50 protein-coding genes (1 of these 50 running past the window's edge) are annotated in these 57,509 nt (G+C 71.2%); 16 read left to right on the forward strand and 34 right to left on the reverse strand.

Annotated features, from left to right (window positions below; genetic code table 11):
- The 11 genes from ACIRL2_RS01545 to ACIRL2_RS01595 form a co-directional block, all read right to left on the reverse strand.
- On the reverse strand, positions 1-101 hold the beginning of the coding sequence (locus tag ACIRL2_RS01545) for a DUF3159 domain-containing protein (RefSeq protein WP_402229351.1). The gene continues 697 nt to the left of window position 1, outside the view; only the first 101 of its 798 coding nucleotides appear in the window; it begins with the start codon at positions 99-101; its stop codon lies off the left edge, out of view.
- Positions 102-105: 4 nt separating this feature from the next.
- A complete protein-coding gene (locus ACIRL2_RS01550; RefSeq protein ID WP_395859852.1) occupies positions 106-507 on the reverse strand; it encodes an OB-fold nucleic acid binding domain-containing protein in 402 nt (133 codons plus the stop codon).
- A 115-nt stretch (positions 508-622) separates the two neighbouring features.
- On the reverse strand, positions 623-1,297 hold the full coding sequence (locus ACIRL2_RS01555) for a response regulator (protein ID WP_078974940.1): 675 nt from the start codon (positions 1,295-1,297) through the stop codon (positions 623-625).
- Positions 1,294-3,858, reverse strand: coding sequence for a DUF4118 domain-containing protein (locus tag ACIRL2_RS01560; RefSeq protein ID WP_402229354.1), 2,565 nt, complete (start codon positions 3,856-3,858; stop codon positions 1,294-1,296). Before ACIRL2_RS01560 ends, ACIRL2_RS01555 begins: the two co-directional genes overlap by 4 nt.
- A gap of 79 nt (positions 3,859-3,937) precedes the next feature.
- On the reverse strand, positions 3,938-4,672 hold the full coding sequence (locus tag ACIRL2_RS01565; RefSeq protein ID WP_402229357.1) for a potassium-transporting ATPase subunit C: 735 nt from the start codon (positions 4,670-4,672) through the stop codon (positions 3,938-3,940).
- Between the two features lie 5 nt (positions 4,673-4,677).
- Positions 4,678-6,792 (reverse strand): potassium-transporting ATPase subunit KdpB, encoded by a 2,115-nt coding sequence (gene kdpB, locus ACIRL2_RS01570; RefSeq protein ID WP_402229360.1) that lies wholly within the window; start codon positions 6,790-6,792, stop codon positions 4,678-4,680.
- Positions 6,789-8,453, reverse strand: a complete 1,665-nt coding sequence (gene kdpA / locus ACIRL2_RS01575) for a potassium-transporting ATPase subunit KdpA (protein ID WP_395859856.1) — start codon at positions 8,451-8,453, stop codon at positions 6,789-6,791. The genes kdpB and kdpA overlap by 4 nt, the downstream gene beginning before the upstream one ends.
- Entirely contained in the window at positions 8,454-8,543 is a 90-nt protein-coding gene (gene kdpF / locus ACIRL2_RS01580; RefSeq protein ID WP_391581698.1) for a K(+)-transporting ATPase subunit F, read from the reverse strand.
- A 443-nt stretch (positions 8,544-8,986) separates the two neighbouring features.
- Positions 8,987-9,805 (reverse strand): DUF3710 domain-containing protein, encoded by an 819-nt coding sequence (locus ACIRL2_RS01585; protein ID WP_395859857.1) that lies wholly within the window; start codon positions 9,803-9,805, stop codon positions 8,987-8,989.
- Position 9,806: 1 nt separating this feature from the next.
- A complete protein-coding gene (dut, locus tag ACIRL2_RS01590; protein WP_402229364.1) occupies positions 9,807-10,334 on the reverse strand; it encodes a dUTP diphosphatase in 528 nt (175 codons plus the stop codon).
- Positions 10,331-10,912 carry a PaaI family thioesterase gene (locus tag ACIRL2_RS01595; RefSeq protein WP_395859859.1) on the reverse strand — a complete coding sequence of 194 codons (582 nt, stop codon included), beginning with the start codon at positions 10,910-10,912 and terminating at the stop codon, positions 10,331-10,333. Before ACIRL2_RS01595 ends, dut begins: the two co-directional genes overlap by 4 nt.
- A gap of 97 nt (positions 10,913-11,009) precedes the next feature.
- Here ACIRL2_RS01595 and ACIRL2_RS01600 point away from each other — a divergent pair, with 97 nt between their 5' ends.
- Positions 11,010-11,903: an SDR family oxidoreductase gene (locus ACIRL2_RS01600; protein ID WP_395859861.1), complete on the forward strand. Its 894-nt coding sequence runs from the start codon at positions 11,010-11,012 to the stop codon at positions 11,901-11,903.
- Positions 11,904-11,935: 32 nt separating this feature from the next.
- On the forward strand, positions 11,936-12,385 hold the full coding sequence (locus ACIRL2_RS01605) for a DUF3093 domain-containing protein (protein ID WP_395859862.1): 450 nt from the start codon (positions 11,936-11,938) through the stop codon (positions 12,383-12,385).
- 309 nt (positions 12,386-12,694) lie between these two features.
- Here ACIRL2_RS01605 and ACIRL2_RS01610 read toward each other — a convergent pair whose 3' ends face one another.
- Positions 12,695-12,991 (reverse strand): DUF4193 domain-containing protein, encoded by a 297-nt coding sequence (locus tag ACIRL2_RS01610; protein WP_395859864.1) that lies wholly within the window; start codon positions 12,989-12,991, stop codon positions 12,695-12,697.
- A gap of 249 nt (positions 12,992-13,240) precedes the next feature.
- Here ACIRL2_RS01610 and ACIRL2_RS01615 point away from each other — a divergent pair, with 249 nt between their 5' ends.
- The 3 genes from ACIRL2_RS01615 to ACIRL2_RS01625 all read left to right on the forward strand — a co-directional run bounded on the left by ACIRL2_RS01615 (position 13,241) and on the right by ACIRL2_RS01625 (position 15,987).
- Positions 13,241-13,759 carry a gamma carbonic anhydrase family protein gene (locus ACIRL2_RS01615; RefSeq protein WP_402229368.1) on the forward strand — a complete coding sequence of 173 codons (519 nt, stop codon included), beginning with the start codon at positions 13,241-13,243 and terminating at the stop codon, positions 13,757-13,759.
- A gap of 123 nt (positions 13,760-13,882) precedes the next feature.
- A complete protein-coding gene (locus ACIRL2_RS01620) occupies positions 13,883-14,794 on the forward strand; it encodes an ABC transporter ATP-binding protein (RefSeq protein WP_402229370.1) in 912 nt (303 codons plus the stop codon).
- Positions 14,791-15,987: an ABC transporter permease gene (locus ACIRL2_RS01625; RefSeq protein ID WP_402229372.1), complete on the forward strand. Its 1,197-nt coding sequence runs from the start codon at positions 14,791-14,793 to the stop codon at positions 15,985-15,987. The genes ACIRL2_RS01620 and ACIRL2_RS01625 overlap by 4 nt, the downstream gene beginning before the upstream one ends.
- Positions 15,988-16,085: 98 nt before the next feature.
- Here ACIRL2_RS01625 and ACIRL2_RS01630 read toward each other — a convergent pair whose 3' ends face one another.
- The 3 genes from ACIRL2_RS01630 to ACIRL2_RS01640 form a co-directional block, all read right to left on the reverse strand.
- Complete coding sequence (locus ACIRL2_RS01630; RefSeq protein ID WP_395859873.1) at positions 16,086-17,036, reverse strand: acyl-ACP desaturase; 951 nt, start codon at positions 17,034-17,036, stop codon at positions 16,086-16,088.
- A gap of 217 nt (positions 17,037-17,253) precedes the next feature.
- On the reverse strand, positions 17,254-18,438 hold the full coding sequence (locus tag ACIRL2_RS01635) for a sensor histidine kinase (RefSeq protein WP_395859939.1): 1,185 nt from the start codon (positions 18,436-18,438) through the stop codon (positions 17,254-17,256).
- Between the two features lie 317 nt (positions 18,439-18,755).
- Positions 18,756-19,409 (reverse strand): response regulator transcription factor, encoded by a 654-nt coding sequence (locus tag ACIRL2_RS01640; protein WP_020555846.1) that lies wholly within the window; start codon positions 19,407-19,409, stop codon positions 18,756-18,758.
- A 330-nt stretch (positions 19,410-19,739) separates the two neighbouring features.
- Between ACIRL2_RS01640 and ACIRL2_RS01645 the strand changes: the two genes are divergently transcribed.
- Entirely contained in the window at positions 19,740-19,913 is a 174-nt protein-coding gene (locus ACIRL2_RS01645) for a hypothetical protein (protein ID WP_020555845.1), read from the forward strand.
- Between the two features lie 166 nt (positions 19,914-20,079).
- On the opposite strand, the gene ACIRL2_RS01650 is transcribed toward ACIRL2_RS01645, so the two are convergent.
- Both ACIRL2_RS01650 and ACIRL2_RS01655 read right to left on the reverse strand, forming a co-directional pair.
- Positions 20,080-20,871, reverse strand: coding sequence for an inositol monophosphatase family protein (locus ACIRL2_RS01650; RefSeq protein WP_402229376.1), 792 nt, complete (start codon positions 20,869-20,871; stop codon positions 20,080-20,082).
- Complete coding sequence (locus ACIRL2_RS01655) at positions 20,868-22,022, reverse strand: ferrochelatase (protein ID WP_402229379.1); 1,155 nt, start codon at positions 22,020-22,022, stop codon at positions 20,868-20,870. Before ACIRL2_RS01655 ends, ACIRL2_RS01650 begins: the two co-directional genes overlap by 4 nt.
- Positions 22,023-22,173: 151 nt before the next feature.
- Here ACIRL2_RS01655 and ACIRL2_RS01660 point away from each other — a divergent pair, with 151 nt between their 5' ends.
- A complete protein-coding gene (locus ACIRL2_RS01660) occupies positions 22,174-23,502 on the forward strand; it encodes a D-arabinono-1,4-lactone oxidase (RefSeq protein WP_395859879.1) in 1,329 nt (442 codons plus the stop codon).
- Between the two features lie 35 nt (positions 23,503-23,537).
- Here the strand turns inward: ACIRL2_RS01660 and ACIRL2_RS01665 are convergent, their stop codons facing one another.
- Positions 23,538-24,521 carry a hypothetical protein gene (locus ACIRL2_RS01665; RefSeq protein WP_402229382.1) on the reverse strand — a complete coding sequence of 328 codons (984 nt, stop codon included), beginning with the start codon at positions 24,519-24,521 and terminating at the stop codon, positions 23,538-23,540.
- Between the two features lie 421 nt (positions 24,522-24,942).
- Between ACIRL2_RS01665 and sepH the strand changes: the two genes are divergently transcribed.
- Positions 24,943-26,067: a septation protein SepH gene (gene sepH / locus ACIRL2_RS01670; RefSeq protein ID WP_402229383.1), complete on the forward strand. Its 1,125-nt coding sequence runs from the start codon at positions 24,943-24,945 to the stop codon at positions 26,065-26,067.
- A gap of 97 nt (positions 26,068-26,164) precedes the next feature.
- On the opposite strand, the gene ACIRL2_RS01675 is transcribed toward sepH, so the two are convergent.
- Complete coding sequence (locus tag ACIRL2_RS01675) at positions 26,165-27,007, reverse strand: sulfurtransferase (RefSeq protein WP_402229386.1); 843 nt, start codon at positions 27,005-27,007, stop codon at positions 26,165-26,167.
- 109 nt (positions 27,008-27,116) lie between these two features.
- Here ACIRL2_RS01675 and ACIRL2_RS01680 point away from each other — a divergent pair, with 109 nt between their 5' ends.
- Positions 27,117-27,896 carry a VOC family protein gene (locus ACIRL2_RS01680; protein ID WP_395859886.1) on the forward strand — a complete coding sequence of 260 codons (780 nt, stop codon included), beginning with the start codon at positions 27,117-27,119 and terminating at the stop codon, positions 27,894-27,896.
- A gap of 461 nt (positions 27,897-28,357) precedes the next feature.
- Here ACIRL2_RS01680 and ACIRL2_RS01685 read toward each other — a convergent pair whose 3' ends face one another.
- The 3 genes from ACIRL2_RS01685 to ACIRL2_RS01695 all read right to left on the reverse strand — a co-directional run bounded on the left by ACIRL2_RS01685 (position 28,358) and on the right by ACIRL2_RS01695 (position 33,436).
- Complete coding sequence (locus tag ACIRL2_RS01685; protein ID WP_402229388.1) at positions 28,358-29,524, reverse strand: alkaline phosphatase family protein; 1,167 nt, start codon at positions 29,522-29,524, stop codon at positions 28,358-28,360.
- Positions 29,521-30,108 (reverse strand): DUF5998 family protein, encoded by a 588-nt coding sequence (locus ACIRL2_RS01690; RefSeq protein ID WP_161365428.1) that lies wholly within the window; start codon positions 30,106-30,108, stop codon positions 29,521-29,523. Before ACIRL2_RS01690 ends, ACIRL2_RS01685 begins: the two co-directional genes overlap by 4 nt.
- 595 nt (positions 30,109-30,703) lie before the next feature.
- Positions 30,704-33,436 carry a GNAT family N-acetyltransferase gene (locus tag ACIRL2_RS01695; protein WP_402229390.1) on the reverse strand — a complete coding sequence of 911 codons (2,733 nt, stop codon included), beginning with the start codon at positions 33,434-33,436 and terminating at the stop codon, positions 30,704-30,706.
- A gap of 123 nt (positions 33,437-33,559) precedes the next feature.
- Between ACIRL2_RS01695 and ACIRL2_RS01700 the strand changes: the two genes are divergently transcribed.
- Both ACIRL2_RS01700 and ACIRL2_RS01705 read left to right on the forward strand, forming a co-directional pair.
- Positions 33,560-33,898: a VOC family protein gene (locus ACIRL2_RS01700; protein WP_395869272.1), complete on the forward strand. Its 339-nt coding sequence runs from the start codon at positions 33,560-33,562 to the stop codon at positions 33,896-33,898.
- A 30-nt stretch (positions 33,899-33,928) separates the two neighbouring features.
- A complete protein-coding gene (locus ACIRL2_RS01705) occupies positions 33,929-34,939 on the forward strand; it encodes a pseudouridine-5'-phosphate glycosidase (RefSeq protein WP_395869274.1) in 1,011 nt (336 codons plus the stop codon).
- 79 nt (positions 34,940-35,018) lie between these two features.
- On the opposite strand, the gene ACIRL2_RS01710 is transcribed toward ACIRL2_RS01705, so the two are convergent.
- Positions 35,019-36,314, reverse strand: a complete 1,296-nt coding sequence (locus tag ACIRL2_RS01710) for a four-carbon acid sugar kinase family protein (RefSeq protein WP_402229395.1) — start codon at positions 36,312-36,314, stop codon at positions 35,019-35,021.
- 210 nt (positions 36,315-36,524) lie between these two features.
- Here ACIRL2_RS01710 and ACIRL2_RS01715 point away from each other — a divergent pair, with 210 nt between their 5' ends.
- Positions 36,525-38,249, forward strand: coding sequence for an AMP-binding protein (locus tag ACIRL2_RS01715; RefSeq protein ID WP_402229398.1), 1,725 nt, complete (start codon positions 36,525-36,527; stop codon positions 38,247-38,249).
- Between the two features lie 44 nt (positions 38,250-38,293).
- Here the strand turns inward: ACIRL2_RS01715 and ACIRL2_RS01720 are convergent, their stop codons facing one another.
- Positions 38,294-38,983 carry a hypothetical protein gene (locus ACIRL2_RS01720; RefSeq protein ID WP_402229401.1) on the reverse strand — a complete coding sequence of 230 codons (690 nt, stop codon included), beginning with the start codon at positions 38,981-38,983 and terminating at the stop codon, positions 38,294-38,296.
- Positions 38,984-39,159: 176 nt separating this feature from the next.
- On the opposite strand from ACIRL2_RS01720, the gene ACIRL2_RS01725 reads away from it, so the two are divergent.
- Positions 39,160-39,579, forward strand: coding sequence for a hypothetical protein (locus ACIRL2_RS01725; RefSeq protein ID WP_395869282.1), 420 nt, complete (start codon positions 39,160-39,162; stop codon positions 39,577-39,579).
- A 68-nt stretch (positions 39,580-39,647) separates the two neighbouring features.
- On the opposite strand, the gene ACIRL2_RS01730 is transcribed toward ACIRL2_RS01725, so the two are convergent.
- The 4 genes from ACIRL2_RS01730 to ACIRL2_RS01745 form a co-directional block, all read right to left on the reverse strand.
- Positions 39,648-42,116, reverse strand: a complete 2,469-nt coding sequence (locus tag ACIRL2_RS01730) for an HAD-IC family P-type ATPase (RefSeq protein ID WP_395869284.1) — start codon at positions 42,114-42,116, stop codon at positions 39,648-39,650.
- 77 nt (positions 42,117-42,193) lie between these two features.
- Positions 42,194-43,558, reverse strand: a complete 1,365-nt coding sequence (locus ACIRL2_RS01735; protein WP_395869286.1) for a M16 family metallopeptidase — start codon at positions 43,556-43,558, stop codon at positions 42,194-42,196.
- Positions 43,555-44,874 (reverse strand): M16 family metallopeptidase, encoded by a 1,320-nt coding sequence (locus ACIRL2_RS01740; RefSeq protein ID WP_395869288.1) that lies wholly within the window; start codon positions 44,872-44,874, stop codon positions 43,555-43,557. The genes ACIRL2_RS01735 and ACIRL2_RS01740 overlap by 4 nt, the downstream gene beginning before the upstream one ends.
- 128 nt (positions 44,875-45,002) lie before the next feature.
- Positions 45,003-45,248, reverse strand: coding sequence for a DUF2630 family protein (locus tag ACIRL2_RS01745; protein ID WP_395869290.1), 246 nt, complete (start codon positions 45,246-45,248; stop codon positions 45,003-45,005).
- A gap of 250 nt (positions 45,249-45,498) precedes the next feature.
- On the opposite strand from ACIRL2_RS01745, the gene ACIRL2_RS01750 reads away from it, so the two are divergent.
- A complete protein-coding gene (locus ACIRL2_RS01750; RefSeq protein WP_395869292.1) occupies positions 45,499-47,967 on the forward strand; it encodes a DNA topoisomerase (ATP-hydrolyzing) subunit A in 2,469 nt (822 codons plus the stop codon).
- 87 nt (positions 47,968-48,054) lie between these two features.
- Here ACIRL2_RS01750 and ACIRL2_RS01755 read toward each other — a convergent pair whose 3' ends face one another.
- On the reverse strand, positions 48,055-48,528 hold the full coding sequence (locus ACIRL2_RS01755) for an HD domain-containing protein (RefSeq protein ID WP_395869294.1): 474 nt from the start codon (positions 48,526-48,528) through the stop codon (positions 48,055-48,057).
- A gap of 114 nt (positions 48,529-48,642) precedes the next feature.
- Between ACIRL2_RS01755 and ACIRL2_RS01760 the strand changes: the two genes are divergently transcribed.
- On the forward strand, positions 48,643-49,608 hold the full coding sequence (locus ACIRL2_RS01760) for a sucrase ferredoxin (RefSeq protein WP_395869296.1): 966 nt from the start codon (positions 48,643-48,645) through the stop codon (positions 49,606-49,608).
- On the opposite strand, the gene ACIRL2_RS01765 is transcribed toward ACIRL2_RS01760, so the two are convergent.
- The 3 genes from ACIRL2_RS01765 to ACIRL2_RS01775 all read right to left on the reverse strand — a co-directional run bounded on the left by ACIRL2_RS01765 (position 49,602) and on the right by ACIRL2_RS01775 (position 54,093).
- A complete protein-coding gene (locus tag ACIRL2_RS01765) occupies positions 49,602-51,194 on the reverse strand; it encodes a cation acetate symporter (RefSeq protein WP_402229618.1) in 1,593 nt (530 codons plus the stop codon). The genes ACIRL2_RS01760 and ACIRL2_RS01765 overlap by 7 nt on opposite strands.
- A gap of 17 nt (positions 51,195-51,211) precedes the next feature.
- On the reverse strand, positions 51,212-51,592 hold the full coding sequence (locus ACIRL2_RS01770; protein WP_395869298.1) for a DUF485 domain-containing protein: 381 nt from the start codon (positions 51,590-51,592) through the stop codon (positions 51,212-51,214).
- A 380-nt stretch (positions 51,593-51,972) separates the two neighbouring features.
- Positions 51,973-54,093 carry a type IIA DNA topoisomerase subunit B gene (locus tag ACIRL2_RS01775; protein WP_395869300.1) on the reverse strand — a complete coding sequence of 707 codons (2,121 nt, stop codon included), beginning with the start codon at positions 54,091-54,093 and terminating at the stop codon, positions 51,973-51,975.
- Between the two features lie 386 nt (positions 54,094-54,479).
- On the opposite strand from ACIRL2_RS01775, the gene ACIRL2_RS01780 reads away from it, so the two are divergent.
- Positions 54,480-54,710 (forward strand): hypothetical protein, encoded by a 231-nt coding sequence (locus ACIRL2_RS01780; RefSeq protein WP_020555816.1) that lies wholly within the window; start codon positions 54,480-54,482, stop codon positions 54,708-54,710.
- 133 nt (positions 54,711-54,843) lie between these two features.
- Here the strand turns inward: ACIRL2_RS01780 and ACIRL2_RS01785 are convergent, their stop codons facing one another.
- On the reverse strand, positions 54,844-55,638 hold the full coding sequence (locus tag ACIRL2_RS01785; RefSeq protein WP_395869301.1) for a S1 family peptidase: 795 nt from the start codon (positions 55,636-55,638) through the stop codon (positions 54,844-54,846).
- A 230-nt stretch (positions 55,639-55,868) separates the two neighbouring features.
- Positions 55,869-57,443, reverse strand: a complete 1,575-nt coding sequence (locus ACIRL2_RS01790; protein ID WP_395869303.1) for an RNA polymerase sigma factor — start codon at positions 57,441-57,443, stop codon at positions 55,869-55,871.
- Between the last annotated feature and the right edge of the window lie 66 nt (positions 57,444-57,509).

Below are 57,509 nucleotides of genomic sequence, written 5' to 3' on the forward strand. Positions count from 1 at the left end.
CGCACGCCACCGAAGGCGGCGATCATCGAGGCCGCGCTGTCGGTGGGGGCAGGCTGCTCGGCGGCCGAGTCGGAGGCGGGCTCTTCCATGTGGGCGGTCACTCGTTCACTCTCGGCCGACGGGGCGCAGCTCGTACCTGGGGTTGAACAGGACAGGCCGCCCCTGAGTGGTGCTCACCCGCCCGTGGGCGACCAACTGCCGCCCCGGCTCTATCCCGGCTATCCGCCGCCGACCGAGCCAGACCACCGACAACGCGGCCGAGCCGTCGTACAACTCGGCCTCCAACGCGGGCACGCCCGCTCGCGGCCGAAACGTCACCGTCCGCAGCGTGCCGCCGACCGTGATCAGATCCCGCTCGACCACGTCCACGATCTTGGTACAGCCGAGCCGCTGGGTGTCGTGCAGCAGCTCCTCGGCGTGCAATTCCTCATGGGTCGACGTCCACCGATCCAGCATTCGCCGCAATCGCCCGGACCGACGCTCCACCCCGGCTGCGCTACCACTCATGCCGGCAAGGGTACCGCCTAACCCACCGCCTCCCGCTGCCCGAAATCACCCGCCGACGGGCCCGACCCGCTCGGCCGAACCGACACCGGGACCGCACGCGGGCACAACGGACGCGCTAACCCTCGAACCGATACCCCATCCCCGGCTCGGTGAGCAGATGCCGCGGATGCGAAGGGTCGTGTTCCAGCTTGCGCCGCAACTGCGCCATGTAGACCCGCAGGTAGTTCGTCTCCGTCCCGTACTGCGGCCCCCACACCTCCTGCAGCAGCGCCCGCTGGCTGACCAACCGGCCCGCGTGCCGGACCAGCACCTCCAGCAGATGCCACTCGGTCGGCGTAAGCCGCACGTCGGCGCCGTCCCGGGAGACCCGCTTGGCCGCGAGGTCCACCGTGAACGAGTCGGTCACCACGACCGGCGCCTCCTCCTCGGGCACCGCACGCCGCACCGCCGCCCGCAGCCGCGCGAGCAACTCGTCCATCCCGAACGGCTTGGTCACGTAGTCGTCCGCGCCCGCGTCCAGCGCGGCCACCTTCTCCGCCGACGCGTGCCGCGCGGACAACACGATGATCGGGATCCGGGTCCAGCCGCGCAGTCCCTTGATCACCTCGACCCCGTCGATGTCCGGCAGGCCCAGGTCCAGCAGCACCACGTCCGGATGCCGGTCGGCGGCGGCGGTCAGCGCCGCCGTACCGTCCCCCGCGGTGTCCACGTCGTAGCCTCGTGCCTTGAGGTTGATGGCCAGGGCCCGCACGATCTGTGGCTCGTCGTCGACGACCAGGACCCGTGTCATCGTTGTTCCTCCAAAGTGGTTCGTTCCTCGGCCGCAGGGGTTCGCCCCTCGACCGCGCCCGCGGTGGGCGACCCGGCCGTCCGCAGCGCCAGCACCATCGTCAGCCCGCCGCCGGGGGTGTCCTCGGCCATCAACGTGCCGTCCATGGCCTCGGCGAAACCGCGCGCGACGGCCAGGCCGAGTCCCACCCCATTGCCCTTCGGCGCGTCGCCCAAGCGTTGGAACGGCTCGAAGATCCGCTCCTTGGACTCGTCCGGCACACCCGGGCCGCGATCGGCGACCCGCAGCTCGACCAGACCCTTGAGCGCTCCCGCCGACACGTGCACCCGGCGGCCCTCGGGGTTGTGCTTGACCGCGTTCTCGATCACGTTGGCCAGCACCCGCTCCAGCAGCCCCGCGTCCGCGCACACCGCGGGCAGCGTCTCGGGGATGTCCAGCGCCACCCGGTCCTCGGCGACACCGGCCAGCGCGCCCGGCACCACCTCGTCCAGGCCGATGTCGCCCATCAGCGGGGTCACCGTCCCGGTCTGCAGCCGGCTCATGTCCAGCAGATTCCCGATCAGCGTGTCCAACCGGTCCGCGCCGAACTCGATCGCCGCCAACAGCTCGGCCTCGTCCTCCTCCGACCAGCTCACATCCTCGGCCCGCAGGCTGGACACACTGGCCTTGATCGTGGCCAGCGGCGTGCGCAGGTCGTGCGAGACCGCCGCCAGCAGCGCGGTGCGGATCCGGTTGCCCTCCTTGAGCCGGCGCGCCTGGGCCGCCTCGGCGACCAACTGCCGCCGCTCCAGCACCACCGCGGCCTGCGCGGCGAACGCGCCGAGCACCCGACGGTCCTCGGCGGGCAACACCCGGCCCGACAACGCCAACGCCAACGAGTCGGACACCGGCACGTCCACGTCCGCGTCCTCGGGCCGGACCGCCGGATGCGGCCCCACACTGCCCACGCACATCCACGGGCTGTGGTGCTCCTCGCGCTGGAGCAGCGCCACCGACTCCATCGCGAACGTCTCGCGCACCCGGTCCAACAACGCCGGCAGCGCCTGCTCGCCGCGCAGCACGCTGCCCGCCAAAAAGCTCAGCGTCTGCGCCTCGGCCTGACTTCGCGCGGCCTGATGAGTGCGTCTGGCCGCCAGGTCCACCACCGAGGCCACCGACAGCGCGACCAGCACGAAGATGCCCAACGCGAGCATGTTCTCCGGGTCGTCGATGGTCAGGTTGTGCAGCGGCGGGGTGAAGTAGTAGTTGAGCAGTATCGAGGACACCACGGCGGTCAACACCGACGCCCACAGCCCGCCGATCAGCGCGACCGCGACGGTGACCGTCAGGAACAGCAACATCTCGGTGGACAGGCCGTGACTGTCACGTGTCGCGTCCAGCGTGTACGTGAGCGCGGCCGGACCGATCACCGCCACCGCCCACGACGCGATCCGCCGCCCGCGTCCCAACGGCGAACGCAGCGGGCGCAGCACCCGCCCCACACCCGCGTGCTCGTGCGTGACGATGTGCGTGTCGATGTCGCCGGACTGCGCGGCGACGGTGGCGCCCACACCCGGGCCGAACAGGTACTGCCAGGGCTTGCGCCGGCTGCTGCCCAGCACTATCTGCGTCGCGTTCACCCCGCGCGCGAAGGACAGCAGCGCGGTGGGCACGTTCTCGCCGACCACCGAGTGGAAGGTGCCGCCGAGCGATTCGACCAGCGCGCGCTGCCTGGCCAGCGCCTCGGGCGAGGCGCCGGTGAGGCCGTCGCTGCGCGAGACGTACACCGCGAGCAGCTCGCCGCCGGAGCCGCGGGTGGCGATCCGCGCCGCCCGGCGCAGCAGCGTCTCGCCCTCCGGTCCGCCGGTGAGGCCGACCACGATCCGCTCCCGCGCCGGCCAGGTCGCGTCGATCTGGTGCTCGCTGCGGTACTGCTGGAGGTATTCGTCCACTCGGTCCGCGGTCCACAGCAGCGCGAGCTCGCGCAGCGCGGTCAGGTTGCCGACCCGGAAGTAATTGGACAGCGCCGCGTCCACCTTCTCCGGCGCGTACACGTTGCCGTGCGCCATCCGCCGGCGCAGCGCCTCCGGCGCCATGTCGACCAGTTCGATCTGGTCGGCCCGGCGGGCCACCTCGTCCGGCACGGTCTCGCGCTGCGGGACGCCGGTGATCGACTCGACCACGTCGTTGAGCGATTCGAGGTGCTGCACGTTGACCGTGGAGATCACGTCGATGCCGGCGTCGAGGATCTCCTCGATGTCCTGCCAGCGCTTCTCGTTACGCGAACCGGGCACGTTGGTGTGCGCCAGTTCGTCCACGAGGGCGATCCTGGGTCGCCGCGCGATGACGGCGTCCACGTCCATCTCGGTGAACGAGCCGCCTCGGTGGGTCATCTCCCGCCGGGGAACGACCTCCAGACCTACCAGTGCCTCCTCGGTGGTGGGCCGGCCGTGGCATTCCACGAAACCGACCACGACGTCGCTGCCGCGCCTGCGCCGACGTTGCCCTTCGCCCAACATCGCGTAGGTCTTGCCGACACCGGGCGCCGCACCGAGATAGATCCGGAGCTTGCCGCGTGCCATGTCACCCATTCTCTGCCGCGGGCCGGGGAGTGCCGACACCGGCACTCCCCGCCCCGTGCCCGCCATGACCGCGCCGGGGTCAGCCGGCGAGCCTGGCGAGCGCGATGTTGAGGTCGAGCACGTTCACCCGCTCCTGGCCGAGGAATCCGGCGTCGGGGCCGTCCACGTACTTGTCCACCAATGCGCGCACCTCGGCCGCGCCCGGGCCGCCGCGCTCCTTGGCCACCCGTTCGACCTGGAGCAGGGCGTACGCCTTGGAGATGTGCGGGTCCAGGCCGGATCCGCTCGCGGTGACCGCGTCCACCGGCACCTTGTCCTCGCCCACGCCGTTGAACTTGGCGACCTGCGCCTTGCGGTCGGCGATGAGCTTGACGAAGACGGGGTTCTCGGGGCCGTAGTTGGACGCGCCCGAGGCCAGGCCGTCGTAGTTGGACGCCGACGGACGCGGCTGGAACCACTTGGGGTCGGGCAGCGTGCCCACCCCCTCGGCCTGCTCGGCGGTCAGCGCGCCGCCGCCTTGCAGGTAGGTGTAGCCCTCGCCGTCCGCCGTGGCGATCACCTCGCGACCGTCCGCGTCGAACTTGCGCGCGTTGCCCTGCGCGTCGACCAGGTCGAACGACTGGCCGATCAGGCCGGAGCCGACGTCCCTGCCGTGCACGCTCACCATCGATCCGTCGGCCTTGTCCTTGAAGAACGCCTGCGCGACGCCGGTCATGGACAGCGGGTACAGGATGCCCAGGATCACGGTGAGCACCAGGAAGGCCCGTAGGGACGCGCCGAGGACTCGGATGCGGGTACTGAAGTTGGAGGCCATCTGAATCAACCGATTCCGGGGATGAGCGAGACGAGCAGGTCGATGAGCTTGATCCCGACGAACGGGGCGATCAGGCCGCCGAGGCCGTAGATCCGCAGGTTGCGGCCGAGCAGCTTGTCGGCCGACATCGGCCGGTAGCGCACGCCGCGCAGTGCGAGCGGGATCAGCGCGACGATGATCAGGGCGTTGAAGACGACCGCCGAGATGATCGCCGACTCGGGGGTGGCGAGCTGCATGATGTTGAGCTTGTCCAGGGGGGCGAGCGCCTCGGCGCCCTTGATGCTCGCGAACATCGCCGGGATGATCGCGAAGTACTTCGCGACGTCGTTGGCGATCGAGAACGTGGTGAGCGCGCCTCGGGTGATCAGCAATTGCTTGCCGATCTCGACGATCTCGATCAGCTTGGTCGGGTTGGAGTCGAGGTCGACCATGTTCCCGGCCTCTTTGGCGGCCGAGGTGCCGGTGTTCATCGCCACGCCGACATCCGCCTGGGCCAGCGCCGGCGCGTCGTTGGTGCCGTCGCCGGTCATCGCGACCAGCTTGCCGCCCGCCTGCTCGCGCTTGATCAGCGCGAGCTTGTCCTCGGGGGTGGCCTCGGCCAGGAAGTCGTCGACGCCGGCCTCGTCCGCGATCGCCTTGGCGGTCAGCGGGTTGTCACCGGTGATCATCACCGTCCGGATGCCCATCCGGCGCAGTTCGTCGAAGCGCTCCCGCATGCCTTCCTTGACCACGTCCTTGAGGTGGATCACGCCCAGGACCCGGACGCCGTCCACGTCCTCGACCGCGACCAGCAGGGGCGTGCCACCGGCGGCGGAGATGCCGTCGACGAGTTCGCCGGACCGGGCCGGCACGGCGCCGCCACGCTCGGCCACCCAGGCGTTGATCGCGGAAGCGGCGCCCTTGCGCACCATCCGCACGCCGTTGTCGTCGGTCAGGTCGACCCCGGACATCCTGGTCTGCGCGGTGAAGGCGATCCACTCGGCGTGCGCCAATTCGCCCTGGTGCCGCTCGCGCAGCCCGTAGCGCTCCTTGGCCAGCACCACGATCGAGCGCCCCTCGGGGGTCTCGTCCGCGAGCGAGGACAACTGCGCGGCGTCGGCCAACTCGGCCTCGGTCACCCCGTCCACCGGGACGAACTCGGACGCCTGTCGGTTGCCCAGGGTGATCGTGCCGGTCTTGTCCAACAGCAGCGTCGACACGTCGCCCGCGGCCTCGACCGCGCGCCCCGACATCGCCAGCACGTTGCGCTGGACCAGGCGGTCCATACCCGCGATGCCGATCGCGGACAGCAGCGCCCCGATGGTCGTCGGGATCAGGCAGACCAGCAGCGCGACCAGGATGATCATCGACTGCTCGGCGTGCGCGTACGTCGCGATCGGCTGCAGTGTGACGACCGCGAACAGGAAGACGATCGTCAGCGACGCGAGCAGGATGTTGAGCGCGATCTCGTTCGGCGTCTTCTGCCGGGCGGCGCCCTCGACGAGGGCGATCATCCGGTCGATGAAGGTCTTGCCGGGCTCGGTGGTGATCTTGACGACGATCCGATCGGAGAGCACCTTGGTGCCGCCGGTCACCGCCGAGCGGTCGCCGCCGGACTCGCGGATCACGGGAGCGGACTCGCCGGTGATGGCCGACTCGTCCACGCTCGCGACACCGTCGACGACGTCGCCGTCGCCGGGGATGATGTCGCCGGCCTCGCACACCACGAGGTCGCCGATGGCCAGGTCGGTGGCCGCGACCCGCTCTTCCCCGCCGCCGACCACGCGTCGGGCGAACGTGTCGGTCTTGGCCTTGCGCAGCGTGTCCGCCTGCGCCTTGCCGCGTCCTTCGGCAACAGCCTCGGCCAGGTTGGCGAACACCACGGTCAGCCAGAGCCAGATGGTGACCACCCAGGCGAACACGCTCGGGTCCTTGATCGCCATGACGGTCGTGATGACCGACCCGATCTCGACCACGAACATGACCGGGGTACGGACCATGATCCGCGGGTCGAGCTTGAGCAGGGCTCCGGGCAGCGACTTGAGCAGTCGACGGGGTTCGAACAGGCCGGCCGAGACCCGGCCGGAGCCGGTGGGGGTGTCGACGTGTTCCTCGGTGGGGCGTATCGCGGTGTCTGTCATGCCAATCCCTCGGCAAGCGGCCCGAGAGCCAGGGCGGGGAAGAAGGTGAGGCCGGTGATGATCAGGATCACGCCGACGAGTTGGCCCACGAACAGGGGCCGATGCGTCTGCAGGGTGCCCGCGCTGTCGGGGACGCTCTTTTGTTCGGCGAGTCGGCCGGCGAGGGCGAGCACGAGGCAGATCGGCACGAATCGGCCGATCAGCATGGCCAATCCGATCATCGTGTTGTAGAACTCGGTGTTCGCGCCGAGCCCGGCGAACGCGCTGCCGTTGTTGTTGGCGCCGGAGGTGAACGCGTACAGCACCTCGGAGATGCCGTGTGGCGAGTCGGAGTTGAGGATCGCCGCCTGTTCACCGGGCAGCGCGAGGGCGATGCCGGTGAAGGTCAGGATGGTGGCGGGCACCACGAGGATGTACATCGCGACCAGCTTCATCTCGCCGGCGCCGATCTTCTTGCCCAGGTATTCGGGCGTGCGGCCGACCATCAGGCCCGCCACGAAGACCGCCAGGATCGCCATGATCAGGATTCCGTACAGGCCCGATCCGACGCCGCCTGGCGTGATCTCGCCGAGCATCATGCCCAGCATGGTGATCCCGCCGCCGAGCCCGGTGAAGGACGAGTGGAACGAGTTGACCGCGCCGGTGGAGGTCATCGTGGTGGACACCGCGAAGACCGACGAGCCGGGGATGCCGAACCGCTGTTCCTTGCCCTCCATCGCACCGCCGGCCAGTTCCGGGGCGGCGCCGTTGCCGTGCGCCTCGGTCCACCACATCAGCAGGACGGCGACGAACCAGATCACGAACATCGCGGCGAGGATCGCGTAGCCCTGCTTGAGGCTGCCGACGAGGCGACCGAAGGTGCGGGGCATCGAGAACGGGATCACCAGGATCAGGAAGATCTCGAACACGTTGGTGAACGCGTTGGGATTCTCGAACGGGTGCGCCGAGTTGGCGTTGAAGAAGCCGCCGCCGTTGGTGCCGAGTTCCTTGATCACCTCCTGCGAGGCCACCGGACCGCCCGGAATGGTCTGCGTCCCGCCGGAGAGCGTCTGCACGGTGTGCGGGTCGGCCAGGTTCTGGATCGTGCCGGACGCGACCAGCACGATCGTGCCGATGATCGCGATCGGCAGCAGGATCCGGATCGAGCCGCGGATCAGGTCGACCCAGAAGTTGCCGATCTCGCCCGAGCGCACCCGGACGAAGCCGCGCACCAGCGCGATCGCCACGGCCATGCCCACGGCGGCCGACACGAAGTTCTGCACGGTCAGGCCGACCATCTGGACCGTGTGGCCCATCGCGGTCTCACCGGAGTAGGACTGCCAGTTCGTGTTCGCCGTGAAGGACGCGGCGGTGTTGAACGCCTGGTCCGGCGTGATCGGCTTCATCCCGAGGTCGAACGGCAGGTGGTCCTGGAACCGCTGGAGGGCGTACAGGCCCAGCAGCGAGAACATCGAGAACCCGAGCACGCTGCGCAGGTAGACGGTCCAGCGCTGCTCGGCGTCCGGGTCGGCGCCGATCAGCTTGTACAGGACGCGCTCACCGCGCAGGTGCCTGTCGCTGGAGTACACACGGGCCATGTAGTCGCCGAAGGGGCGATGTACCGCGGCCAGGACGGCTATCAGCAGGGACAGCTGGAGTATCCCCGCGAGCGTGACGCTCACCTAGAACCTCTCGGGGAAGATCAGGGCCAGGACCAGGTAGCCGAGCAGGGCGATGGCGACGCTCAGGCCGACGATGCCGTCCGCGTTCACAGCTTCGCCACCCCCTTGGCGATCACGACGACCAGCGCGAAGAACGCGATCGTCAGGACTACGAAGGCCAGATCAGCCATCGCGGGTGCTCCTTGGGACGGACAGGCGCTCGATCGCCCGTAAGGAGGACATTGATAGCACCTCCAAGCCGCCAAAAATCCCTATAAATAGGGCAAATCAGAAAGCGTTGGCGGCGTCCTGACGCGCCCATATGCCTTCTTGACGCGCCCTTGACATCAAGATTCGAAGCACCCGGAACCGGACACGCGCGCGGACCACCCGAAACCCGGGGCCGAACACGCGCACGGAGCGCCCGCGGCCGCGACCGGACACGCACGAAGCCCGACCCCGCCTCACGGCGGGGTCGGGCTTCGGTGTCTGGTACGGGTCTTGCGGGCAAGGTGGGAGACGCCTTCGTGGGCGCCCCCGGGGCCGGTCGCGCCCTAGCGGACCTCGGTGATCTCCGGGCCGCGCTGGAACGGGTCCAGGTCACCCGCGAAGCGGTCCTCGTCGGCGCCCTGCTGCGGCACCGCGAGCCCGCTGTTCGGATCGACCTGGGCGTTCTCCGGCAGGCGCAGCAGGATCGGGTCGCGCGGCGCCATCGGTTCGTTGCCCCGGACCACGACGGTGTCGCGGAACATGGCCTCCAGGTCGGCACCGACGTTGGGGTCCACCGCCGCCCGACCGGAGATCACGCCGCGCAGGAACCAGCGCGGCCCGTCACACCCGACGAAGCGCACCAACTGGTGGCCCTGGGTGCCGTCCGGAAGCTGGACCGGCACCTGGGCGCGCAGCTCCCAGCCCAGGCCGGCGTCCTGCTCGTCCACGATGCCACCCTGCTGGGTGATCCCGGAGGCGATCTCGGCACGCACCTCGTGCCAGATGCTCTCGTTGCGCGGAGCGGCGAAGGCCTGGAGCTGGAGACCGCTGTCCTCGAGGACCACCGTGGCCGCGATGATCAGGTCGTTGGAGACCTCGACCCGCAGCTCCATCCGCGGGTCGCTGGGGATCAGCATCCCGCCGAGGTCGATGCGCTCCTCGTGCGGGTCCTCGAGCTCGTCGAAGTCCCACGGACCGTCCGGCCGGGGCGCGGGCGGGATCGGTCGGCTCAGCTCGTCGAGGTCCGAGTCGTCGGAGCCTTGCGCGGCCCCGTCGCTCGACGCCTCGTCGGCATCGCCCTCGTCATCGATGATGTCGTCGAGGTCTTCGTGCTCCTCGACGGGCAGATCATCCTTTTCGCTGCGTCGGCGACGACCGAACACGTCACAGTCCTTCCCTGTCGGAAGCCGAGTCTTGCACGATGCCCGCGCTGCCCGCCGCGACGGCGCTCGAAACGCCCATCGCCGCGTGCCCGCCGGTGGATCCGAAGCCGCCTTCGCCGCGCCCGGAACCGGGCAGCTCGGCGACCTCGTGGAACCCCGCTCGCTCGACCCGTTGGATCACGAGTTGGGCGATTCGGTCGCCGCGACGAAAAACGACCGGCGTACGCAGGTCGTGGTTGACCACGACAACCTTGATTTCGCCACGGTATCCCGCATCGACAGTGCCCGGGGCGTTCACCAGGGATACCCCGCACCGCACCGCGAGTCCCGAGCGCGGATGCACGAACGCGGCGTACCCGTCCGGGATCGCGATGGCGATGCCCGTGGGCAGCACCATCCGCTCGCCGGGGGCGATCTCGGCGTCCTGCGCGGTGACCAGGTCCGCCCCCGCGTCGCCCGGGTGCTCGTACGCGGGCAGCGGAAGACCGGGGTCGAGCCGGCGCACCAGGATGTCCACACTCGTGCTCACGGGTTCACCTCGAACGCTCGGGCCGCCTTCATCAGGTCGGGGTTGTCCATGACGCGCTGTACGTCTTCCGCACGTCCATTGTCGACGAAGTGCGCGAGTCCGACGCTGACGAACAGCGCCGCGGCCTCGACCGCGATCGGCCCTTGCGGGGAGTCCAGCCGCCCGACCGCGCGCGAGTAGATCTTGCGGCCGGCCACCGCCTCGCACCACGCGTGGATGTACAGGGTGGACCCCACCGGCACCGGACGGCGGAAGTCCGTCTCCAGGTGCCCGGTCACCGCCGTGGTGTGCAGCATGTACCCGATCGCGCCGAGCGCCTCGTCGAACGCGCAGGTCAGCAGCCCGCCGTGGGCCAGGCCCGGGGCTCCTTGGTGCAGCGTGGTGACGGTGAACTCGGCGTCCACGGAGACGCCCTCGCCGGCGCGCGCGCGAATGCGCAGCCCGCCGGGGGCGGCCTCGCCGCAGCCGAAGCAGTCGCTGTAGTGCTCGCCCAGCTCGGTGCCGGGAGGAGGGGCGTCCGGGTGGGGCTGGGGCACCACCGCTTCCGGAGGCGGGGTCAGGGATGTTGGTCGACTCACGCCGAAGGACACTACCGTCGTTCCGACCGACACCTGCGCAGCGGCTTGGGAGCCGCGGCACCGCGGCCCGAAAGGGTCGCGGGACGGAAGGAAGCGCATGACCAAGAGCGTGGTCGTCACCGGGGCGACCGGCGGGATCGGCCTTGCCGTCGCCCTGGAGCTGGCGGGGTCCGGCTTCGACGTGATCGGCACGGCCAGGACCCAGGACCGGGCCGAGCGCCTGCGCGATGCCGCCGAGCGCGCCGAGGTGGGCGTACGCACGGTCCTGCTCGACGTCGCCGACGCCACGTCGACGGTTCGGGCCTTCACCGAGATCGCCCAGATGACCGCCGGCGGCCCGTGGGCGGTGGTCAACAACGCCGGGATCGCGCAGCCGGGGGCGATCGAGGACGTGGACGACGAGCAGATCCGCGCCCAGCTGGAGACCAACCTGATCGCGCCCGCGCGGATCGCCCGCCTGGTGCTGCCGCAGATGCGTCAACGCCGGGACGGGCGGATCGTCAACATCTCCTCCGTCTCCGGCCGGGTCTCCAACCCGTTCCTGGGCTGGTACTGCGCGAGCAAGCAGGGGCTGGCCGCGATCACCGACTCGTTGCGGATCGAGACCGCCGGGTTCGGCGTCAAGGTGGTGCTGATCGAGCCGGGCAGCTTCGGTACCGACATCTGGGAGCGCGCCATGTCCCGGCTGCCGCCGCGCAAGACGTCGGCCTACAACGACTCCTACGACCTCGCCGACGACATGGTCCGGCGGGCCAAGGCGCTGCCGGGTCCGGCCCCGGTCGCACACGCGGTGCGCACCGCGCTGAGCGTGCCGCGTCCCAGGCCGCGCTATCTGGTGGGCAACGACGCCAGGGCCGGCGCGTTGCTCGACCTGTTGGCGCCCACCGCTCTCTCGGATTACGCCAAAGGGGTGGCGACGGGCCTGCGCACACCTCCGGAGGGCGTCACCCGCGCCCTGGCCCGGCTGACCCGGCGACACGGCCCCCGCTGACCCGTGTCGGGCGCGCATGACAGGCTGGGCGCATGCAGGCGTACAGCGAACGACTCGGCGTGCCGGCCTCCTGGTGGGCCCTGACCGCCCTGATGGCCGTCTCCGGCGCACTCGTGGGGCTGGCCTTCGGGATCGTGCCGACCGTCGTGCTGGCCCTGGCCCTGGGCGCACTGGCGGCGTGGGCCACCGGCGCCTACGGCGCGGCGCGGATCACCGTCACCGAGACCGAGTTGCTGGCGGGTCGGGCCCGGATCCCGCTCACCGCGCTGGGTGCGGGGGTCGCGCTCGATCCCGAGCAGGCCCGCTCGTTGCGGATGGAGAACGCCGATCCGCGCGCGTTCATGCTGCTGCGCGCGTACATCCCGGGGGCCGCGCGGATCGAGGTCGTCGACCCGGCCGATCCCACGCCCTACCTCTATCTGTCCTCGCGCAACCCGCAACGCCTGGTCGACGTCGTGGCGGCGTTGCGCGCCCGCGCCTGATCGGCGAGGGCAGGCTCGATCCCGGCTCGAAGGAGCCGGGAGTGAGCGAATCGTCCGGCGCCGCGATGCGGCGGCGGGCGGCGGCGGCGGACAGTCAAGAACGCCCGCCGGTGAATCGGCGGACGTTCGACTTCGTACGTCCTGCGTGTGTCTTCGGTACTTCCCACGATCCGCGTCATCCACCGCGTCCCGCGTCGTGCTCCCGCGTTCAAGGACGCTCGGCGAACGTCGACGGTCCAACTCCTGCCGGTACCCGTATGGCGTGTGCAGGGTTGCCGTTCATCGCCGGTCGTCCTCGACCGCACACGATCAGGCGCAGTCGCTGCAGACCGGCTGGCCGTTCTTCTCCTTGGCGAGCTGGCTCCGGTGATGCACCAGGAAGCAGCTTGAGCACGTGAATTCGTCGGCCTGCTTCGGGACGACCCGGACGGACAGCTCCTCATTGGAGAGGTCCGCACCGGGAAGCTCGAGTGATTCGGCCTGCTCGAACTCGTCGACGTCGACCGAACCGGCCGACTTGTCCACGCGCCGAGCCTTCAGCTCCTCGATGCTGTCTTCGTTGATGTCGTCATCGGTCTTACGCGGGGTGTCGTAGTCGGTTGCCATGTACCTCTCCCCCTCCGGGTGGATCTGCGGTGCTCAGTCGTGCAGACACCGCCCGTGAACCTGCTTGGACGATGCCTTCAGCGCACGTAACGCTTGAGGGGCCGGAGTTGTGCCCGACCCGAAGCGCAGATTTTGCCTTACATCAAGGCTCGTTACGCAATCGACACCCAACCGAACCCCCAAAGAGGTGACTTGGTTGGATGGGGGGCCACTGTAACCCCGTACCGCCCTGCACAACCAGGAGGAATCGTGACGGTCTACGCGCTGGGTGATCAAATACCCAAGGTGCACCCGGATGCTTATGTGCACCCGGACGCGGTCGTGATCGGCAGCGTGGAGATCGGCGCGGATTCTACGGTGTGGCCGGGGGCCGTACTGCGCGCGGATCACGGCCGGATCGTGATCGGCGAGCGCACGTCGATCCAGGACGGATGTGTCCTGCACACGACGGCGCCGTGGCCGACGGTAGTGGGCGACGAGTGCGTGATCGGTCACATTGTGCATTTGGAGGGCTGCGTGATCGAGGATCGTTGCCTGGTCGGCAACGGCGCGGTGGTCATGCATCAGGCCGTGGTGCGCACAGGTGCCCTGGTGGGAGCGGGTGCGGTGATCGGAAATCGGCTCGAGGTGCCGTCGTACGCGATGGCCTTGGGGGTGCCGGCGAAGATTCGCGAGAACGCCGTTCCGGTCGGCGCGTTCGCGGAGACGGTGCGCAGCTATGTCGAGAACGGTCGTCGATTCCGCCGCGATCTGCGCCGGATCGACTGAGTCCACGCCCGCCGGGACGTTCACCCGGGTGTGTCGGATCGCACACGTGGGCCGCGGTTTGAACGCCCCGTTCGCCCCCGTATATAAGTGCGACACGGGGGCTGGAATATCACGGGGAGTGTCGTGCTCGAGTTGGCCGACCTGGACAAGCGATTCGGCGAGAAGGTCGTCCTCGACGGCCTGTCGCTGACCGTACAACCGGGTCAAATGTTTGGTTTCGTCGGCACCAACGGTGCCGGCAAGACCACGACCATGCGCATCGCGTTGGGCGTGTTGGCGCCGGACGCGGGGGACGTCCGCTGGCGGGGCGCGCCGGTGGACCGCGGCGTACGCCGAAGCTGGGGCTACATGCCCGAGGAACGTGGTCTGTATCCGAAGATGCGCATCCAGGACCAGTTGGTCTATCTGGCCGAACTGCACGGGATGACCCGCGCCGCCGCGCGCGCGTCGGCCGAGCGCTGGTTGAGCCGGCTCCAGGTGGCGGGCGGGCCCGCGGACCGGCTGGAGACGTTGTCGCTGGGCAACCAGCAGCGCGTGCAGTTGGCCGCGGCGCTGGTGCACGAGCCGGAGCTGCTGGTCCTGGACGAGCCGTTCTCCGGCCTCGACCCGGTCGGTGTGGACGTGATGGCCGGCGTGCTGCGCGAGCGCACCGCCGCCGGCGCCTCGGTGGTCTTCTCCAGCCACCAGCTCGAACTGGTCGAATCGTTGTGCGACGCGGTCGGGATCATCAACAACGGCCGGATGCACGCCTCGGGCACCGTGGCCGAGCTGCGCGGGGACAGCCGCGCGGTGCGCTATCGGGTGCGGCTGGCGAACGCGCCGGCGGGTTGGGCGGAGGCGCTGCCCGGCTTGAAGGTGCTCTCCTCGGAGTCGGAGGGCGACACGGTGCTGGTCGAACTGCTTCCCGGAACCAGCGAGCAGGCTCTGCTCGACGGGGCCCGGGCGGCGGGCCGGGTGCTGGCGTTCGCGCCCGCGACCCCCTCGCTCGCCGAACTCTTCCGCGAGGTCGTCAGCGGAACGGAGGTCGGCGCGTGAGCACCGGCGGCAGCACGTTTTGGTCCGCCGTGCGGCTGGTCGCGCGCCGCGAGTTCACCGAGCGCATCCGGGATCGGGGCTTCCAGATCTCGGTGGCGGTGATGCTGGCGATCCTGCTCGCGTCGGTGGCCATCCCGGCCGCGCTCGGCGGCGGGTCGGACAAGTACGACGTGGCCTTCCTCGGGCCGCAGCAGACGCAGCTCGCACAGACCGCACAGCGCCAGGCGACGCTGCTGGACGTGGACGTGCGGGTCGGCTCCGTCGCCGACCGGGCGGCGGCCGAGAAGGCACTCGCGGACGGGAAGCTGGACGCGGTCGTGGACAACGGCCGGATCCTGGTGGACAGCAAGCTGGCCGACCCGCTGGCGGCCGTGCTGCAGAGCTCTTGGGCCACCGTGGAGCGCGACCACCGGCTGGCCGCGGCGAAGATCGACCCGGACGTGGTGAACCAGGCCTCGGCGATCGCGCCGATGCCCAAGACCACCCTGGATCCGGACGCCGACCAACGCGACGCGCGCAAGGGCATCGCCTTCATCGGCACGCTCGTGCTCTACGGCATGCTCATGCTGTTCTGCATGTGGGTGGCCAGCGGCGTGGTCGAGGAGAAGTCCAGCCGGATCGTGGAGATCCTGCTCGCGACCGTGCCCGCCCGCGCGCTGTTGACCGGCAAGATCCTCGGGATCGGCCTGCTCGGCCTGCTCCAGATGCTGGTCACCGCGGTGGTCGGACTGGCCGCGGCGTCCGCGCTGGGCAGCATCGAGTTGACCGGCGCGATGGTCTACCCGGTGGCGCTGGTGCTGCTGTGGTTCGTGGTGGGCTACGCGATCTACGCGTGCATGTTCGCCGCCGCCGCGGCCCGCGTCTCCCGCCAGGAGGACCTGCAGAACGTCATCACGCCGATGACCTCGCTGCTGATCGCCTCGTTCCTGGCCGCCATCTTCCTCGGCCAGAAGGGCGGCACGCTCGCCCAGGTGCTGGCGTACGTGCCGCCGTTCTCGGCCATGCTGCAACCGGCGCTGACCGCGGCGGACGAGGTCTCCGTGGTGGAGAACCTGGCCGCCTTCGCGATCGCCCTGGTGGCCCTGGTGGCGCTGGTGCGGCTCGCGGCCCGGATGTACGAGGGCGCGGTGTTGCGGATGGGCGGCAAGGTCGGCTTCAAGGAGTCGCTCGGCAAGTCGACCCGCAAGCGTTGAACCGAGGCTTCACCGCAAACGCCCAACCGGCGCGCGCACGACAGGGCCCGCCGTCCCCCGAGGGGCGGCGGGCCTGTCGATGTTCCGCTCGGGTGCGCTCAGCGGCGGTTGGCCGCCTTGCGGGCCTCCACGGCGAGCCGGCGCTCCTCGAAGCGCACCACCTGGGAGTCCAGGCCGCCGAGGAACAGCGCGAGCTCCTCGCGGGCCTTCTCGCCCTCCGGGCCCAGGTCCGTGCGCTCCATGATCTTGAGGTGGCGCAGCACCGGCAGGATCACGTCGTTCTGGTGGATCGGCAGGTTGTACACGCCACCCACCGCAAGCTTGGCCGCCGCGCGCTCGAAGCCGCTGATCCCGTGCCCGGGCATCCGGAAGTCGGTGACCATCTCGGTGACCGCGCGCATCGCCTGGTCCGGGGCGATCTCGAAGGCGGCCTTGAGCAGGTTGCGGTAGAAGACCATGTGCAGGTTCTCGTCCGTGGCCACCTTCGCGAGCAGTTGCTCGGCGATCGGGTCGCCGCAGGTGCGACCCGAGTTGCGGTGCGAGACCCGGGTGGCCAGCTCCTGGAAGGTCACGTAGGCGATCACATGCAGCGGATTGTCCATGTGGTCGCCCTGGTAGCCGGCCTCCATGTGCTCCATCCGCGAGCGCTCCAGCGCGACCGGGTCCACCGCCCGGGCGGCCATCAGGTAGTCGCGGATCGCGATGCCGTGCCGGCCCTCCTCCGCCGTCCAGCGGTGCACCCAGGTGCCCCACGCGCCGTCGCGGCCGAACATCGCCGCGATCTCGTAGTGGTAGCTGGGCAGGTTGTCCTCGGTCAGCAGGTTCAGCGTGAGAGCTATCCGGCCGACGTCGGTGAGCCCGGACTCCTGCGGAGTCCACGCCTCGCCGCCGAGCACGCCGTCGAAGTCGCGACCGGCGCTCCACGGCACGTACTCGTGCGGGAACCACTCCTTGGCCACCGCGAGGTGGCGGTCCAGCTCGACGGCGACGACCTGCTCCAACTCACGGAGCAGGTGCTCACCGGTCGGGGCGGGGGCGAGAAGGTTCATCGGCTCTCCAGGGCATAGGCAGACAACGTCGTACAGCGGCAGACACGGAGGACGACGCTGTGCATCGCCCGCACGACGCGTCCCTACGATTCCGTAACTTACGACAGCGTAGGTTGGTTCCACCCCAAGACGGAAATGTGATCCACGACTCTCGCACGTACGTACGATCGCTTTCGGCCCCGGCGACCGCCCGCACCGGGGCGGTCGCCGCCCGGAATCAGCCCGCCGGGAAGCCGATCCGCATCATCAGACCGCCCTCTTCCCGGGGCTCGACCTCGATCCAGCCGCCGTGCGCCCGCACGATCGAGCGCACGATGGACAGCCCGAGCCCGACGCCCTTGTCGCTGGCGGTCCGCTCGGTGCGCAGCCGCCGGAACGGCTCGAACATGTTGTCCACCTCGTAGCCGGGCACCACCGGCCCGGTGTTGACCACGGTGAGCACCGCGACCCCCGCGGTGGTCTCGGTCGAGATGTCCACCGTGCCCCCGGGCCGGTTGTAGCGCACCGCGTTCTGGATCAGGTTCATCGCGACCCGCTCCAGCAGCACCCCGTTGCCCTGGAGCACGGCGGGGCCCAGCTCGTCGTCGAGCGTCACCTTGCGCTCGGCCGCCTCCGCGCCGGTCTGGTCCACCGCGCGGCGGGCCACCTCGGCCAGGTCGACCGGCTTGCGCTCGGTCAGCTCGTTGTCGCTGCGGGCCAGCAGCAGCAGGCCCTCGATCAGGCCCTCGCTGCGCTCGTTGGTGGCCAGCAACGTCTTGCCGAGCTGCTTGAGCTCGACGGACGCCTCCGGATCGCCGAGCGCGACCTCCAGCAGGGTGCGGTTGATCGCCAGCGGGGTGCGCAGTTCGTGCGACGCGTTGGCGACGAACTTGCGCTGCGACTCCAGCGAGCGATCCAGCCGGTCGAGCATGTCGTCGAAGGTGTCGGCGAGTTCCTTGAACTCGTCGTCCGGACCGTCGAGGTCGATCCGCCGGTGCAGATTGGATCCGGCCACCTCGCGGGCGATCGAGGTGATCCGCTCGAGCGGGCGCAGCACCCGGCCGGCCATCACGTAGCCGAACCCGAAGGCGATCACCGACAGCAGCAGCAGGGCCAGCAGCGACTGCTGGAGCAGCGAGTTCAGCGCGGCGTCGCGCTGGTGGATCTGCTGGATGGTCTGCCACTGCTCGAACTGGTCGGGCGTCATCGGCACGCCGTTGATGGTCATCAACGTGTTCGGCGCCAGGCTCAGATTCAGCCGGCCCTCGGTCAGGCTCTGCCGCACCAGCAGGTAGACGGTGCCCAGCAGGAGCACCCCGGCGATCAGGAACATCCCGCCGTACAGCGCGGTCAGCCGCATCTTGATGGTGGAGCGCAGCAGCGCGGGCAACTGCGAGGGGGCCATCCGCGACAACCGCGACATCTCCGCCGCGTCGTCGGCGTCGCGGCCCAGGATCAGCCGGCGTCCGCCGGTGGCCGGACGCTGGGGGTCGCGACCCGGCTCGCGCACGGGTTCGCGGTTGGGCCTGGGCGGCGCGCCCGGTGGCGCGCTGGGGCGGGGCGGCTGGGGCGGTCGGCCCGGACGGGGCGGTGGGCCGGTCTTCGCCGCCGGGTTCGGCTTCGCCGCCGGGTTCGGCTTCGCGGGCGCGGTCGAGGCGCCCGCGGCCGGCTCCGCGGATCCGGCTGCGGTACTTCCGGCTTCCGCCGGGACGGCCCGAGAGCTGTCGTTCATGGCGGTCCTCAAATGCGGTATCCGGCGCCGGGCACCGTCAGGATGACGGGCGGCTCGCCGAGCTTGCGGCGCAATGTCATGACGGTGACGCGGACGACATTGGTGAACGGATCGGTGTTCTCGTCCCATGCCTTCTCGAGCAGTTGCTCGGCCGAGACCACGGCGCCATCGGCGCGCATCAGCACGTCCAGCACCGCGAACTCCTTGGGCGACAGGTGCACCGGGACACCCTCGCGCAACACCTCGCGCCGGTTCGGGTCGAGCCGGATGCCGGCCCGCTCCAGCACCGGCGGCAGCGGGGAGACGGCCCGCCGGCCGAGTGCGCGCACCCGGGCGATCAGCTCGCTGAACGCGAAGGGCTTGGGCAGATAGTCGTCCGCTCCCAACTCCAGGCCCTCGACCCGATCGCTGACGTCGCCGGCGGCGGTCAGCATGAGCACCCGCATCGGAATGCCCGTCTCCACCACCGCCCGGCACACGTCGTCGCCGTGCACGATCGGCAGGTCCCGGTCGAGCACCACCACGTCGTAGTCGTTGACGGCGATCCGTTCCAGCGCCGCCTCCCCGTCGTACACCACGTCGACGGCCATGGCCTCTCGGCGCAACCCGGTCGCGACCGCGTCCGCCAGGAGCTGCTCGTCCTCGACTACGAGAACCCGCACCGGCTGTGCCTCCTGCTCGATGAGTGGATGGATCCGTTGTCCATCTTCCCCCGCGCCCCGGTAAAGCCTCGGTAAGCCGGCCGGCCGACCGGGGCGGGCGGGATCGGCCCGGCGAGCGCGTCGCGCCGCGGACGTTACGGGACCCCCCGAAGGAGGGAAGGATTCCGGTACGCCCCGGAAAGTCCGATCCCGGGCCGGCGGGCCGGAAATCGCCCCTGGTCACACCCTTAGGTCGAGCCCCGTCAAAGGCCCGGATCCATGGTTTCCCCGGCATTGCACGGGGGGAGGACAACCGAAACCGGCGACGACGAGTGACATTGGGGCGGCCTTATGGACGAATTCACGGCCGGCGTACTGCGGCGCATACGTGAGACCGAACAGGCTCTGAAGCAGGCCTGTGACACCGGCGACGACTTCCTCGTCGAGGTGGAGCAATCCGAGTTGGACGACCTCCTGCGGATGGCGTCCGAGCACGGCGTGCGGGTGCTTCCCGAAAGCGCCTAGGCACTCCGCTCGGGCGAGAGCACCCGAGCCACGCATGGACACACGGTTCTTGATCTCCCCCGGCGAGGTCCCCAGTGGACGCCGGGGGTTCGGCTGTCGGGCCGAATTCGCGAAGGCCCGGATCCGGTGCGGGGGCACCGGATCCGGGCCTTGCGCATGCTCGGGTCTACGCGTGCAGGGCGGCCAGCGCGGCCTCGAGTTCGGCACGCAGTCCGGCGGGCGCGGCCAGGCACAGGCTCGACCCGTCGGGCTCGGGCCACAGGTCCTCGATCACCTCGGCGCCGGCCTCGCGGGCGATCAGCGCGCCCGCTGCCACGTCCCACGGATTCAGGCCACGCTCGTAGTAGGCGTCGACCCGACCGGCGGCCACCGAGCACAGGTCGATCGCGGCCGAGCCGGCCCTGCGCAGGTCGCGCACGCGCGGCAGCAGCGCGCCGATCACGGCGGCCTGCCGGGTGCGCCGCTTGGCGGTGTAGCCGAACCCGGTCGCCACCAGCGCCCGGGCCGACTCGACCGAGGCGCGGCAGTGGATCGGCTTGCCGTTGCGGTAGGCGCCGCCGTCGCGCACGGCGTGGAAGGTCTCCCCCACCACCGGCACCTCGACCACGCCCAGCAGGGTGCCCTCGGCGGTCTCGGCGGCGATCGACACACACCACCCGGGCAGGTCGTACAGGTAGTTCACGGTGCCGTCGATCGGGTCGATCACCCAGCGCACGCCGCTGCTGCCCGCGGTCGCGTCGCCCTCCTCGCCGAGGAAGCCGTCGTGTGGTCGGTGCGCGCGGATGCGTTCGATGATCAGCTTCTCCGCGGCCGTGTCCATCTCGGTGACCACGTCGGTGGGGCTGCTCTTGGTCGCCGCGACGCCGAGGTCGGCGGGACGCTCGTGCAACAGGAAGCCGCCGGTGTGCCGGGCCGCGTCGCGAGCGATGGCCAGGAGTTCCGCGGTGTCGATCGTCATGGACCCATCCTGCCGGCGGCGCCGTGCAGGGCCTCGCCGCGCGGCGACCGCGCGGCCGCCTCCGGGTCGGCGCGCAGCGCCCGGGGGTCCGGGCAACAGCCCACCGGGCACACGTCGTGCGCGGCGCCGAGCACACCGAGCGCGCACCGCGCGGGCGCCTCGCCGCGTACCGTCGCGGCGCGCTCCAGGAGCAGGTCGCGCACCGCGCCGGCGAACCTGGGGTCGGCGCCGGTGGTCGCCGCTCGGGCCACCGGCAGCCCGAGCCGCGCGGCGGTCGCGGCGGCCTCGACGTCGAGGTCGTAGACCACCTCCATGTGATCGGAGAGGAATCCGATCGGCACCAGCACCACGGCCGGTGCCGTGCCGTCCTCGGCCGACGCCACGAGGTGGTCGTTGACGTCCGGCTCCAGCCACGGCACCTGCGGCGGGCCGCTGCGGCTGGAGTACACCAGGTCCCAGTCGTGCTCGCGCCCGAGCGCGCGCGCGACGCCCTCGGCGACCAGGCGCGCGGTCTCCCGGTGCTGCTCGACGTATCCGCCGCCGGCCGGGCCGGCGGTGCGCGCGGTGACGGTGGGGATCGAGTGGGTCACCATCACCAGTCGGGCGCCGGCCCGCACCGCCTCGGGCAGTTCGGCCAGCGCGGCCAGCACGTGGTCCACCAGCGGCTCGACGAAACCGGGGTGGTCGAAGAAGTGCCGCAGCTTGTCGAACACCGGTGCCCGGTCGCCGACCTCGGCCCGGGCCTCGAGCAGGTTCTCGTGGTACTGCCCGCAGCCCGAGTAGGAGGCGTAGGCGCTGGTCACCAGGACCGCGGCACGGCGGATCCCGTCGTCGGCCATCCGCCGCACGGTGTCCGCGAGATACGGGCGCCAGTTGCGGTTGCCCCAGTAGACCGGCAGCCGCAGTCCCTGGGCGGCGAAGTCCGTCTCGATCGCCGCGATCAGGGCGCGGTTGTGCGCGTTGATCGGGCTGGCACCGCCGAAGTGGGCGTAGTGGCCGGCGGCCTCCTCGAGGCGTTCCCGGGGCACCCCTCGGCCCGCGGTCACGTTCTCCAGGAACGGGAGCACCTCGTCGGGGGCGTCCGGCCCGCCGAAGGAGAGCACCAGGAGCGCGTCGTACGGACTGGGGTCGGGGGCCTGTGTCGCGTGCATGTCTGTGATCCTCGCATCGCGGCCCCGCCCGCCCCAACGCCCCGGCCCGCGCGCGGCGTGAGTTGCGGCCCATCGGGCCCCGGCCCCTTCCCGGTCCGATGACCGGCGAGTAATGTCCGGCTGATCCCACGGCGACCCCAGGAGGAACCCGTTGAGCAGCGCCACCCCCGCCGTCTCCAAGACGCCGCCGATCTGGCGGAACTGGACCGGAAACCAGTCCGCGCGGCCGCACTCGGTACTCACTCCGAGGTCGGCCGAGGAGATCTCGGCGGCGGTCCGCCGGGCGGCGGCACAGGGTCTGGCGGTCAAGGCCGTCGGCGCCGGGCACTCGTTCACCTCGGTCGCGGTCACCGACGGGGTGCAGATCCGCCCGGAAGGGCTGACCGAGGTGCACGCGCTCGATCGTGCGGCGGGCACCATCACGGTCGGGTCCGGGATGCGGCTGAGCGACTTCAACGCGTTGCTCGCCGGCTACGGCCTCGCGCTCGCGAACATGGGCGACATCGCGGTGCAGAGCCTCGCCGGCGCCACGTCCACCGGCACGCACGGGACCGGGCGGGTGTCCGGATCGCTGGCGGCGCAGATCCGGGGCATGGAGATCGTGCTGGCGGACGGCGAGATCACCACGTGCTCGGCGACCGAGAACGCGGAGTTGTTCGCGGGTGCCCGGGTGGGTCTGGGCGCGCTGGGCGTGGTGACCGCGCTGACGTTCGCGGTGGAGCCGAGCTTCCTGTTGGAGGCGCGCGAGGAGCCGATGCGGCTGGACGCGGTGCTCGCCGACTTCGACGCGCTGTGCGCGGACAACGAGCATTTCGAGTTCTATTGGTTTCCGCACACCGACAACTGCAACGTGAAGCGCAACAACCGGATCGAGGGGCCGGCGAAACCGCTGTCGAAGGCGCGTTTCCTGCTGGACGACGAGTTGTTGTCCAACGGTGTGTTCTCGCTGGCCTGCCGGGTCGGCCGGGCCGCGCCCAGGACGGTGCCCACGATCGCGCGCCTGTCCAGCCGCGCGTTGTCGGCGCGGACCTATTCGGACACCTCGCACAAGGTGTTCACCAGCCCGCGCCGGGTGCGCTTCATCGAGATGGAGTACGCGCTGCCGCGGGCGGCGGCCACGGCCGCGCTGACCGAGGTGCGCGCCTTCGTCGAGGCGGCGGGCCTGCCGATCAGCTTCCCGGTCGAGGTGCGGGTGGCCCCGGCGGACGATCTGTGGATGTCCACGGCGTACGGGCGCGACACCGCCTATATCGCGGTGCACATGTACAAGGGCACGCCGCACGAGCGGTACTTCACCGAGGTGGAGAAGATCATGGTCGGGCACGGCGGGCGCCCGCACTGGGGCAAGATGCACACCCGCGACGCGGAGTACTTCGCGAAGCTCTACCCGAGGTTCGCCGACTTCACGGCGCTCCGGAACCGGGTGGATCCGGAGCGCCGCTTCGGCAACGACTACCTGCGTCGGGTGCTGGGCGACTGAGGCCCGCCGCACCGGCGCCGGAGCCGGTCCCAGGGCTAGCGCGTGCCGGCGCCCGGGTTCGACCGCGAGTCGCCGTCCGCGCCGCCCTGGGCGGTGCCGCCGGCGTCGTTGCCGGCCGCCGCCCCGCCGTTCGCGGTGCCGGCCCCGCTCGAGCCGCCCGCCGGCGGGGTCGCGGGCGGCGCCGTGCTCGGCGGCTTGGAGTCGCTCGGGTCGGACGAGGGGGTGTGGCTCGGTCGCGTGGACGGGGTGGTCGAGGGCACCGAGGTCGCCCCCGTGCCGTTCTCGCCGGTCGTGCCCTGGTCGCCGGTGGCCGGCCCGTGCGTGGGTGCGGGCGTGGAGCCGGTCGGCTGCGGGGTCGAACCGCCCGGCTGCTTCGGGGTGTCGGGTCGGGCGGGCTTGTCGTCGACGATCCGCGAGATGGTCGAGCCGCCCGCGTCGCCGTGTCCGAACAGGCTCGCGAACGAGCGGCCGATCGCGGTCTCGGTGAGCGTCACCACACCCATCGCCACCACGAACACGAGCACCGCCCCGACCAGCGAACGGGCCAGCCAGACCCGCTTGTCGCCGTCCGCGACCGGTTCGGCGTCCGTCCCGGCACCGCCGAGCAGGCGCTCCGCGCGCGTCGAGCCCGTGACCGGCGCGGTCCGCGCATGCTCCTCGAACCGGGTGTAGTCGCCGACCGGCAGCAGCATCGTCTCGTCGGCGGCCGATCCCGGATCGGCCACACCGGTGGGTCGCTCCGGTACGGCGGCGGGGTCCGGACTCGGCCCGCCCTCGTGCGGCGGGATCAGCGTCGCCCGCACGTCGCGCAGTTGCTCGCCGGTGCGGCGGAACAGGTGCACGTAGAGCGCGCTTCCGACCGTGGCGACCACGCTCGCGAGCGCCGCGCCGATCACCGTCCCGGCGACGCCCAGCGTCGAGAGCAGGAAAGCCGAGGAGATGGCCGCCAGGGCACTGCCCACAACCTGCACCGCGTTGACATCGATCCGGCGACGTTCATTCTCGGTCCTTTCCGGCATCACTTTCCTTGCCCGTCCGAGCACGGACGGTGGTTAATCATGAAAAACAGGACTTCACCCTGGTTACGACTGAACGGCCCATCGACATCGTTCCGATCGGCCCAATCTTGTGATCGACATCACCCCGGACGGCCGAAAACGACTCGTCCGAACGGGACGCGCCGATGCGGCGCGGTGTGTCCCGGTAGAGCCCCCGAATGGAGTACTGTTCACGCCAGGTTCCGGAACGACCTGTGCGCGAAGGGGGAGGCGACCGACCGCGGAGGTCAGGGTGGGGCGCCGCCCCGGTATCTACCCGAAATGGTGTAACCAAGGCAATTCGGCCAGTCAGGTAATAAATCCGACACGCCGGACAACTCGGTCAGGTTGTGGCCACGCCGAGGCTGGGCAGGTCACACTCGTAGCGGGAGCAACGACGCAGGTGACGTCGGCAGGCACCACCCGGGAGGTCCCCATGCCCGAACTGCGTGTCGTGGCCGTCAGCAACGACGGCACACGGTTGGTGCTGAAGGCTGCCGACGGCACTGAGTACATGTTGCCCATCGACGAACGGCTCCGTGCCGCCGTCAGGGGCGACCGCGCCAGGCTCGGCCAGATCGAGATCGAGGTCGAGAGCCAGCTGCGTCCGCGTGACATCCAGGCCCGGATAAGGGCCGGTGCCACCGCGGAGGAGGTCGCACAGCTCGCCGGAATCCCGGTGGACCGGGTGCGGCGTTTCGAGGGCCCGGTCCTCGCCGAGCGCGCCTTCATGGCCGAACGCGCCCGCAAGACCCCCATCCGTCGGCAAGGCGAGAGCACCGGCCCGCTGCTCGGCGAGATCGTCACCGAACGCCTGCACCTGCGCGGCGCGGACTCCGAGTCCGTGCAGTGGGATTCGTGGCGGCGCGACGACGGTAGCTGGGAGATCCTGCTGCTCTACCGCGCCGATGGCGAGATGCGCTCCGCGAGTTGGAGCTTCGATCCGCCCCGGCGCCTGGTCACCACCAACGACGACGAGGCCCGTTCGCTGATCGGCGAGCACCCGGCGGCGTCCGAGACCCCGTTCCCGTTCCGACCGCGCCTGGCCACCATTCCGCGCGAGAGCGACGACGACGCGATCACCAGCCTGCTCGACGCCGTCCCGGGTCTGCGCGGCGAACCGCAGACCCAGTCGGCCTCGCCCGGTCCGATGCGCATCGACGTCACCGCACTGGCCGAACGCCCGCGCGTGGGCAGCATCGAGCGGGCGGAACGGGCCGAGCGCCCGGAGCGGATCGAGCGCGTCGAGCGTCCCGAGCGGATCGAACGCGTCGAGCGGGCGGAACGCCCGGAGCGCGCCGAACCGATCGAGGAAGAGGAGACCCAGGCCCCCGCCGCGGCGGCGGGCGCGGGCAGCGCGTACGAGAACGTCCTGGTGCCGCGCGGCGTGGTCGGCCCGCACCGCGAGCGGCTGGTCGGCAGCACCGACCGACAGGCCGAGGCCGACGGCGTGCGTCCCGGCCGCCGGGCGACCGTGCCCAGTTGGGACGAGATCGTGTTCGGGAGCAGGCGCAAGCGCCGGGAATGATCGACGGCACGACAGACGGGTACGACAGGAGCCGAGGGCCCGTGCGGGCCCTCGGCTCCTGTCGTGCGCTCGTCGCCGGCACCGCGGTCCGAGCGCGCTACTCGCCGGTGGCCACCGGGCGTTCCGGGTCGGTGATCCAGTCGCTCCAGGAACCGGCGTACAGCGCGGCCGGCACGCCGGCCAGCGACAGTGCGAGCACCTCGTGCGCGGCGGTCGCGCCGGAACCGCAGTACGCGGCGACCCGGGCACCGTGGACCGCGCCGCGGGCCGCGAAGTACTCCTTGAGCTCGGCGGGTTCGTGGAAGCGGCCGTCGGCGTGCGTGTACTCGGTCGCGGGCGCGCTGACCGCGCCGGGGATGTGGCCGGCCTTCGCGTCGATCGGCTCGGTCTCGCCCCGAAAGCGCTCCGCGGCACGAGCGTCCAGCAGCACCCCGCCCGCGGCCACCAGGGCCGCGGTCTCGTCCGCGTCCAGGCGTGTCATCCCGCCCGGGCGCGGGACGAACGCGCCCGGTGCGGCGGGTTCCGGCACCACGTCGGTGACCGGGTGCCGCTCCGCCGTCCAGGCCGCGAAGCCGCCGTCGAGCACGCGCACCCGATCGTGGCCGAAGTAGCGCAGCAGCCACCACGCCCGCGCCGCGGCGACGCTCGGCCCACCGTCGTAGACCACCACGTCGGTCTCCGGGCCGATCCCCAACCGGCGCATGCTCGCGCCGAACGCGGCCGGCTCGGGCATCGGATGCCGGCCGCCGGCGCCGCCGGGGGTGTGCGGTCCGGACAACTCCGCGGCGAGATCGACGAAGTGGGCGCCGGGGATGTGGGCGACCCGGTACGCCTCGATGCCGGGCGGGCCGCCGAGTTGCCACGTGACGTCGAGCACCAGCGGCGGCGACGAACTGTCCAGGGCGGCGGCCAGGTCGGCCGCCTTGATCAGGGAACTCATACCGGCATCCTGCCTCGTGCGGCGGCCATCGACGAGCACATGTCCGACGCGGGTGGCAGCATCGATGACGGATCGTCCCGAATTGTCGGCATCTGTCGAGGAGGCATCGATGAGCGAGTGGACCTCGCGATATCCCACCGGGGTGCCCTGCTGGGTGGACCTGGGCGTCCCCGACGTCGAAGCCGGACTGGCCTTCTATCGCGGCCTGTTCGGCTGGGAGGGCGAGATCGGGCCGGCCGGGGTGGGCCACTACACCACCTGCACGCTCGGCGGCCGTCCGGTCGCCGGCCTGATGGGCCGCATGCCCGGTCGACAGGGCCCGGTCGCCTGGACCACCTATCTGGCCGCGGACGACGCGGACGCGGTGCTGCGACGGGTCGGCGCGGCCGGCGGCACGGTGATCGCGCCACCGATGGACGTCATGACGTTCGGCCGCATGGCGGTCGCCGCCGACCCCACCGGCGCCGTGTTCGGCGTGTGGCAGGCGGGCGACCACAACGGCGCGGGCGTGGTCAACGAGCCCGGCGCGGTGGTGTGGAACGAGTTGTACACGCCGGACAGCGCACGGGCCAAGGAGTTCTACACGGCGGTCTTCGACTTCACCTACGAGGACATGTCCGACGCCGACTTCGACTACGCGACGTTCCACGTCGGCGGTGTCCTGCGCGGCGGCGTGGCGGGCGCGCGGAACGGCCCGCCGGCGCACTGGGCCGCGTACTTCGCGGTGCGCGACGCGGACGAGACCGTCGACCGGGTGGACAGCCTGGGCGGCAGGGTGCTGCGCGGCCCGGAGGAGTCGCCGTACGGCCGACTGGCGGCCGTGCGGGATCCGCAGGGCGCGGTGTTCAACGTGATCGCGGTGGCATCGAATCCGAATGATCCGCAATAGTCCATCCGGTCCGAATTCACCTGCGGGAGTGCCGGGTTCGACCCGCCGCTCCGGCCGAAACCACTCCGCCCTTGAATCAAACGGGTGACGTAGAGTCGAGCGTGACGGGCTCCCGTCCGGAAACGGGGTCCGGGATCGGCGGGACCCGTGCGCCTACGTACACACGGATCACGTCGCCCGCGGCCTTCCTCGGCCGGGAGACGCATCTTCTTCGTCCCGACCATCGAGGGGGTCCATTTCCATGGGCAAGCTGTTCAAGATCGTCCTGTTGCTCGCCGCCGCCGCGGGCGTCGCCACGCTCGTCGCGTCGAAGCGGCGCAACCAGGCCTGAACCGGCCCGGGTTCATCGAAGGGACGGCCTCGTCCGGAGGCCGTCCCTTCGGCATGAGCGCCCTTGGGCATGAGCGCGGCGCCCGGGCGTGACGTGAGGACACGCCCAGGTCCTGTCCGCCGGACAGGGCCTAGCCGCGCGCCTCCAGCAGCGGCACCAGTTGCTCCGCCGACGTCATCGAGCCGTGCACGCCGGTGAGGCGGGATTCGCCCGGTTCGCGGCGGGAGGCGACCACCGCGATGTCGCCGAAGGCCGCCGCGACGATGTCACCGACGCGGGCACGGACCCGGTCCTCGACGACCGGGCCGAACCAGCCGGACTCGATCGCCTCCTCCCCGGTGACCACCCACATCTGGTCGCCGAGCATGTCGTCCCAGATCGCGTGCACGTCCCTGGTCGCACCCGGGCGCGTGTAGACGTGCCGCGCGCGGGACTCGCCGCCCAAAAGGGCGACGCCGGCGGACAGGGCGGGGTCGGTGTCCACGTCGATCCGCTTCTCGGGCGCCACGTCGACCATGCCGTGGTCGGCGGTCACGTACAGGACCGAGTCGGCGGGCAGCCCCTCGGCCATCGCCCGCGCGACGCCGTCGATCCGGCGCAGCTCGGCGCGCCATTCGGGCGAGTCGACGCCCATACCGTGGCCGCAGCGGTCGAGTTCGCTCGCGTAGGTGTACACCAGCACAGGCCCCGGTTGGGCGAGTTGTTTGTGCACGCCCTTGACCCTGGGCGCGCCGAATTCGGCGCCGATGTAGCGACCGCCGCCCAGCACCGCCCTGGTCAGCGGCGTGTGTTCGAACATGCCGTCGTTGACCTGCGCGACGGTGATCCCGGCGGCGGCGGCCCGCTCGAGCAGGCTCGGGTACGGCTGCCAGTCCCGCGGACGGATGTCGTCGACCCACCGCAGTTGGTTCATCAGCCGGTTCTCGCCGGGCACCGCCACCGAGTAGCCGACCAGGCCGTGTACGCCCGGGGTGAGCCCGGTGCCGAACGACGCGAGGCTGGTCGCGGTGGTCGCCGGGAAGCCGGCCGTCAGGGGCCGGCCGCTGCCCGCGAACGACGTCTCCAGGAGCGAGTGCAGGTACGGCGCCTCGACCGGATGCTCGCGCAGCAGGTCCCAGCCCAGGCCGTCGATCAGGAACACGCACGCGGCGCGCGCGGGCGCGAGGCCGAGCGTGTTCTCCTCTCCGGGCATGCCGAGGGAGGCGGCTATCGAGGGCATCAGGTCGGACAACGCCCCGGTCCCGTAGCGAGGCAACGGGACCGGGGGTTGTTCGTCGAGCCAGACGGAGGCACTCACTGGTTGATGCCGGCCACTGCCTCGGACAGCGCGCGGGCGAACGTGAGGGTGCGCTCCACCGCTTCCGGACCGTCGGCGGCCTCGCTGACCCGCAGCGAGAGGTCGTCGGCGGTCAACGAGCCGGTGTAGCCGTGGTCGACCTCACAGTTCGGGTCGGCACACCCGGCCGGTTCGAGGTCGATCCGGCCGACCGCGCCCCACCCGATGGTGAGCACGGCCTCGCGGGGCGGGGCTCCCGGGACGTATTCGGCGGGGTTGCCCACGACGCGACTGACCACGACCGACTCGAGGCGGTCGATCCGAACGGTCTCGGTGGACGTCGTCGCGTAGGGAGTGGGCGACGTGTCGTCGGGTGCGTGTTCGTCGGTGTGGCTGACCAGGAAACGGCCTGGCGTGAGCACCAGAACGGTGATGTGGCGGCGGACCTCATTGGAATCGAACGTGGTCTCCTGGTGCACCAGGAAAGCGTCGACCGGCTCGGTGCCGATCGTGGACTCGACCGCGTCGGCAACGAGGCTCGGGTAGTAACCGCTGCGCTCGATGGCCGTGCGCAGCCCCTGGGTCGAGGTGGTGGTCTTAGCCATACCCCCCATCCTGGCACCTCCAAGGGCACACGTGCGCCATCCGCCCCGTTCGAAGGTGGGGTTGCGCACCTGCCGTTGCCAAATGGTGACGGTTTGTCGATGTAATGACAGGACCGAACGGGTGAGGTGGATGCGCGCTGTTGGTGCGACATCTACGGATCGCCACCGTGCGCCTTCCGTGCGCCCTCCCGGTGGAGGCCCCGGCGGGGTTGACTCGTCTCCTGAGAGGACCGCCGGGGCAACAGGGACGCGCCGTCGACACGGTGGCACCGACGGAACTCTCGCGACACTCGCGTCCTCGAGGGAGGGAGCGAGTGACACCGCCTCACCGCCGGGGACACTCGGGGAAACGACCGGCGCGGGGCGGCCTGGTCCGGACAGCGTCGAACGGCATGAATTGCGCGGCCATGTGGAGGGCAGGCGCGGAGGGGCATGCCGCGGAGCGGATCCGGCCTGGAGCCGCCGCCGTACGTAGGTGCCACAGCTCGGGGTGGCATGTGAGTACGGCGGCGGTTCCGCATCTCCGGACGGCTTCCGCCGGGATCAGCCGGGATCAGCCGGGATCGGCGCGCCGCTCGACGTGCCACGGCGCCGGCTACGGTCGGGACAGCGACCTGGGGCCGAGGTCGGTGCGGGCCGGCGGGCGGGACAGTCGGATCTGCGCGCCGAGCACGTGCGCGCCCTCCGCCGCCACGATCACCGGGTTCAGTTCGATGGACGTGACCTGGGGCAGGTCGTCGGCCAATCGGGACAGCCGCGACAGCACGTCCTCCAGGGCCGGCACGTCCACCGGGCGCGCGCCCCGGTAGCCGAACAACATCGGCGCCGCCCGCACCTCGCGGACCAGATCCGCCACGTCCTGATCGGTGGCGGGCACCAGTCGGTAGGCCGCGTCGCCCAGCAGCTCGGTGGCCGGGCCGGCCAGTCCGAAGGACAACACCGCGCCGAACGACTCGTCGTAGGTGAGCCCGAGCACGGTGGCGATCCCGTGCGGCGCCATCGGCTGCACCACCAGCCGGGCCTGGTCCGGGCCGCCCAGGCGGGTGGTCATCTCCCGGAACACCCGGCGCAGTCCCGCCTCCGCGCCGATGTCCAGACGTACCCCGTCCACGTCCACGCGGTGCCGCAGGTGTTCGGCGATGGTCTTGAGCGCGACCGGGTAGCCCAGTTCGGTCGCCGCGCGGACCGCCGCGTCTTCGCTGTCCACCCGCACCGCGGGCAGCAGGTCGACGCCGTAGCAGGCCAGCAGGTCGGCGGCGTCCGCCGGGGACAGGCCCACCGCGTCCGCGGCGCCGAGTCGGGCGCGGACCAGCGCGCGGGCCTGATCGGTGCGTACCTCGGGGTGTTCGGGCACCGATCCGGTGGGTCGCCGGCGCCACGCGGCGTAGCGCACCACCTCGGCGAGCGCGCGGACCGCGTTCTCCGGGGCCGGATAGGAGGGCACCGAGCCGAGCGCGGGCACACCGTCCGCGTCCAGCCGGCGCAGTTGGGTGGGCAACCCCTCGTGCGCGAGGTAGGTGGTCAGCAGCGGCTTGCCGATCTGTGCCGCGTGCCCGGCCATCTCCGCGATCACGCTCGCCACCTCGTCGCCGGAGGTGGTCAGCGGCGGGATGAACACGGTGATCACCGCGTCCGTCTCGGCGCAGGCCAGCGCGTCGGCGAGCGCGTCGCGGAAGTCGTCGGCGGTCGCGGAGGTGGTCAGGTCGACCGGGCGCCGGGGCCGCAGGCCCGCGCTCGCGCACGCGTCCTGGGTGAGCAGGCCCAGCGAGTCGGAGTTGCCGATGATCGCGATCCGGTCGCCGGCGGGCAACGGTTGGTAGGCGAGCAGTTGGCCCACGTCGAACAGTTCGGCGACGGTGGGCACCCGGATCACGCCCGCCTGGCGGAACAGCGCGTCGACCGCCGAGTCGGGCAGTGTCAGCGCGCGGGTGACGTGCCCGAGCGGGACGCCCTGGCTGTGCCGCCCGGACTTGACCGCGACCACCGGTTTGGCCCGGGAGACCCGGCGGGCGAGCCGGGTGAACTTGCGCGGGTTGCCGATCGATTCCAGGTGCAGGAGCACCACGTCGGTGGCCGGGTCGTCCTCCCAGTACTGCAACAGGTCGTTGCCGGAGACGTCGGCGCGGTTGCCCGCCGACACGAAGGTGGAGAGCCCGATCCCGCGGCCCACGGTGGACTCCAGGATCGCGATGCCCAGTGCGCCCGACTGGGCGAACATGCCCACCCGGCCGCGGCGCGGCATCCGTGGCGACAGGCTCGCGTTGACCCGCAGGTCCGGGTCGGTGTTCAGCACGCCGAGGCAGTTGGGTCCGATCACCCGCATCCCACGCCGGCGCGCGGCGCGGACCAGGCGCCGCTGCCGTTCGCGGCCCTCGGGACCGGTCTCGGCGAAACCGGAGGACACCACGACCAGACCGTGCACCCCCTTGCGCCCGCACTGTTCGACCACCTGCTGCACCGCGTCCGCCGGGACCGCCACCAGCGCCAGGTCCACTCCCCCGGGGATGTCCACCACCGAGGCGTAGGTCGGCACGCCGTCGATCGGCTCGCTGCCCGCCTTCGGGTTGACCGCGTACACCTCGCCGGTGAACTCGCCCGAGCGCAGGTTGGCCAGGAGCGTGTTGCCGACCGTGCCCTCGTGCCGGCTGGCGCCGATCACCGCGACCGAGCGCGGGGTGAGCAGTCGGGCGATCGAGCGTGCCTCGGCGCGGTGTTCACGCCCGAGCATGACCCCGAGCGAGGTCTCGGTGGGCGCGAGTTCCAGGGTGAGTCGGACCACGCCGTCCTCGAACGCGGACTGCTGGGTGTAGCCGGCCTCGGTGAACACCGTGACCATGCGACGGTTGGAGGGCAGCACGTCGGCCACGAAGCGTCGGATGCCGCGCTCGCGGGCGACCGCGGCGATGTGTTCGAGCAGGACCGACGCCACGCCCCGGCCCTGCTGGTCGTCCTGGACCAGGAAGGCCACCTCGGCGGTGGAGGAGCGGCCCTGCGGGCCGGTGCGCACCGCGCGTCCGTCCGGGCCGATCCGGTCGTAGCGCACGATCGCGACCATCTCGTCGCCGACGAACAGGCCCAGGCCGACCCGGTCGACCCAGTCGTGCGTGGTGAAATGCCGCACGTCGCGGTCGGACAGCCGGGGGTAGGGCGTGAAGAAGCGCAGGTACTTCGACTCGGCGGAGACGCGCGCGTAGAAGTCGACGAGGCGACCGGCGTCGTCCGGACCGACGGGACGCACGTGGGCGGTGGCACCGTCGCGCAGCACGACGTCGGCCTCCCAGTGCTCGGGCGGCTTCGGCGACGGACCTGCGGTGTCGGTGGGCTCCACGTTTGCGAGGCTAGCCCCTGCGACGCGTCGCCGGCGGATTCGAGCCGCCCCGACTCGGTGGGTGTCCGGCGCGCCTGATAGACCATCAGATACCGTGCCCGGTCTCGCCGCAGGAGGTAACCCATGTCCGCTCAGGGCCTGTCCGCCGCTTTCCCCGTCGCCGACATGGCCGCGGCGGTGCGGTTCATGACCGCGGTGCTCGGCGCGGAACCGACCTTCGTCGACGGCGAGCGCTGGGCGCAGTTCGACGTGAACGGCGGCCGACTGGCGCTGGCCGGCACCGACCGCGAGGGCGAGTCGGCCTCGGTCATGGTCAAGGTGGCCGACCTGGAGGCGGCCCTGGCGCCGCTGCGCGAGGGCGGGTTCACCGTGGGCGAGTCGGTCGAGGGACCGCACGAGGTGCGGGTTCAGGTGACCGGGCCCGACGGATGGGCCGCCGTGTTGTACCAACCGCGACGCTGACCACGGGTCGCGACGGGACGGCGGATAGCCATGATCATCGGAGTGTCCGAGCGCCGGGGCGAGGCCGAACCCACGCGTCCCGGCGCGTATGCCCCGCCGCTGCCGCTCGCGCCCGGTAGCGTCCTACCGGTGAACGGCTTGCGGATCCTGCCGGAGGTCGCGGACGCGCTCGCCGCCGGCCGACCCGTGGTCGCCCTGGAGAGCACGATCATCGCGCACGGGCTGCCGCGCCCGGACAACCTGCGGATCGCCCGCGAGATCGAGGGACGGGTCCGGGCCGCGGGCGCGGTCCCGGCGACGATCGCGCTCGTGCACGGCAGACCGTCGATCGGGTTGGACGCCGAGACGCTCGAGTTCGTCGCCATGTCCCGGGACGTGCTCAAGGCCGGGATGCGCGACCTGGCCCTGGTCGCCGCCCGGGGCGGGCACGCCGCGACCACCGTGGGCGCGACCGCGCACCTGGCGCATCAGGCGGGCATCCGGGTGTTCGCCACCGGCGGCCTGGGCGGGGTGCATCGCGAGGCGCGGGAGAGCTGGGACGAGTCGGCGGATCTGATCGCGCTGACCCGCTGCGGGCTCACCGTGGTGTGCTCGGGGGTCAAGTCGATCCTGGACGTGGGCGCGACGCTGGAGCGGCTGGAGTCGCTCAACGTGCCGGTGATGGGTTTCGGTACGCACGCGTTCCCGGGGTTCTACCTGGCCGACTCCGGCCACCGGCTGGAGTGGCGGGTGGACACCGCGGACGAGGTGGCCGACGTCGTGCGCGCGCACGAGGCGCTCGGCCTGGGGCGGAACGCCCTCGTGGTGGCGAATCCGGTGCCGCGGGCCGATCAGGTGGACCCGGACCTGCACGATCGGGTGTTGCGTCGGGCGCTGACCGCGCTGGCCGACAGCGGGATCCGCGGCAAGGCGGTCACCCCGTTCCTCCTGGACGTCTTCCACCGCGAGACCGGCGGCGCGAGCCTGAACGCCAACATCGCCCTCATCCTCAACAACGCCGACCTGGCCGCCCGCATCGCGCAGGCCCTGACCATCGCCTGAGCGGCCCGATCGGGGCGCCGGCACCGCCGACTCCGGGCCGATGCCGGCCGGGTGGGGCGCCCGTCGCGGGAGCGTGCTCCTACCACCGTCCGGCGTCGATCTGCGACGTCGTGACCGCCGCCGGCCGGGCCGTCCGGACGGTGGAGCTCATCCGCAGGTGCAACACGCAGGCCACCGCCGCGTGCGGGTCCCCCGCCGAGCCGCCCTTCGCGGCGAACGGCAGCCCGTCGTACGGCCCTCCGACCAGTCGCCCTGCCGGCACCAGCGGTTGCACCTCGGTCTCCACCGCGAGCCCGTCCGCGCCGAGCGCGATGCACACCGCGCCCGCGATGTCCCCGCCCGTCGCGTACACCCCCGCGAACGGCGCGGCGGCCAGCGCGCGCCCGACCGCCTCGCCGAGCAGCACCGGAAGCCGGGCGGAGACCACCGGATCGGCCCGGTCCGGGACCAGGGTGCGGATCCCGGCCAGGGGTGTGCCGGTGCGGGCCAGCGCCACCAGGTCGGCCGCGACCCGGACCGGATCGGGCGCGTCGCCCACCTCCAGCCACCGCGCGCCCAGTCGGCGCCGGGTCCAGGCGATCTGCTCGCGGCCGAGCGGGCTGAGGCTGCCCGCGACGCCGAGCACGGGTCGACCGGTGGGCACCGTGCCCAGCGCGCTCGCCAGCGCCGCGCCGAACGGCCCGGGATCCACCGGCAGCCAGCGCGACTCCCCCGCGAGCGCGCCGGTCGCCGCCGCCAGTGCGAGCGTCTCCACATCGGCGTCGGTGACCGCGTCGCAGACCAGCACCCGGGCGGCCGGATCGCACAGGGCCCGGACCAGGCCGGGCGGGTCGCCGCGCACGACGTCGAGCGGGACGTGCGCGATCGCCCGATCGATCGTGTCGAACGCCTCGATCACGGCCGCGGACGTCACCGGGCCGAACCCGTCGCGGGCGACTTCGCCGTCCGCGATCGGGACGCCGTGCGCGTGCGCGACACCGGCCTCGACGGGCCGGCCGGCATCGGGACGGGCCGGCACCACCAACGCGCGCACCGGCGGCCCGGGACGGGCGTCGAGCACGTGCAGCAGCGCGCCGGTCTCCGCGCCGGGATTGCCGCGCAGTGTGCCGTCCATGCGCTTGCCCACCAGCGGCGCGTCCGGGAACACCGACGCGCCCGCGACCACCCGCCGCGCGGCCTGCACCCCGGGCAGGTGCCGGGTGGCCAGATCGAACACGAGTACCTCCGGCGCGCCGGAGCACGCCCGAGGTGGACCGCCGGTGACCAGCGTGCGCATCCCCCGCCGGGCGAAGCGCACCGCGGTGGCGTTGGCGCCCGTGAGGTCGTCGGCGAGGACGAGCACGCGCGGGCCGGATCGCCCCGTACTGTCTGTCAATTACGGTCCCGAATGTCGGATCAAGATCATCTTTGTGCGCTTGTTTCCGTAGCCTCTCGGAGTCTTGCGGCCCGGCGCCGCGACGGTCAACGTGAGGAGCCCGGAGCCGGTCGTTGACCGCTCGAACGGGTGATGCGAGGGTGCGTTCCTGCACCGATGCAGCGGTGCTGCGGTAAGGCGACACCGCACGACAGACGGAGGAATTCGGCGATGACGGGTGCGACCGAGGCGTTTCGCGCAGCGCGCGACTTCCTGCTCGAACACCGCGAGGACCAGCCCACCGCGTGCCGGGACTTCCCGCGTCCCGAGCCGACCGAATTCAACTGGGCGCTCGACTGGTTCGACCCGAACGCGCGCGGAAACGACGCCACCGCGCTGTGGATCGTGGCCGAGGACGGCACCGACACCAAGGTCTCCTTCGACGAACTGGCCCGGCGCTCCGACCGGGTCGCGTCGTGGTTGCGGGCGCGCGGGGTGCGGCGCGGCGACCGGGTGTTGCTGGTACTGGGCAACCGGGTCGAGTTGTGGGAGGCGATGCTGGCCGCGATGAAGCTCGGCGCGGTGATCATCCCGGCCACCACGATGCTCGCGCCCGCCGATCTGACCGACCGGGTCACCCGCGGCGACGTCGCGCACGTGATCGCCGAGTCGGCGGTGACTCCGGGCTTCGCCGAGGTGCCCGGAGACTGGACCCGGATCGCGGTGGGCGAACCGAGCCCCGGCTGGCTCGCGTTCGCCGACGCGCACGACTCACAGGGCGCGGACGAGGCGTTCGTGCCGGACGGGCCGACCGCCGCGGCCGACCCGCTGCTGCTGTACTTCACCTCCGGCACCACCGCGCAGCCCAAGCTGGTGGGCCATACCCAGGCGAGCTATCCGATCGGGCACCTGTCCACGATGTACTGGCTGGGCCTGCGGCCGGGCGACGTGCACCTGAACATCTCCTCGCCCGGCTGGGCCAAGCACGCCTGGAGCAATTTCTTCGCTCCCTGGAATGCCGGTGCCACGATCCTGATCGTGCGTCAGGAGCGATTCGCCGCACGCCCGTTGCTGGACACGATGGTGCGTTGTGGGGCGACCTCGTTCTGCGCGCCGCCGACCGTGTGGCGGATGCTGGTCCAGGAGGACCTCGGCGCGTGGCGCACCGCGCTGCGCGAGGTGATCGGCGCGGGCGAGCCGCTCAACCCGGAGGTCATCGAACAGGTGCGGACCGCCTGGGGGTTGACCATCCGGGACGGCTTCGGCCAGACCGAGACCACCGCGCAGATCGGCAACGCGCCCGGACAGCAGGTCCGGCCGGGCTCGATGGGCCGGCCGCTGCCCGGGTACACCGTCGCCCTGCTCGACCCGATCTCCGGCGAGGTGGTCACCGGCGAGGGCGCCGAGGGCGAGATCTGCCTCGAACTCGCGGCACGCCCGCTGGGTCTGATGACCGGTTACCTCGACGACCCGGAGCGCACGGCCGAGTCGATGCGCGACGGTTTCTACCACACGGGCGACGTCGGCACCCGGGACGCGGACGGCTACATCACCTATGTGGGCCGCTCCGACGACGTGTTCAAGGCGTCCGACTACCGCATCTCGCCGTTCGAGCTGGAGAGTGTGCTGATCGAGCACGACGCGGTGGCCGAGGCCGCGGTGGTGCCCTCGCCGGATCCGGTGCGGCTCGCGGTGCCGAAGGCGTACGTGGTGCTCGCCGCCGGGCACGAGCCCACCCGTGAGACCGCGCTGTCCGTGCTGCGGCACGCGCGCGAGGTGCTCTCGCCGTACAAGCGGATCCGCCGGATCGAGTTCGCGGAGTTGCCCAAGACCATCTCGGGCAAGATCCGCCGGGTCGAACTGCGGGGTCGCGAACGCGAGTTGCACGAGGGCGACTTGGCCGGACGGGGCGCGCTGGAGTGGTTCGAGGAGGACTTCCCGGAGCTCAAGGGCTGACCGGACCGGGGCCGGGCCGCCACAGGCCCGGCCCCGGAACGCGCTCAGATCTTGTCGGCGACGATCTTGGCGATCGCGATGTGCTGCGTACGCGGGAGGCCCTTCGCGGCGGGCGCGAGGGACACGTGCGCCTCGACCATCAGGTCGGTGCCGCGCGGCTTGACGAAGTAGACCTCGGGCACCGAGGGCGCCGGATAGGCGCCGTCCCCGGCCACGTACAGCGTCGGGAACGCGCCGAGATCGGTGATCGGCTTCCCGTACTTGGACGCGTCGTTCTTGGCCGCCACGCTCTCCGCCGTGCCGGAGAGCCTGCTGCTCTGGGTGAAGTACTGCACGGTCAGCAGCGACGAGTCGCCCGGGCCGTAGTAGCGGCAGCTGTGCAGCGTGGGGTCGTTCTTGGTGCGCGGAACCTCGCTGCCCAGCACACCCTTGAGCTCGGCGGGCGTGAGCAGGTTGCAGAAGTCCTTGGCGCCGACATCGACGGTGCCGCCGGGCTTGCCGGTCTCCGGCGCGGTTGCGGGCGCGGTGCCCTTGCCCCCGCCGGGCTGCGTGGCCGGCGCGCCGCTCGCGCCGCCGGTCGAGCCGCCGCCCGCCTGGGGCGCGGCCGTGGCCGGGTCCTTCTTCTTCTTGTCGTCGTCGCCCTTGACCTTGTCGACCAGACCGCATCCGCTGGACAGCGCGATGACGGATGCGGCGATCAACAGGCCCGGTACGGCAGGCTTACGCAGGTACAACGTGGTTCTCCATCCCCGTGGGGCGACCGGCGCCTCCTCCACCCCCGTGGATGCGTGACGGAACGTCACGACGGCGCGGATCGCTCGATGTCGCCGATGCGTGTGTGCGGCAGAGCGAGGCTAATGCACGAAATGGATGACCGCTGAAGTGCCGCGGGAGCGATACGGTGACGACCGTGACGACTACGCCGAGTGAATCCGACGGGCTCGTACGCACCGCGACGTTCGGTTGGGGCGGGGCCCGGGCCGCGCTGGGCGTGGTCGCGCTGCTCGACCCGGTGCGGGTGTCCCGACCGTGGATCGGCGACGACGCGGAGCGCACCGGCGCGCTGGTCTTCGCCCGCGCGCTCGGCGGACGCGACCTCGCGCTCGGCGCCGGCGCGATGTTCGCGGCGGGCCGCGGCGAACCGATCCGCGCCTGGGCGCTGGCGGGCTCCGCCGCCGACCTCGGCGACACGCTGATCACCTGCGCGTACCGCGGGAGGCTGCCGCGCGGACGGCGGGCCTTCATCGCGGGCCTGGCCGGGGGCTCGGCCGTGCTCGGCGTGGCCCTGGCCCTCGCCGAGCGGGGCAGGGACCGCCGGGGCCTGTCCTAGGAACGCGGTGGCGGGGCGGTCCGCATCGGGTGCGGGCCGGGCCGATGCCCGACCCGCACCCGATGCGCCTACGCGGCCACCTCGCTCGCCAGGCGGCGCTTGTTCCAGTACGCGACGATCTCCAGAAGCACTCCGGCGGCCACCGCGAGGCCGACCGCGGTCCACGGCATCCGCGTACCGACCAGCTTGAGTTCGAAGAAGTCCTGGAGCCATGGCACCGAGATCACCGTGGCGAACCCGGCACCCATCACCAGCACCAGCGCTATCCGCCACCACGTGTACGGACGGGCGATGATCGCGAGCACCCACAGGCCGACCAGGAACAGCGTCAGCGTCGCGATCGACGTCTCGGCCGTACGGGTGGCGTCCGTCGCGCCGTAGTACGAGCGGGCCAGCAGGTACGCGGTGAAGGTCGCCGTGCCGGCGATCACCCCGGAGGGGCCCGAGTAGCGCAGCACCCGCTTGACGAAGCCGGGACGGGCGCGTTCCTTGTTCGGCGCCAGGGCCAGGAAGAACGCCGGGGTACCGATGGTGAACCAGGCCAGCAGGGTCAGGTGCCGGGGCAGGAACGGGTAGGGCACGTTGGCGATCACGACCAGGATGGCCAGCAGCACCGAGTAGGCGGTCTTGGTCAGGAACAGGTTGGAGACCCGCTCGATGTTGCCGATCACCCGGCGGCCCTCGCCGACCACCGACGGCAGCGTCGCGAAGCTGTTGTCCAGCAGCACGATCTGCGCGACGCCCTTGGTGGCCTCGCTGCCCGAGCCCATCGACACACCGATGTCGGCGTCCTTGAGCGCGAGTACGTCGTTGACGCCGTCGCCGGTCATCGCCACGTTGTGCCCGCGCGACTGGAGGGCGGCGACCATGTCCCGCTTCTGCTGCGGGGTGACCCGGCCGAAGACCGTGTTGGCCTCCAGCACGTCCGCCAGCTCGTTCTGATCGGTGGGCAGCGTGCGCGCGTCCACCGGGTGTTCGGCGCCCTTGATGCCGAGCTTGGCGGCCACCGCGCCGACCGAGATCGCGTTGTCGCCGGAGATCACCTTGGCCGCCACGCCCTGATCGGCGAAGTAGTCCAACGTCGCGCCGGCGTCGTGCCGCAACCGCTGCTCCAGCACCACCAGCGCGGCGGGCGTCACGTCGGCGCCGTCCGGGCCGCCGACGAGGGCGTCCACGGTGTCCGCGAGCGGGGCGTCGGTGCGGACCAGCATCAACACCCGCAGGCCCTGTCCGCCCAGCCGTTCGGCGTCGGCGAGCAGTTCGCCGTGCGCCTGCGTGGTCACCAGCACCTCGGGGGCGCCGATCAACCACGTGGCGCGGGCACCGGCCACCTCGAACGTCGCGCCGCTGTACTTGCGCGCGGACGAGAACGGCACGCTCTCCACCGAGGTCCAGCCGTGCTCGGCCGGGCACTCGTCGATGATCGCGGCCAGGCTCGCGTTCGGGCGCGGCTCGGTGGTGCCGAGCGCGCCGAGCGCGGAGCGCACCGGCAGGCCCTCGGCCAGCTCGCGCACCTCGGCGACGTTCATGCCGCCCTCGGTGAGCGTGCCGGTCTTGTCCAGGCAGACCACGTCGACCCGGGCCAGACCCTCGATCGCGGGCAACTCCTGGACCAGGCACTGCTTGCGACCCAGACGCACCACACCGACGGCGAACGCCAGCGAGGTGAGCAGCACCAGGCCCTCGGGGACCATCGGCACGATGCCCGCGATCATCCGGGTGACGGCCTCGCGCCAGGTGGTGTCCTCCAGCCGGTACTGGCTGATGATCAGCGCGATCGAGGCCGGGAACAGGATCCAGGTGACGTACTTGAGGATCGTGCTGATCCCGTTGCGCAGTTCCGAGGCCACCAGCGTGAACTTGCTGGCCTCCTCCATGAGCTGCGCGGCGTACGCCTCGCGACCCACCCGGGTCGCGGTGAACGCGCCGTTGCCGGCCACCACGAAGCTGCCGGACATCACCGGGTCGCCCGGGCGCTTGATCACCGGGTCGGCCTCGCCGGTGAGCAGCGACTCGTCGATCTCGAGGTTGTCGGCCTCGACGACCACGCCGTCCACCGCTGCCTTGTCGCCCGCGCCCAGCTCGATCACGTCGTCGAGCACGAGGTCCGAGGGGGACAGCGCGACGGCCCGCCCGTCCCGGCGCACCACCGGCTTGGACTCGCCGATCACCGCGAGCCGGTCCAGGGTGCGCTTGGCGCGCATCTCCTGGATGATCCCGATCCCGGTGTTGGCGATGATCACGAAACCGAACAGGCCGTCCTTGACCGACCCGACGGACAGGATGATCAGCCACAACACGCCGATGACGGCGTTGAACCGGGTGAAGACGTTCGCCTTGACGATCTCGGACGTCGAGCGACTGGAGCGCACGGGAACGTCGTTGACGTCGCCCCTGGCGACCCGTTCCGCGACGTCCGCGGCGGTCAGTCCGACGCCGAGCGGCACGGGGGCATCGCCTTGTTTCCCGTCGGGTCCGTCGACCGGCGGAATGGCTGTCGTCTCTCCGGGCCCGGCGCCCGGCAACGGCTGAGTCATGGGTCTACGTTAAGTGCCCCGGGAGATCGCGGTTGGCGGTGGGCCGCCCGTTGGGATCCGCCCACCGCCGCACGCGCCTATTCGACGACCGTGACCGGTCCGATTTCGAGTGCTTCCAGCGGCTCGCGGATCTTGTCCGCGTCGCCCACCAGGACCACCACGAGGTGCTCGGGGTCGAACGCGGCGGACGCCGACGCGGCGGCGTCCTTGGTGGCCACGTCGGCCAGCCGCAGGTAGAGCTCCGGCAGGTAGTCGTCCGGGAGCCGCTCGGCGGCCATGTCCGCGAGCGAGTCGCACACCGCGCGCGGCGTCACGTACTTCAGCGGCGCGACGCCCACGATGCTCTGCACCGCCGCGTCCCGCTCGACGTCCTCCAGGCCCTCGGCGGCCAGCGTGCGCAGCACGGTGACCAGGTCCGCGACGGCCGGCCCGGTGACGTCGGTCTCCACCGAGCCGTGGATCGCCAGCAGCGAGCCCACCGGCAACGACTGGTTGCCCGCGCGCACGCCGTAGGTGTAGCCCTTCTCCTCGCGCAGCACCCGGTCCAGGCGCGAGGTGAGCGTGCCGCCCAGGCAGTACGTACCGATGGTCAGGGCCGGCCACGAGGCGTCCTCGCGGCCCGGTCCGGTGCGCCCGACCAGCAGTTGCGTCTGCACGCTGCCCGGCCGGTGCACGATCAGCACCCGGGCGTGGTCGTCGGCGAGCACGGGGGCCGGTCGCGAGGGCTCGGCCGGCTCCGCGTGCCAGGTGCCGATCGTGCGCTCCAGCACACCGGTGACGTCCACGCCCTCGAAGTCGCCGACCACGACCAGGGTGGCGGTCTGCGGACGCACGTGCGCCGTGAAGAAGTCCCACACGGCCGTGCGGTCCACCCGCGCGACGCTCTCCGAGGTGCCGGCGCGCGGCCGGGACAGTCGCACCGAGGGGTCGAACAGCGTCGCGCTCAGCGCGAGCGCCGCCCGCCGGGGCGGACTGGCCAGCTCGTGCACGATCTCGTCCAGCCGCTGGCGCACCAGCCGGTCCACCTCGTCCGCCGGGAACGCCGGCGCCCGGACCGCGTCCGCGAGCAACCCCAGCGCCCGCTCCAGGCGCGAGGCCGGCACATCCAGCGCGACCCGCACGCCCGGATGATCGGCGTCGGTGTCGATCGTCGCGCCGCAGCGCTCCAACTCGGCGGCGAACTCCTCGGCGCCCATCTTGTCGGTGCCCTCGGTGAGCGCGCGCGCCATGATGGTCGCGACGCCCTCGCGCTCGGTCGGCTCGGCGGCCAGCGGCGAGTCGAGCACCAGCTCGACCGCCACCACCTTCTGGCCGGGTCGGTCCACGCGCAGCACCGCGAGGCCGTTGCCCAGCACCGAGCGCTCGGGCGCGGGGAAGGTCCACTCGCGGGCCGGGCCCGCGCCGGGGCGCGGGTGGAACACCATCTCGCCGGTCTGGGTCACGCGACCTGCTCCTCGTTCTCGTCCGCGTCGTCGGTCGGTTCGTACACGAGCACCGCACGGTTGTCCGGCACCAGGCGCTCGGCGGCGACCGCCCGCACCTCCTCGGCCGTGATGTCCAGCAGCCGGTCCAGCGCGGTGAACGCCAGGTTCGCGTCGCCGAACAACGTCGCGTAGCGGCACAGTTCGTCCGCCCGGCCGCCGGCCGTGGCCATCGTGTCCAGGTAGGCCCGCTCCAACTGGGCCTGCGCACGTTCGAGTTCGGCCGGGGTCGGACCCTCGGCCGCGAACCGCGCGAACTCCTCGGCCAGCGCCGCGTCGATCGCCCCGACCGCGCCCGACCCGGACGCCTTGACGTCCAACATCGCGACCGACGCGGTGCCGGACAGGCGCATCAGGCCCACCCCGGCGTAGATCGCCAGCTCGTCGTGCCGCACCAGCCGGGTGTTCAGCCGCGAACTCTCCCCTTCGCCGAGCACGGTCAGCGCGATGTCCGCCGCGTCCGCGCCCCGGGTGCCGTCGGCCGGCATCCGGTACGCGGCCATCAGGGCCGGCGAGGGCACCTCCTCGTGCACCGTCTCGCGCACCTCGGCGCCCAGGACCGGCGGCAGCGTGCCGTCCGCGGGCACCGGCTTGCCGTCGTGCGCGGGGATGGTGCCGAAGTACTTCTCCACCCAGGCCAGCGTCTGCTCGGGATCCACGTCGCCGACGATCGCGAGCACCGCGTTGTTGGGCGCGTAGTAGGTCCGGAAGAACGCCTGGCAGTCCGCGAGCGAGGTGGCGTCCAGGTCGGCCATCGAGCCGATCGGCATGTGGTGGTACGGGTGGCCCTCGGGGAAGGCCATCGCCACCAGCCGCTCCCACGCGGTGCCGTAGGGCACGTTGTCGTAGCGCTGCCGGCGCTCGTTCTTGACCACGTCGCGCTGGTTGTCCAGGCTCTCCTCGGTCAGCGCCTTCAGCAGCCCGCCCATGCGGTCCGCCTCCAGCCACAGCGCGAGTTCCAACTGGTGCGCGGGCATGGTCTCGTAGTAGTTCGTGCGCTCGAAGCTGGTGGTGCCGTTGAGCGAACCGCCCGCGGACTGCACGAACTCGAAGTGCTCGTTGCCGTGCACGTTGGCCGAACCCTGGAACATCAGGTGCTCGAAGAGGTGCGCGAGGCCGGTCCGCCCGGGCCGTTCATGCCGTGAGCCCACGTCGTACCAGAGGCAGACGGCGGCCACGGGGTCGACGTGGTCCTCCGAGAGCACCACGCGGAGCCCGTTGCCGAGGGTGTGCGTGGTCGCGGTGAACCCCAACGATGCAGTCGCCGGTCCTGCCATATGCCCAACCGTCCTCTCCTGGAGAGTGACCGCCGCGCCGGCGGCCACCCTCACCCTAACGACGCGCGGTGCCCGTTCGACTCCCGCTTTCGGGCTGTTCGCGATCGGCGAAGCCCGCCCGCGGACGACTACTGCTGATAGCCCTCCACCTCGCGCGCCGGCCGCGCCGCGGCCGTCGCCGGGTCCCCGCCGGCGTCCCGCAATGCCTGACGCTGCCTCAGCAGGTCCCAGCACTGGTCGAGTTCGGCCTCCACCTCGGCCAACCGGGCATGCTCCTCACCGGACGAGATCACGCCTTGCGCAAGTTGGTCCCGCAGGGCACGCTCCTGCTCGACCATGTCGGTGATGCGTTCGCGGATCTGCTTGTCGTCCATCGGGAAACCCTTCGTTCTTCCTGCTCGGACGGCGGCCGGAGAGTGCGGCACAACCGTGGGCCAAGAAGCTGTCCTTCCCTCCTCGCACGGCCCTCAAGCACGCTGTCACCCGGGTCGATGCACTCACATGTCGCACCGGCGCGTCACAATGGGCACGCCGTGCGGGCCGTCCCCGGCCGCGCCGCCCTCGGGCGGACACGGGAGACACGGCCCGGCGCCGGCCCGAAGAAGCAAAGGAGCAACGCCGCGCATGGCCCGCCGTAGTACGAAAACTTCCGGTCCGCAGCCACCGGACGACTTCGAGGAACGCATCCTCGACATCGATGTCGTCGACGAGATGCAGGGCTCCTTCCTGGAGTACGCCTACTCGGTCATCTACTCGCGGGCACTGCCGGACGCCCGCGACGGGCTCAAGCCCGTGCATCGCCGCATCCTGTACCAAGCCGCCGAGATGGGCCTGCGCCCGGACCGGGGGTACGTCAAGTGCGCCCGCGTCGTGGGCGAGGTGATGGGCAAGCTGCACCCGCACGGTGACGGCCCCATCTACGACACCCTGGTGCGCATGGCGCAGCCGTTCTCGATGCGCCTGCCGCTGATCGACGGCCACGGGAACTTCGGCTCGCTCGGCGGCGACGACCCGCCCGCCGCGATGCGATACACCGAGTCCCGGCTGTCCTCGGCCGCGATGCTGATGGTCGACTCGATCGACGAGGACGTCGTCGACTTCGGCCCCAACTACGACGGCCAGGAACAGGAACCGGGCGTCCTGCCCGCCGCGTTCCCGAACCTGCTCGTCAACGGGGCGTCCGGGATCGCGGTCGGCATGGCGACCAACATGCCGCCGCACAACCTGGTCGAGGTGGTCGCCGCCGCGCGTCACCTGATCCGACACCCCACCGCCACACTCGACGACCTGATGCGCCACGTCCCCGGCCCCGACCTGCCCACCGGCGGTCGGATCGTGGGCCTGGGCGGGGTCCGCGACGCGTACGAGAAGGGCCGCGGCACCTTCAAGATCCGCGCCACCGCGACGGTCGAGTCGGTCACCGCACGCCGCAAGGGCATCGTGGTCACCGAGTTGCCGTACAACGTCGGCCCGGAGCGGGTGATCGCCAAGATCAAGGAGTTGGTGCAGGCCAAGAAGGTCCAGGGCATCGCGGACCTGAAGGACCTCACCGACCGCTCGCACGGCCTGCGTCTGGTCATCGAGATCAAGAACGGGTTCAACCCCGAGGCGATCCTCCAGCAGCTCTACAAGCTGACGCCGATGGAGGAGACCTTCGGCATCAACAACGTCGCGCTGGTCGACGGCCAGCCGCTCACGCTGGGCCTGAAGGAACTGCTCCAGGTCTACGTGGACCACCGCTTCGAGGTGGTCCGCCGGCGCAGCGAGTTCCGGCGCCGCAAGCGCCAGGAGCGCCTGCACCTGGTCGACGGCCTGCTCGTCGCGCTGATCGACATCGACCGCGTGATCGAGCTGATCCGCTCGAGCGACAACTCGGCGCAGGCCAAGGAACGTCTGATGGAGACGTTCTCGCTCTCCGACATCCAGGCGTCCTACATCCTGGACACCCCGCTGCGCCGGCTCACCCGGTTCGACCGGATCGAACTGGAGGCCGAGCAGGAGCGCTTGCGCGCCGAGATCGCCGAACTGACCACCATCCTGGAGGACGACAAGCTGCTCCGGAAGGTGGTCTCGGACGAATTGGCCGCGGTGTCCAAGAAGTACGGCACGCCGCGCCGCACGGTCCTGCTCGAATCGGCGGACGTGCCCGCCGCGGCCGTTCCGCTCCAGGTCACCGACGCGCCGTGCACCGTGCTGCTGTCCTCGACCGGCCTGCTCGCCCGCACCTCCACCGGCGGCCCGCTGCCGCCCGAGGGGGCCAGATCCAAACACGATCTGGTGGTGTCCTCGGTCGCGGCCACCGTGCGCGGCGAGGTCGGCGCGGTCACCAGCACCGGCCGGCTGCTTCGGATCAACGTGGTCGACCTGCCCTCGCTGCCGGAGACCGCGACCGCGCCGAACCTGGCCGGCGGCGCACCGCTGTCCGAGTTCGTCTCGCTGGAGTCGAACGAGCGACTGGTGTGCCTGACCACCCTGTCCGCCGACTCCCCCGGGCTCGCGCTCGGCACCGCGCAGGGGGTGGTCAAGCGGGTCGTGCCGGACTATCCGGCGAACAAGGACGACCTGGAGGTGATCACGCTGCGCGAGGGCGACGCCATCGTCGGCGCGGTCGAGTTGCGCACCGGCGAGGAGGACCTGGTCTTCATCACCGACGACGCCCAGTTGTTGCGTTTCCAGGCCTCGATGGTGCGCCCGCAGGGCCGCCCGGCGGGCGGCATGGCCGGGATCAAGCTCGGCACCGGACAGTCCGTGCTCTCGTTCACCGCGGTGGATCCGGGCGCCGACGCGATGGTGGTCACGGTCGCCGCCTACAGCGGGGACGCGCTGTTCGGCTCGGAGTACGGCACCTGCAAGGTCACCCCGTTCGCCGAGTATCCGCGCAAGGGTCGAGCCACCGGCGGGGTGCGCTGCCAGCGCTTCCTCAAGGGCGAGACCACGCTGCGCCTGGCCTGGGCGGGCCGGGCACCGATCCGCGGCTCGGACGCGAAGGGAGCGCCGGTCGAACTGCCCGCCCCGGATCCGCGCCGGGACGGCTCCGGCACGCCACTGGTCAAGCATGTCGAGGTGGTCGGCGGCCCTCCGGGCACCGTCTGAGCCGGCCCCGCACACCGAGGCCCCCGCGGCGTCCCTCGCCGCGGGGGCCTCGTCCCGTTCGATCGCCGGCCGAGCCGGCCTCGTTCGTCAGCGCGCGGCGAACTCCTCCAGGAGCTCGATCGAGCGCGTGTACTTGTGCCGCAACCGCACCTGCGTCGCCGCGTCGAGTTGCCCGAGTCGGGCCTCGGAGCGGTTGTCCGCGATGTCCGCCCGCTTGACCACGAGCGCGATCGGGTCCGCCGCCGCGCGCTCGATGCTGACCTCCAGCGGTTCGCCGGGCAGCTTGGACAGCGCGATCACCGCGGCCACCACCCGCTCCGGCACACCGGCGGCGCGCAGATCGTCCGCACCCACCGGTGTGTCCTCGATCACGTCGTGCAGGACCGCCGCCATCTGCGTGTACGTGCCCTCGACCTGCCGCATCACCCGCAGCGGGTGCGTGATGTACGGGTGACCACCCTTGTCCAACTGACCGTCGTGCGCGGCCCTGGCGAGCGCCACCGCGTCGTCCAACGTGAAGCCGGCTATCGCCGCTCTCCCGTCGGGCCGTCCCTGGGGCATGGCCGCCTCCCATCGTTACCGTGTGCAACAACCGTACCGGGATCATCGGATCCGGGCGCTCGGGGCGGGGCCGATCGGGCCGATCGGCAAGTGAAAGCTATACGGTGCACAGTCGTGGAAACCTGCGTCTTTCTTTCGCACGAACTCGCCGAGCCGATGGCCGGCACCGCTCCGACCACGCGCGGCTGGCTGCTGGTCGAGCACCCCGGACCGTGGGCCGCGAAGGCCCTGACCGGCAGTCGCGGGCTCGACGACGGGGTGGGCCGGCAGCTGGACGAGCGCGCCGGCAGGGCCGGTTTCCGCGCCGCCCTCATCCGCCGACCGGACCAGGCGGGCCGGCGACCGGACGAGGCGAACCCCCGGGCCGACGACGCGGGCGGCCCGGCCGACGCGGGCACCGCCTCCGACGGACCGCGGACCGTCTTCCTGGCCTGGACCGAGCCCGGCGGCACCTGGCTGCGCCGGTTGCGGGTGGCCGGCGCCGCCGACCTGCTCACGCTCGACCTCGCCGCGCTGGCCGGACCGGCCGAGCCCGCACTGGGCGAACCGGTCGCCGAGCCGCTGATCCTGGTCTGCACGAACGGCAAGCGCGACCGGTGCTGCGCGGTCGAGGGCCGCCCGCTGGCCGCCGCGCTCGCCGCGAGCCTCCCCGAGGCCGCCTGGGAGGTCACCCACCTGGGTGGGCACCGATTCGCCCCGACCGCCATCGTGCTGCCCCAGGGCTACCTGTACGGCCGCCTGGACCCCACCTCGGCCCGCGCCGTGATCGCCGCCGCGCGCCGCGGCGAGATGTTGCCGGACCGGTGCCGGGGCCGGGCCACCTACTCCCGGGCCGGTCAGGCCGCCGAGCTCGCGGTCCGCACGGACTGCGGCGAGCGCCGGGCCGACGCGCTGTCGGTGTACGACGAGCGGGCCGAGGACGACGGCGGGTGGACCGTGCGGGTCGACCACACCGACGGCCGCACCTGGACCGTCGCGGTGGACGCACGCCGGGAGGCCCCCGCCCGGCCGGAGAGTTGCGGCAAGGACGAGGGCCTCCCGACCAGCATGCGGGCCCGGCTGTTGACGCACCGTCAGTAGGCGCCCGCCCCGGTCAGCGAACGGACCTCCATCTCGGCGTACTTGGCGGCGTCCGCCTCCTCGTCCGAGCGCAGCGTGCCGATCCAGCCGCACAGGAAGCCGATCGGAATCGACACGATTCCCGGGTTCTCCAACGGGAACCAGTGGAAGTCGATCCCGGTCACCAGCGGCGTCTTGCCGCCGGAGACCACCGGCGAGAACAACACGAGCACCAGCGCCGAGCCGAGCCCGCCGTAGATCGCCCACACCGTGCCGTTGGTGTTGAACCGCCGCCAGAACAGCGTGTACAGCAGCGTGGGCAGGTTCGCCGACGCGGCGACCGCGAAGGCGAGGGCGACCAGGAACGCGACGTTGAGCTTCTGCGCGGACAGGCTCAGCCCGATCGCGATCCCGCCGATCACGATCGCCGAGATCCGGGCGGCCCGCAGTTCGCTCTTCTCGTCGGTCGCCTCCTTGCGGATCACGTTCGTGTACAGGTCGTGCGCGAAGGACGCCGAGGAGGCCAGGGTCAGCCCGGCCACCACGGCCAGGATGGTCGCGAACGCGACCGCCGCGATCACCGCGAGCAGCACTACGCCGCCGAACGTGTCCGGCCCGCCGCCGAGTTCCTCCGCGAGCAGCGGCAGCGCGGTGTTGCCCGCCGCGTTCGACTTGCGGATCTTGTCCGACCCGAGCACCGCCGCGGCGCCGAACCCGAGCACGATGGTGAGCAGGTAGAACGTGCCGATCAGCGCGATCGCCCACATCACCGAGTGCCGCGCGGCCCGCGCGGTGGGCACCGTGTAGAAGCGCACCAGGATGTGCGGAAGTCCAGCGGTGCCCAGCACCAGCGCGATGGCCAGGCTGATGAAGTCCAGCCGACTGGTCAGGTTCTTGCCGTACTTCAGACCCGGCTCGAGGAACTGCTGTCCGTGGCCGCTGGTGTGCGCGGCGGTGTCCAGCAACTCGTCGAGGTCGAAGTGGAAACGCAGCAGGACCAGGAACGTCATCAGGATCGCGCCGCCGAGCAGCAGCACCGCCTTGACGATCTGGATCCAGGTGGTGCCCTTCATCCCGCCGAAGGTCACGTAGACCACCATCAGCGCGCCCACGCCGACGATCGTCCAGGTCTGCGCCGAGCCGCCGCTGTCCCCGAGCAACAGCGCGACCAGCGTGCCCGCGCCGACCATCTGCGCGATCAGGTAGAAGATCGAGACCACGATCGTCGCGGCGCCCGCCGCGGTCCGCACCGGCTTGCGGCTCATCCGGAACGCGACCACGTCGGCCATCGTGAACCGCCCGCAGTTGCGCACGAGTTCGGCCACCAGCATGAGCACGACCAGCCACGCGACCAGGAAGCCGATCGAGTACAGGAAGCCGTCGTAGCCGAACAGCGCGATCAGTCCGGCGATGCCCAGGAACGACGCCGCCGACATGTAGTCGCCCGCGATCGCCAGCCCGTTCTGGGAGGCGGAGAACTCCCGCCCGCCGGCGTAGAAGTCGTTGGCCGTGCGGTTGTTCCGGCTGGCCCACACGGTGATGCCCAGCGTGATCACCACGAAGACCACGAACAACAGGCCGGTCAGGCCGCGGTGGCCGCCGGCCACCGCGAGGTACGCACCGTTCACCGGAACATCTCCTGGGTCTCCCAGCGCAGGTTGAGCGCCGCCCGGTCACGCTTGCCGCGCGCGTTGCGGGCGTACGACCACGTGATCAGGAAGGTGCTCGCGAACTGGAGCAGACCGAAGGCCAGCGCGACGTTGAACGCGCCCAGGATCCGGTGCGCCATGAAGTCGCGCGCGAACGTGGACGCGAACACGTAGAGCAGGTACCACCCGAGAAACGCGAGCGACATCGGGAAGACGAAGTCTCGATAGCGCCGCCGGATCTCCTGGAACTCGGGGCTCGCCTGCACCCGCAGGTAGATGTCCGCGCGCGGATCCGGCTCCGGGTCGCCGATCGGCACACCCCGGGTGGGTGTGGGTCGGTACGAACTGGTCGTCACCGTAGCTCTCCTCGTCGATCGCCGAACCGCGCGGCTGTGTCCCGACGCCGAGCGCCCTGGACAGGCGTTCGACGGGACCGGTTTTCAGCATGGTCAGCGGGCGCGGGCCGCACGGCCAGGTTCTGCACAATTCACCTGTACGGATGAACCGCCGGCACGGCCGCACTCCTGGCTCCGCCATGCGTCGTGGAATCGCTTGGCCAACGAGATCCCGCGCCCCGCCGACACGGGAGACCGGCCGGTCACACGCCAATGAGTGACATTCGTCCTTCTATCGCAGATATACGGACCGTTTGGCCCTGATGTCCTGACCATGAAAAAACGCCGGGCCGGAGGGACGAATCCCTCCGGCCCGGCGTATGCCCGGGTGTCCGGTTCGCTCAGACGTCGATCCGCGAGCGGTCGAGCAGCGACGCGGAGTTGGTGATGAACTCCTTGCGCGGCGCCACCTCGTTGCCCATCAGCAGGTCGAACACGCGCTCGGCCGCCTCGAGGTCGCCGAGGTTGATCCGGCGCAGCGTGCGGTGCCGGGGATCGACCGTGGTCTCCGCGAGCTGATCGGCGTCCATCTCGCCCAGACCCTTGTACCGCTGGATCGGGTCCTTCCAGGCGATGCCCTTGCGCTGGTACTCCAGCAGCGTGCGCTTCAGCTCGGCGTCCGAGTACGTGTAGACGTACTTCTCCTGGCCCTTCTTGGGCCGGGACAGCTCGATCCGGTGCAGCGGCGGGACCGCGGCGAAGACCCGGCCGGACTCGACCATCGGACGCATGTAGCGCTGGAAGAGGGTGAGCAGCAGGCAGCGGATGTGCGACCCGTCGACGTCGGCGTCCGCCATGAAGATGATCTTGCCGTAGCGGGCCTGGTCGATGTCGAAGGTGCGCCCCGAGCCCGCACCTATGACCTGGATGATCGCGGCGCACTCGGCGTTCTTGAGCATGTCCGAGACGGACGCCTTCTGCACGTTCAGGATCTTGCCGCGGATCGGCAGCAGGGCCTGGAACTCCGAGTTGCGGGCGAGCTTGGCGGTGCCGAGCGCGGAGTCGCCCTCGACGATGAACAACTCGCTGCGGTCGACGTCGTCACTGCGGCAGTCGGCCAGCTTGGCCGGCAGCGCCGAGGTCTCCAGGGCCGTCTTGCGCCGCTGGGCCTCCTTGTGCTGCCGCGCGGCGATCCGGGTGCGGGCCGCCGAGACGACCTTCTCCAGGACGGCGCGGGACTGCGCCTTGTGGTCGCGCGCGGTAGAGGTCAGGAACGCCTTGAGTTCCTTGGCCACCACGTTCTGCACGATCCGCGCGGCGGCCGAGGTGCCCAGCACCTCCTTGGTCTGACCCTCGAACTGCGGCTCGGCCAGCCGCACGGTGACCACGGCGGTCAGACCCTCGGTCGCGTCGTCCTTGGTGATGTCGTCCTCGGCCACGCGCAGCAGCTTGGTCGAGCGCAGCACGTCGTTGACCGTACGCCGGAGCGCCTGGTCGAACCCGGCGACGTGGGTGCCGCCCTTGGGCGTGGCGATGATGTTGACGAAGGAGCGCAGGGTCGAGTCGTATCCCGTACCCCAACGCAGCGCCACGTCCACACCCAGTTCGCGCTGCACCTCGGTGGGCACCATGTGGCCCTGCTCGTCGAGCACCGGCACGGTTTCCTTGAACGTGCCGGAGCCGGTGAAGCGCAACACGTCGCAGAGCGCGCGGTCGGGAGCGAGGTATTCACAGAACTCGCTGATCCCGCCGGAGTAGTGAAATACCTGTTCGTCCGCTTCGCCCGGATTCGCACCATTACGCTCGTCGCGAACAACGATCGTGAGTCCGGGCACCAAAAACGCGGTCTGCCGGGCTCGCGAGTGGAGCTGCTCCAGGTCGAGCGCGGCGTCCTTGAGGAAGATCTGCCGGTCCGCCCAGTAGCGGACCCGGGTCCCGGACTTGGCCTTGGAGATCTTCTTGATCTTGCGCAGTCCGTTACCGGCGCTGAACGGAGCGTCCGCGCCGAGGGTGGCGAACTCGCCGGGCACGCCGCGGCGGAACGAGATGGCGTGGGTGTGCCCGCTCCGGTCCACCTCGACGTCGAGTCGGGCGGACAGGGCGTTGACCACGGAGGCGCCGACGCCGTGCAGGCCGCCGGACGCGGCGTAGGAACCGCCGCCGAACTTGCCGCCTGCGTGCAGCTTGGTCATGACGACCTCGACACCGGACAGGCCGGTCTTGGGCTCCACGTCGACGGGGATACCGCGACCGTTGTCCCGAACCTCCACCGAGCCGTCCGCGTGCAGGAGCACCTCGATCCGGTCTCCGAAGCCCCCGAGGGCCTCGTCCACCGAGTTGTCGATGATCTCCCACAGACAGTGCATCAGGCCCCGACTGTCGGTGGAGCCGATGTACATGCCGGGCCGCTTGCGGACCGCGTCAAGGCCCTCGAGAACGAGGAGATGCCGCGCGGTGTAGTTCGAGTGGTCGGGCTCGCCCGCCAGGAGCGCGGTGGACTGCGCGGTCGTCTGGGCGGTCACGCGGTGCAACTCCTCGCATGTAGTCGCGTAGTCGGATCGCCGCGAACGCGTCGATCCGTGCGGCGCGTCGGCGGTGCTCCGAGCCCGCGAAAACGGGCCCTGTGATCACCTTCGTCGCGCCGGAGAGCAAGGCTACCGGGGCCGGAAGACAGCCCGGCGACGGCTCGCCGCCGCATCCTAGCCGGCATCCGAACACATCTTCGACCACCCGATCGGGTGGCCGGCATGAACCGTACGCGCACAGGGCACGTCCTATGCACAAGGAATGAGTTGCAGAAGGGGTGTGCCGAGAAGCTGTTGAACATGACACGATCACCCCGGGAACGTTCGAGGCTGATTTGATGTTGGACATCGATGAAGGCTTCGTCGAGTAGAGAAGAGGCGACGTGAATTCGGTTCTGACACCCGCCAGTCCGTTGACGGCCGCCGACCGTTGTGATCGGTGCGGCGCCCAGGCATACCTTCGGGTAGTCCTTTCCAGCGGCGGCGAACTGCTGTTCTGTGCGCACCACGCCCGTAAGTTCGAGCCTGAGCTTCGGAAGGTGGCCGTGGAGATACAGGACGAGACCGACCGCCTCACGGCGGTCCCCGTTACCGCACCGGACGACGACAACTGACCAGACAGCCGACCCTCTGAGATCCCGACGAGCAGACATCGCGCCGATGGCGGCCACCGCGAGGTGGCCGCCATCGGCGTCTGTCGTCGTCACCCGCGAGGGCGGTCGGCGCCCTCGCGGTCCGTGATATCCCTCACAATCCGGCGGCATCCCGGATGTCCCGGGCGAACGCGGCGACCCGGGTGTACACGCCCGGTTTACCCGCCAACGCGCATCCCTCACCCCACGAGACGATCCCGGCGATCCGACCCGCCACCAGAAGCGGCCCGCCGCTGTCGGCGCTGCACGCGTCCTTGCCGCCCAGTCGCTCACCGGCGCACACCATCGCGGCGGCGTCATAGCTCCCGAATCGTCCGCCGGGGTACGCCGTGCGACAGGTCGCGTCGGACACCAGCGGCACGGTGACCTGGCGCAGTGTCGAGGAGTAGTCGCCTCGACCCGTGGTGTCACCCCAGCCCACCACGGTCGACGCGGTCCCGCTTGCGTAGACGTCCGCGTCCTGTTCCACCATCGACGCGACGCCCGTGCCGAGCGGCTCGTCGAGGGTGAGCACCGCCCAGTCGCCGGAGATCAGGCTCGGATCGAAGTTCGGGTTCACGTACACCTCGCCGACCACCACCTCGCGGCCCTGTTTGGTGCGCAGGTCGGTCCGACCCTGGATCACCTTCAGATCCGCGCGGTCCTCCCGCTTGCCGTTCGCGTCGTACATGCAGTGCGCGGCCGTCAGCACCTTGGTCGGCGCGATCAGCGTGCCGCCGCAGAACTGCCCCGATCGCGCGGAGCCGTACTCGGCGCGACTGGAGAGGGCCACGGCGAACGGATAGGTCGCGGTGTCCGCGGGGCTGCCGCCGACCACCGCGCGCGGGGGCCCCGAGGGCGAGGCCGCCGTCAGGACCGCCGCCAGGGCGACCGCGGCGAGCGCGGCCATCGATCCTCGTGTGTACCGCCGGAAACTGCTGCGTCTGTTCCGCTCGGGCGCTCGCACCATCATGGGGAACCTCTCGCCGGCTACCGTCAGGTAGAAGCCGGTGCCCCAGCGTGGCTCTCCGGAATCCTCACTCCGGGCGAACGGGTGATTTCACTCGGAAACGCACACACGAAGGCCCCGGATGGTGTATCCGGGGCCGGTGACCTCCACGCACGGTGCGGCGATCCCGCTCAGTCGAGGTAGTCGCGCAGCACCTGGGAGCGGGACGGGTGGCGCAGCTTGGACATCGTCTTCGACTCGATCTGGCGGATTCGCTCACGGGTGACCCCGTAGACCTTGCCGATCTCGTCGAGCGTCTTGGGCTGACCATCGGTGAGCCCGAAGCGCATCGACACCACGCCCGCCTCACGCTCGGAGAGGGTGTCGAGCACCGAGTGCAACTGCTCCTGGAGCAGCGTGAAGCTGACCGCGTCGGCGGGCACCACGGCCTCGGAGTCCTCGATCAGGTCGCCGAACTCGCTGTCGCCGTCCTCGCCGAGGGGGGTGTGCAGGGAGATCGGCTCGCGGCCGTACTTCTGCACCTCGATGACCTTCTCCGGGGTCATGTCGAGTTCCTTGGCCAGTTCCTCCGGAGTGGGCTCGCGGCCCAGGTCCTGGAGCATCTGGCGCTGCACGCGGGCCAGCTTGTTGATCACCTCGACCATGTGCACCGGGATGCGGATGGTCCGCGCCTGGTCGGCCATGGCCCGGGTGATCGCCTGGCGAATCCACCAGGTGGCGTACGTGGAGAACTTGTAGCCCTTGGTGTAGTCGAACTTCTCCACGGCGCGGATCAGACCCAGGTTGCCCTCCTGGATCAGGTCCAGGAAGAGCATGCCGCGACCGGTGTAGCGCTTGGCGAGCGAGACCACCAGGCGCAGGTTCGCCTCCAGGAGGTGGTTCTTGGCCCGGCGGCCGTCCTCGGCGATGATCTCCAGTTCCATCCGGAGTTTGGGGGGCAACTTGTCGCCGGAGCCCAGCTTGTCCTCGGCGAACAGGCCGGCCTCGATCCGCTTGGCGAGGTTGACCTCCTGCTCGGCGTTGAGCAGCGGGACCTTGCCGATCTGCTTGAGGTAGTCCTTGACCGGGTCGGCGGTCGCGCCCGCCGCGGCGACCTGCTGCGCGGGGGCGTCGTCCTCGTCGTCGGAGAGGATGAAGCCCTTGCTCTCCGGCTCGTCGGGCACCGCGTCCTCGACCACGACCTCGGACTCGTCCGGCAACTCCTCGGCGTCCGCGTCGGGTTCACCGGCCTTGCCGGCCGTCTTCTTCGCGGCGGCCTTCTTCGGCGCGGCCTTCTTGGCGGTGCCGGCGGCGGCGGTCTTCTTCGCGGCGCTCTTGCGCGGCGCGGCGGGCGCCGCCGGAGCGGCCTGGGCGACGGCGGTCGGCGCGGGGCTCTCGTCGGGCGTGACCGGTTCCGCGTCCGCCATCACGGTGACCGCGGTGGAGGCGCGGTTGGAGACGACGGTCTTGGTCGCGGTGCGCTTGGCGGCACTCTTGGCCGCCACGCTCTTGCGGGTGCGCTTGGGCGCCGCCGAGTCCGCGGCACTGACCATGATGGTCACACCCTCCTGGTCGAGGACCTGGTTGAGGCTGCGCAGGACGTTCTTCCACTGGGTGGCCGGAATCTGGTCGGCCTCGAACGCCTGGCGCACCTCGTCGCTGGCGATGTACCCCTGGGCCTCACCCCGCTCGATCAACGACTTCACGTTGACGAATTCGGCGATCTCGGGCGGGAGCGAACGGGATGTGCTGGCCGACACAAACAACCTCTCGACGATCTGGACGGCGTCACGGCCTGGTGAACAGGCAGGCGCCGCCAAGCGAACGACACT

Source organism: Embleya sp. NPDC127516, from assembly GCF_044765325.1.
GTDB lineage: Bacteria > Actinomycetota > Actinomycetes > Streptomycetales > Streptomycetaceae > Embleya.

Excerpts from the sequence above, each read along its gene's own strand:
- ACIRL2_RS01550 (WP_395859852.1), bottom strand. The coding sequence starts at position 507 with ATGAGTGGTAGCGCAGCCGGGGTGGAGCGTCGGTCCGGGCGATTGCGG.
- ACIRL2_RS01555 (WP_078974940.1), bottom strand. The coding sequence starts at position 1,297 with ATGACACGGGTCCTGGTCGTCGACGACGAGCCACAGATCGTGCGGGCC.
- ACIRL2_RS01560 (WP_402229354.1), bottom strand. The coding sequence starts at position 3,858 with ATGGCACGCGGCAAGCTCCGGATCTATCTCGGTGCGGCGCCCGGTGTC.
- ACIRL2_RS01565 (WP_402229357.1), bottom strand. The coding sequence starts at position 4,672 with ATGGCCTCCAACTTCAGTACCCGCATCCGAGTCCTCGGCGCGTCCCTA.
- kdpB (WP_402229360.1), bottom strand. The coding sequence starts at position 6,792 with ATGACAGACACCGCGATACGCCCCACCGAGGAACACGTCGACACCCCC.
- ACIRL2_RS01600 (WP_395859861.1), top strand. The coding sequence starts at position 11,010 with ATGACCAAGAGCGTGGTCGTCACCGGGGCGACCGGCGGGATCGGCCTT.
- ACIRL2_RS01605 (WP_395859862.1), top strand. The coding sequence starts at position 11,936 with ATGCAGGCGTACAGCGAACGACTCGGCGTGCCGGCCTCCTGGTGGGCC.
- ACIRL2_RS01610 (WP_395859864.1), bottom strand. The coding sequence starts at position 12,991 with ATGGCAACCGACTACGACACCCCGCGTAAGACCGATGACGACATCAAC.
- ACIRL2_RS01630 (WP_395859873.1), bottom strand. The coding sequence starts at position 17,036 with ATGAACCTTCTCGCCCCCGCCCCGACCGGTGAGCACCTGCTCCGTGAG.
- ACIRL2_RS01635 (WP_395859939.1), bottom strand. The coding sequence starts at position 18,438 with ATGTCGCGGTTGTCGCGGATGGCCCCCTCGCAGTTGCCCGCGCTGCTG.
- ACIRL2_RS01645 (WP_020555845.1), top strand. The coding sequence starts at position 19,740 with ATGGACGAATTCACGGCCGGCGTACTGCGGCGCATACGTGAGACCGAA.
- ACIRL2_RS01650 (WP_402229376.1), bottom strand. The coding sequence starts at position 20,871 with ATGACGATCGACACCGCGGAACTCCTGGCCATCGCTCGCGACGCGGCC.
- ACIRL2_RS01655 (WP_402229379.1), bottom strand. The coding sequence starts at position 22,022 with ATGCACGCGACACAGGCCCCCGACCCCAGTCCGTACGACGCGCTCCTG.
- ACIRL2_RS01665 (WP_402229382.1), bottom strand. The coding sequence starts at position 24,521 with ATGCCGGAAAGGACCGAGAATGAACGTCGCCGGATCGATGTCAACGCG.
- ACIRL2_RS01675 (WP_402229386.1), bottom strand. The coding sequence starts at position 27,007 with ATGAGTTCCCTGATCAAGGCGGCCGACCTGGCCGCCGCCCTGGACAGT.
- ACIRL2_RS01680 (WP_395859886.1), top strand. The coding sequence starts at position 27,117 with ATGAGCGAGTGGACCTCGCGATATCCCACCGGGGTGCCCTGCTGGGTG.
- ACIRL2_RS01690 (WP_161365428.1), bottom strand. The coding sequence starts at position 30,108 with ATGGCTAAGACCACCACCTCGACCCAGGGGCTGCGCACGGCCATCGAG.
- ACIRL2_RS01700 (WP_395869272.1), top strand. The coding sequence starts at position 33,560 with ATGTCCGCTCAGGGCCTGTCCGCCGCTTTCCCCGTCGCCGACATGGCC.
- ACIRL2_RS01705 (WP_395869274.1), top strand. The coding sequence starts at position 33,929 with ATGATCATCGGAGTGTCCGAGCGCCGGGGCGAGGCCGAACCCACGCGT.
- ACIRL2_RS01715 (WP_402229398.1), top strand. The coding sequence starts at position 36,525 with ATGACGGGTGCGACCGAGGCGTTTCGCGCAGCGCGCGACTTCCTGCTC.
- ACIRL2_RS01730 (WP_395869284.1), bottom strand. The coding sequence starts at position 42,116 with ATGACTCAGCCGTTGCCGGGCGCCGGGCCCGGAGAGACGACAGCCATT.
- ACIRL2_RS01740 (WP_395869288.1), bottom strand. The coding sequence starts at position 44,874 with ATGGCAGGACCGGCGACTGCATCGTTGGGGTTCACCGCGACCACGCAC.
- ACIRL2_RS01745 (WP_395869290.1), bottom strand. The coding sequence starts at position 45,248 with ATGGACGACAAGCAGATCCGCGAACGCATCACCGACATGGTCGAGCAG.
- ACIRL2_RS01750 (WP_395869292.1), top strand. The coding sequence starts at position 45,499 with ATGGCCCGCCGTAGTACGAAAACTTCCGGTCCGCAGCCACCGGACGAC.
- ACIRL2_RS01755 (WP_395869294.1), bottom strand. The coding sequence starts at position 48,528 with ATGCCCCAGGGACGGCCCGACGGGAGAGCGGCGATAGCCGGCTTCACG.
- ACIRL2_RS01785 (WP_395869301.1), bottom strand. The coding sequence starts at position 55,638 with ATGGCCGCGCTCGCCGCGGTCGCCCTGGCGGCGGTCCTGACGGCGGCC.